This window comes from Pseudoalteromonas luteoviolacea, assembly GCF_001696455.1.
In the GTDB taxonomy this organism is placed as follows: Bacteria; Pseudomonadota; Gammaproteobacteria; order Enterobacterales; family Alteromonadaceae; genus Pseudoalteromonas; species Pseudoalteromonas luteoviolacea_C.
In genome coordinates this window covers 57,672-113,808 of record NZ_MAUJ01000013.1, presented here as the reverse complement: position 1 = coordinate 113,808, position 56,137 = coordinate 57,672, and the positions used below count along the sequence as shown (strand labels likewise).

Annotated in this window: 41 protein-coding genes (1 of these 41 running past the window's edge); 26 read left to right on the top strand and 15 right to left on the bottom strand. The window is 45.1% G+C overall.

The annotated features are described in order from the left end of the window. Positions 1 to 583: 583 nt before the first annotated feature. The 4 genes from A7985_RS23265 to A7985_RS23250 all read left to right on the top strand — a co-directional run bounded on the left by A7985_RS23265 (position 584) and on the right by A7985_RS23250 (position 5,585). Positions 584 to 3,178 (top strand): reprolysin-like metallopeptidase, encoded by a 2,595-nt coding sequence (locus A7985_RS23265; protein ID WP_065792803.1) that lies wholly within the window; start codon positions 584 to 586, stop codon positions 3,176 to 3,178. After that, positions 3,175 to 3,531 carry a hypothetical protein gene (locus A7985_RS23260; RefSeq protein WP_065792802.1) on the top strand — a complete coding sequence of 119 codons (357 nt, stop codon included), beginning with the start codon at positions 3,175 to 3,177 and terminating at the stop codon, positions 3,529 to 3,531. The genes A7985_RS23265 and A7985_RS23260 overlap by 4 nt, the downstream gene beginning before the upstream one ends. Before the next feature lie 70 nt (positions 3,532 to 3,601). Next, on the top strand, positions 3,602 to 4,288 hold the full coding sequence (locus A7985_RS23255; RefSeq protein ID WP_065792812.1) for a response regulator: 687 nt from the start codon (positions 3,602 to 3,604) through the stop codon (positions 4,286 to 4,288). A gap of 31 nt (positions 4,289 to 4,319) precedes the next feature. Beyond that, entirely contained in the window at positions 4,320 to 5,585 is a 1,266-nt protein-coding gene (locus A7985_RS23250; protein WP_176716794.1) for a sensor histidine kinase, read from the top strand. Between the two features lie 20 nt (positions 5,586 to 5,605). Here the strand turns inward: A7985_RS23250 and A7985_RS23245 are convergent, their stop codons facing one another. Further along, positions 5,606 to 7,039, bottom strand: coding sequence for a DEAD/DEAH box helicase (locus tag A7985_RS23245; protein WP_065792800.1), 1,434 nt, complete (start codon positions 7,037 to 7,039; stop codon positions 5,606 to 5,608). A 204-nt stretch (positions 7,040 to 7,243) separates the two neighbouring features. On the opposite strand from A7985_RS23245, the gene A7985_RS23240 reads away from it, so the two are divergent. Next, on the top strand, positions 7,244 to 8,848 hold the full coding sequence (locus A7985_RS23240; protein ID WP_065792799.1) for a CHASE domain-containing protein: 1,605 nt from the start codon (positions 7,244 to 7,246) through the stop codon (positions 8,846 to 8,848). Between the two features lie 20 nt (positions 8,849 to 8,868). Here the strand turns inward: A7985_RS23240 and A7985_RS23235 are convergent, their stop codons facing one another. Next, positions 8,869 to 9,744, bottom strand: coding sequence for a DUF417 family protein (locus A7985_RS23235; protein WP_065792798.1), 876 nt, complete (start codon positions 9,742 to 9,744; stop codon positions 8,869 to 8,871). Positions 9,745 to 10,084: 340 nt separating this feature from the next. Between A7985_RS23235 and A7985_RS23230 the strand changes: the two genes are divergently transcribed. Further along, positions 10,085 to 13,723 (top strand): LamG-like jellyroll fold domain-containing protein, encoded by a 3,639-nt coding sequence (locus A7985_RS23230; RefSeq protein WP_065792797.1) that lies wholly within the window; start codon positions 10,085 to 10,087, stop codon positions 13,721 to 13,723. Positions 13,724 to 13,775: 52 nt separating this feature from the next. Here the strand turns inward: A7985_RS23230 and A7985_RS23225 are convergent, their stop codons facing one another. From A7985_RS23225 to A7985_RS23215, 3 genes are read right to left on the bottom strand one after another with little or no spacing between them, the layout of a single operon-like run. After that, entirely contained in the window at positions 13,776 to 14,396 is a 621-nt protein-coding gene (locus A7985_RS23225; RefSeq protein ID WP_065792796.1) for a helix-turn-helix transcriptional regulator, read from the bottom strand. Further along, positions 14,386 to 15,189, bottom strand: a complete 804-nt coding sequence (locus tag A7985_RS23220) for a substrate-binding periplasmic protein (protein ID WP_176716793.1) — start codon at positions 15,187 to 15,189, stop codon at positions 14,386 to 14,388. Before A7985_RS23220 ends, A7985_RS23225 begins: the two co-directional genes overlap by 11 nt. Before the next feature lie 16 nt (positions 15,190 to 15,205). Next, on the bottom strand, positions 15,206 to 16,741 hold the full coding sequence (locus A7985_RS23215; RefSeq protein ID WP_065792794.1) for a hybrid sensor histidine kinase/response regulator: 1,536 nt from the start codon (positions 16,739 to 16,741) through the stop codon (positions 15,206 to 15,208). A 523-nt stretch (positions 16,742 to 17,264) separates the two neighbouring features. Here A7985_RS23215 and A7985_RS26645 point away from each other — a divergent pair. After that, positions 17,265 to 17,435 (top strand): hypothetical protein, encoded by a 171-nt coding sequence (locus A7985_RS26645; protein WP_176716792.1) that lies wholly within the window; start codon positions 17,265 to 17,267, stop codon positions 17,433 to 17,435. Here A7985_RS26645 and A7985_RS23205 read toward each other — a convergent pair. Both A7985_RS23205 and A7985_RS23200 read right to left on the bottom strand, forming a co-directional pair. Continuing rightward, a complete protein-coding gene (locus tag A7985_RS23205; RefSeq protein ID WP_065792792.1) occupies positions 17,428 to 17,943 on the bottom strand; it encodes a TlpA family protein disulfide reductase in 516 nt (171 codons plus the stop codon). The genes A7985_RS26645 and A7985_RS23205 overlap by 8 nt on opposite strands. Beyond that, entirely contained in the window at positions 17,933 to 20,056 is a 2,124-nt protein-coding gene (locus A7985_RS23200) for a TonB-dependent receptor plug domain-containing protein (protein ID WP_081310697.1), read from the bottom strand. Before A7985_RS23200 ends, A7985_RS23205 begins: the two co-directional genes overlap by 11 nt. 233 nt (positions 20,057 to 20,289) lie before the next feature. Here A7985_RS23200 and A7985_RS23195 point away from each other — a divergent pair, with 233 nt between their 5' ends. The 5 genes from A7985_RS23195 (at position 20,290) to A7985_RS23175 (ending at position 25,397) form a co-directional block, all read left to right on the top strand. Beyond that, complete coding sequence (locus A7985_RS23195) at positions 20,290 to 21,933, top strand: methyl-accepting chemotaxis protein (RefSeq protein WP_065792791.1); 1,644 nt, start codon at positions 20,290 to 20,292, stop codon at positions 21,931 to 21,933. 126 nt (positions 21,934 to 22,059) lie between these two features. Continuing rightward, entirely contained in the window at positions 22,060 to 22,476 is a 417-nt protein-coding gene (locus A7985_RS23190; protein WP_065792790.1) for a BLUF domain-containing protein, read from the top strand. A gap of 43 nt (positions 22,477 to 22,519) precedes the next feature. Further along, positions 22,520 to 24,211, top strand: a complete 1,692-nt coding sequence (locus A7985_RS23185; RefSeq protein WP_081310696.1) for a methyl-accepting chemotaxis protein — start codon at positions 22,520 to 22,522, stop codon at positions 24,209 to 24,211. Between the two features lie 177 nt (positions 24,212 to 24,388). Then, on the top strand, positions 24,389 to 24,883 hold the full coding sequence (gene lspA, locus A7985_RS23180) for a signal peptidase II (RefSeq protein ID WP_065792789.1): 495 nt from the start codon (positions 24,389 to 24,391) through the stop codon (positions 24,881 to 24,883). Positions 24,884 to 24,983: 100 nt separating this feature from the next. Continuing rightward, positions 24,984 to 25,397 carry a carboxymuconolactone decarboxylase family protein gene (locus tag A7985_RS23175; RefSeq protein ID WP_065792788.1) on the top strand — a complete coding sequence of 138 codons (414 nt, stop codon included), beginning with the start codon at positions 24,984 to 24,986 and terminating at the stop codon, positions 25,395 to 25,397. Here A7985_RS23175 and A7985_RS23170 read toward each other — a convergent pair. The 3 genes from A7985_RS23170 to A7985_RS23160 all read right to left on the bottom strand — a co-directional run bounded on the left by A7985_RS23170 (position 25,394) and on the right by A7985_RS23160 (position 27,007). Further along, positions 25,394 to 25,870: a DUF1842 domain-containing protein gene (locus tag A7985_RS23170; RefSeq protein WP_065792787.1), complete on the bottom strand. Its 477-nt coding sequence runs from the start codon at positions 25,868 to 25,870 to the stop codon at positions 25,394 to 25,396. The two genes, A7985_RS23175 and A7985_RS23170, sit on opposite strands and share 4 nt — an antisense overlap. Positions 25,871 to 26,003: 133 nt before the next feature. Continuing rightward, the gene (locus tag A7985_RS23165) at positions 26,004 to 26,558 is read right to left on the bottom strand and encodes a PepSY-associated TM helix domain-containing protein (RefSeq protein ID WP_065792809.1); all 555 of its coding nucleotides are present in this window, start codon (positions 26,556 to 26,558) and stop codon (positions 26,004 to 26,006) included. An 8-nt stretch (positions 26,559 to 26,566) separates the two neighbouring features. Then, entirely contained in the window at positions 26,567 to 27,007 is a 441-nt protein-coding gene (locus A7985_RS23160) for a DUF4920 domain-containing protein (protein ID WP_065792786.1), read from the bottom strand. A 221-nt stretch (positions 27,008 to 27,228) separates the two neighbouring features. Between A7985_RS23160 and A7985_RS23155 the strand changes: the two genes are divergently transcribed. From A7985_RS23155 to A7985_RS23135, 5 genes are all read left to right on the top strand, one after another. Continuing rightward, the gene (locus tag A7985_RS23155) at positions 27,229 to 29,469 is read left to right on the top strand and encodes a TonB-dependent receptor domain-containing protein (RefSeq protein ID WP_065792785.1); all 2,241 of its coding nucleotides are present in this window, start codon (positions 27,229 to 27,231) and stop codon (positions 29,467 to 29,469) included. A 168-nt stretch (positions 29,470 to 29,637) separates the two neighbouring features. Continuing rightward, positions 29,638 to 32,418 (top strand): Ig-like domain-containing protein, encoded by a 2,781-nt coding sequence (locus A7985_RS23150; protein ID WP_065792784.1) that lies wholly within the window; start codon positions 29,638 to 29,640, stop codon positions 32,416 to 32,418. After that, on the top strand, positions 32,418 to 35,147 hold the full coding sequence (locus tag A7985_RS23145) for a TonB-dependent receptor plug domain-containing protein (protein WP_065792783.1): 2,730 nt from the start codon (positions 32,418 to 32,420) through the stop codon (positions 35,145 to 35,147). Before A7985_RS23150 ends, A7985_RS23145 begins: the two co-directional genes overlap by 1 nt. Before the next feature lie 11 nt (positions 35,148 to 35,158). Beyond that, positions 35,159 to 35,386 carry a hypothetical protein gene (locus A7985_RS23140; RefSeq protein ID WP_065792782.1) on the top strand — a complete coding sequence of 76 codons (228 nt, stop codon included), beginning with the start codon at positions 35,159 to 35,161 and terminating at the stop codon, positions 35,384 to 35,386. Between the two features lie 65 nt (positions 35,387 to 35,451). After that, entirely contained in the window at positions 35,452 to 36,573 is a 1,122-nt protein-coding gene (locus A7985_RS23135; protein WP_065792781.1) for a cytochrome-c peroxidase, read from the top strand. A 2-nt stretch (positions 36,574 to 36,575) separates the two neighbouring features. Here A7985_RS23135 and A7985_RS23130 read toward each other — a convergent pair whose 3' ends face one another. From A7985_RS23130 to A7985_RS23120, 3 genes are all read right to left on the bottom strand, one after another. Then, entirely contained in the window at positions 36,576 to 36,965 is a 390-nt protein-coding gene (locus A7985_RS23130) for a YbaN family protein (protein WP_065792780.1), read from the bottom strand. Positions 36,966 to 37,180: 215 nt separating this feature from the next. After that, on the bottom strand, positions 37,181 to 38,410 hold the full coding sequence (locus tag A7985_RS23125) for a FlxA-like family protein (protein WP_065792779.1): 1,230 nt from the start codon (positions 38,408 to 38,410) through the stop codon (positions 37,181 to 37,183). A gap of 349 nt (positions 38,411 to 38,759) precedes the next feature. After that, complete coding sequence (locus A7985_RS23120; RefSeq protein ID WP_063381477.1) at positions 38,760 to 40,016, bottom strand: hypothetical protein; 1,257 nt, start codon at positions 40,014 to 40,016, stop codon at positions 38,760 to 38,762. 164 nt (positions 40,017 to 40,180) lie between these two features. Here A7985_RS23120 and A7985_RS23115 point away from each other — a divergent pair, with 164 nt between their 5' ends. The 6 genes from A7985_RS23115 (at position 40,181) to A7985_RS23090 (ending at position 49,071) form a co-directional block, all read left to right on the top strand. Continuing rightward, a complete protein-coding gene (locus tag A7985_RS23115; protein ID WP_065792778.1) occupies positions 40,181 to 42,139 on the top strand; it encodes a methyl-accepting chemotaxis protein in 1,959 nt (652 codons plus the stop codon). A gap of 134 nt (positions 42,140 to 42,273) precedes the next feature. Then, positions 42,274 to 43,125, top strand: a complete 852-nt coding sequence (locus A7985_RS23110; protein WP_065792777.1) for a D-hexose-6-phosphate mutarotase — start codon at positions 42,274 to 42,276, stop codon at positions 43,123 to 43,125. 64 nt (positions 43,126 to 43,189) lie between these two features. Further along, on the top strand, positions 43,190 to 44,575 hold the full coding sequence (locus tag A7985_RS23105; RefSeq protein ID WP_256096839.1) for a sigma-54-dependent transcriptional regulator: 1,386 nt from the start codon (positions 43,190 to 43,192) through the stop codon (positions 44,573 to 44,575). Next, a complete protein-coding gene (locus A7985_RS23100; protein ID WP_065792776.1) occupies positions 44,565 to 45,848 on the top strand; it encodes a sensor histidine kinase in 1,284 nt (427 codons plus the stop codon). The genes A7985_RS23105 and A7985_RS23100 overlap by 11 nt, the downstream gene beginning before the upstream one ends. Positions 45,849 to 45,949: 101 nt before the next feature. Then, on the top strand, positions 45,950 to 46,192 hold the full coding sequence (locus A7985_RS23095) for a hypothetical protein (protein ID WP_065792775.1): 243 nt from the start codon (positions 45,950 to 45,952) through the stop codon (positions 46,190 to 46,192). Positions 46,193 to 46,257: 65 nt separating this feature from the next. Continuing rightward, complete coding sequence (locus A7985_RS23090; RefSeq protein ID WP_065792774.1) at positions 46,258 to 49,071, top strand: hypothetical protein; 2,814 nt, start codon at positions 46,258 to 46,260, stop codon at positions 49,069 to 49,071. Between the two features lie 73 nt (positions 49,072 to 49,144). Here the strand turns inward: A7985_RS23090 and A7985_RS23085 are convergent, their stop codons facing one another. Further along, positions 49,145 to 50,956 carry a PKD domain-containing protein gene (locus tag A7985_RS23085; protein ID WP_065792773.1) on the bottom strand — a complete coding sequence of 604 codons (1,812 nt, stop codon included), beginning with the start codon at positions 50,954 to 50,956 and terminating at the stop codon, positions 49,145 to 49,147. 118 nt (positions 50,957 to 51,074) lie between these two features. Beyond that, complete coding sequence (locus A7985_RS23080; RefSeq protein ID WP_081310694.1) at positions 51,075 to 52,229, bottom strand: tetratricopeptide repeat protein; 1,155 nt, start codon at positions 52,227 to 52,229, stop codon at positions 51,075 to 51,077. 321 nt (positions 52,230 to 52,550) lie between these two features. Between A7985_RS23080 and A7985_RS23075 the strand changes: the two genes are divergently transcribed. The 3 genes in view from A7985_RS23075 to A7985_RS23065 are tightly spaced (at most 43 nt apart) and all read left to right on the top strand, a layout consistent with a single transcriptional unit that may run on beyond the window. Further along, positions 52,551 to 53,801: an efflux RND transporter periplasmic adaptor subunit gene (locus A7985_RS23075; RefSeq protein ID WP_065792772.1), complete on the top strand. Its 1,251-nt coding sequence runs from the start codon at positions 52,551 to 52,553 to the stop codon at positions 53,799 to 53,801. A 17-nt stretch (positions 53,802 to 53,818) separates the two neighbouring features. After that, positions 53,819 to 54,535 carry an ABC transporter ATP-binding protein gene (locus A7985_RS23070; protein ID WP_065792806.1) on the top strand — a complete coding sequence of 239 codons (717 nt, stop codon included), beginning with the start codon at positions 53,819 to 53,821 and terminating at the stop codon, positions 54,533 to 54,535. A gap of 43 nt (positions 54,536 to 54,578) precedes the next feature. After that, positions 54,579 to 56,137, top strand: partial view of an ABC transporter permease gene (locus tag A7985_RS23065; protein ID WP_065792771.1) — the 5' portion only. 847 nt of this gene lie beyond the right edge of the window; 1,559 of the gene's 2,406 nt are visible here — the first part of the coding sequence; its start codon is at positions 54,579 to 54,581; the stop codon falls past the right edge of the window.

Sequence of the window (56,137 nt, the reverse complement as noted above, 5' to 3'; positions counted from 1 at the left end):
GAGTCAGCCAGGAAGCAGAAGTCAGCCAGGAAGCAGAAGTCAGCCAGGATGCAGAAGTCAGCCAGGATGCAGAAGTCAGCCAGGATGCAGAAGTCAGCCAGGATGCAGAAGTCAGCCAGGATGCAGACGTTAGCTAGGAAGCAGAAGTTAGCTAAGAGCAAAAAGCAGTATAAAAAGAATAAGCCAGCGAGCGTATAAACGGTGGTAAGTTGAACTTTTTTCTAACTAGAAATACGAATTTTTTAGCTTAGTAAGGGACAACTGAGCGTCGAGTTTTGAGATGTTAGTTGTATAACTAGCATAGATATAAAAACCAACACCAATGGTTACAAAATATCTTTCAAGGAGGGCCGCCACGTATAGGCAAACATAGCATTGCGTATGCGACCGCAAGGAGTGCGGTACTGGCTTCATTTCTTCTCCCAATAAGCCTTTTCCATACTGTTATCATCATGGTTTAGTCAAACGATATTTGTTTGTATCAGGTAGGATACAAAACCTCCACACTTGGTTACCCAAGACCAAAACAGGTTTAGTTATTGTCATGTACAGCACTTACAATCAATGACAACAGGAACCTGCTATGAAAAAACACCTACTCGCCATTTTGGTAAGCCAAATTGTTGCTACGGCAGCCAATGCTGAATCTGATTACTGGCATTATGCAGATAAAGGTCGTAACCAATTGGGGCACCAAAAGGTTTACTCTTTAGATGAACCAGCTTTGCAACAAACATTAAATGCTGTTGGCGAAGAATCGATAGAGCTGGTTTTGCCCTTGCCAACCGGGGAGAAAGTGACATTTAAGCTTTTCCCATCTCAAGTCATGGCTCCAGAGCTTGCTGCTAAATACAGTCATATTCGCACTTTTACAGGGGTGGATAAGCACAACTCGGCTCACCGGGGCCATTTCAACATGGATGAAAAGGGCTTTTATGGCATGTTTAATTATCAAGGGAAGCATGTTTATATCGATCCACAGCGTAATGCGGACAATCTATATTCTGTTTACGACCGGACTGCAAAAAAACAGCGAGTCAACCCTTTGCGCCAACAGGCTCCACGCAGACACCATTTGACTGAAGCTGCCCATTACCATGAACGCGCCCAGTCTGGATTAGCCAAAACAACGCTTCCAAATACCGAAATTGTTTATCGTTTAGCTGTCGCGACGACAGGCGAGTATGCTGCTTATCATGGTGGTACCAAAGAAAAGGTTATGTCGGCACTGGTGACAATGGTGAATAGGCTAAATGATGTTTATAGCCGTGATATGGCAATCCGTTTTCAGCTTGTAGAGGGGAGTGACAAGTTAATCTTCTTAGACTCAAATAGCGACCCTTTTGACAACACAGACGCCGATATTGATAAAATCAGCGCCGTGATCAATGAACATATTGGCCTTGAAAATTATGATGTGGGCCACCTCGTTGGTACTGGCGGGGGCGGCTTAGCAGGCTTTGAAGTGGTTTGTACCGAGATAAAAGCAGAAGGTGTAACAGGGAGCGAGCAACCAGACAATGATGCATTTCATGTTGATTATGTGGCACATGAAATTGGTCATCAGCTAGGTGCTGAGCATACTTTTAATGGTACTTCAGGTGCTTGTACGGGCAATAGAGTGGGTACCAGTGCGTATGAGCCGGGAAGTGGTTCAACCATTATGGGTTACGCAGGCATTTGTGATGAGCAAAATTTACAGGCCAATTCTGACCCCTATTTTCACGCCCACTCGTTGGAACAAATGATGGCTTTTACGCGTGAAAAAGCGGGTAAAAGCTGTGGCACACACACTCCCCGAGCCAATCAACGTCCTGAAGCAAATGCGGGCAACGACTATACGATTCCAGCTCGCACTCCTTTTAAATTAATCGGCAGTGCGACCGATGTTGACGGGGATACGCTAAGCTACAGTTGGCAACAATACAATGTGGGCAGCGCATCGGACAGTAAGCAAAGTGATGGTGTTGATGAAGGTGGCCGACCTTTGTTCCGAACGTTTAATCCAACCGACAAAGCAGAGCGTACACTGCCACAAATATCGGATGTCCTGCTAGGCACGCTCAGTTATGGTGAGGCATATGCGACGACGACGCGTAAGCTTGATTTTCGTTTAGTAGCTAGAGATGGCAAGGGTGGTGTGTCAGAAGATGATATGCAAGTTTCGGTCGTTGCTAACGACGCGGGGTTTGCGGTTAAGTTACCTGACGCAAGTTCTCAATGGAGAACAAATCGACAACTAGTTAATTGGCACACAGCTGGCAGTGAAAACGCACCTGTCAATTGTACGCAAGTGGACATTTTATTATCCGTTGATGGTGGGCAACAATTTGCCACAACCTTGGCCAGTAAAGTGCCTAATAATGGTCAGTACGAGGTGGCTCTGCCTATTCTGAAAACTGATAAAGCAAGAGTTATGGTGCGTTGTAGCGATAATATTTTCTTTGCTATAAACAAAGGTGACTTTTCCATTACAAACGAAAGCGGTGCGGCGGTTAAGCCTAAGGTCACGGGCCAAAAGCCACTGACGGTTGCCGAAGATAAACCAATTACCGTGCAGCCAAGCGATTTAACCATGGCGACAGCACAGACAATAGATAGCATTGAAATCGCTGGTGGAGATAACTATACCGTTCAAGGGACCACCATCACGCCAAAAGCTAATTTCAATGGTAAGTTACAAGCACAAGTGGTGGTAAAACGTGGTGAAATGCAAAGCGATCCGTTTAACTTAAGCATCACAGTTACACCCGTTAACGATGCGCCAGTCGCGCAAAATGATACTGTGAGTGTGGAGTTTGGTGCACAAAAAGTGCAAGTGAAGGTACTGGACAATGATAGCGACCTAGATGATGATGCACTAAAGCTTACGGCGGTCAACTACACTGGAAAAGGGGTTGTGACATTCAATGAGCAGATGATTATCTACTCTGCACCAGCAGACTTTTCTGGCAAAGAGCAAGTGTCTTATACGGTCTCTGATGGGCAGGGGGCAACCGCAACGGGGCAATTGGATGTCACCGTAAAAGAGAAAACAAAGGTTACAGATCCGACACCAACGCCAGAACCGACACCTCCTAAAAACAATGACGACACGTCATCTGACAGCGGCTCTTTATGGTCACTACTGGGTGTCATGTTGCTTGGATTGAGACGTCTACGGAGTTCACGTGTATGAATAGGCAATTAAAGCGGATCGCGGCTTTCGCTGTCGCCATCTCAAGTCTAGGTGGATGTGCTGATCAGCAAAAACATGGCACATTCGATCAGACGGATTTGAAAAGCAATTTGGAGTGGGCTAAGGCTGAACAAGATTATCGCTTTTTAGTATTTGCAAGCAGACGGCTAGTAATTCCAGGGTTTGAAGACGGAGATGTAAAAAGTCTCAAACAGCAGTGTGGAATTCGCTACTGGAAAAATGAAGGAGATGTATTGTATTCAAAGGCGGAGCGAGAAAGCCGTAGTGCGAAATATCAATTCGCCAGTAAATACAATCACGCAGTGTATGCGCTGTGTAATCAGTCTAACTAAGTAGGGGGCGTACAGCCCCCTTGTGCTCCTTTGTATGGAACACGTTATTTGTTGTATCTTTGTAGGTGTTATGCAAAAAATTTTATTGATTGATGATGATCGAGAGCTAACCTCCTTGATCAGCCAGTTTTTGGTCCAAAATGGTTTCTTGGTTGAAGTTCTGAATGATGGGCGCCAAGCCGCTGAGAAAGTATTTAAGATACAACCGGATCTGATTATTCTAGATTTGATGTTGCCCGGTACCGATGGGTTGGCTATCTGTAGAGAGATCCGCCCTCATTTCGCTGGCGCAATCATCATGTTAACTGCGTTAGTTGATGATATTGATGAAGTGACAGGTCTAGAAGTCGGTGCGGATGATTACCTATGTAAGCCCTTAAAACCTAGAGTGTTACTTGCGCATATTCGCGCACAACTGCGACGTCAATCAAGCTTGCAGGAGCAACACAAAGATTTGCGCGTGGTATGCGATGGCAGTTTGCAATTGGACTGGCGTAATCGCTCAGTGAGTTATCTCAACGAAGAGGTGACCCTCTCCAGTGCGGAATTTGAGTTGCTTTGGGTACTTGCCCAATCGGCGGGAAGCATCATTTCTCGAGATAGCTTGCATCGTAAAATATTCAATCTAGAGTATGATGCCATGGACCGTTCAATTGACTTGCGGATATCGCGGTTACGTAAAAAACTTGGGGATGACCCCAAGCAGCCCCAAGTTATCAAAACCATACGAAATAAAGGGTATCTCATTGCAGATTAACGGCAAATTGATAGTGGCGTGGCTAGGTATCATGATACTGGTCAATTTGGTATCAGCGCGTTGGCTCATGGAAGATGCTTACTTTGAAATCCAAGAAGCGTCACTGGCACAGTACGAGCGTTACTTAAATCAGTTCGCCGATGATATCGAAGCGTATCTCCATACTGAGCAAAATATTGCAGATGCGGCGCTACTTCAAAGTTTACCAGTCTATGGTGATCATCCCACAGACATCCTTTCCCTACGCCAATTTGAAGATGACCCATTTTTAATTGAGCAGCTCAGTGAATTGCAATCAGGCCAAGTATTTGTTGATGCACAAACTGCCAGTATTTACATAATGCGCAGCGATAACCAAGTGGTCATGATCGGCCCTATTATTTATCAGAGTGTGCTGAGCTGGTTTGCTGATTGGTTCATGTGGTTAATGGCTTGCTTGGTCAATGGTTTGGGGGTTGTTGCATTATTGGTTGCAATGTATCGAGCTCAATTGAAGCTCAGAGCCCAATTAGCAGCGGTGCTCCCCGCTGATATTGAAAAAGCGCAAAGCCCTCAAGATCAATTAACCGAACTGTATGGATATTTGGCGTCAAGTGAGCAGCAAAGTACAGAGCAATTAAATCTGCAACGGGACTTGTTACATGGTGTGGCTCATGAGTTTAGAAGCCCTATGGCACGCATTCAATTTGCTTTAGACATGTTAGAAGATGCGGAGCTTGAGGCACAAGCTGAACTTAAAAGTACAATGCAAAATGCCTTACTGGGGTTGGATGAATTGGTCAAAGAATTGCTGTACTACGCTAAGCTTAAAGATGGCAGTACCATATTGCAGTTGCAGTCTATCTCTTGTAGGGAACTTCTCCAAGATGCGGTGGACAAAGTATCCAGTTTTTATCCCAAGATTAAATACAATATTAGCGGTGACGATTTAAATGTTGTCGCCGATCATAATCTGCTGCGTCGTGCGCTGATCAATATCGTACGCAATGCAGGACGATTTGCACAAACACAATGCCACATTTCATTGTGTGTTGATGGTGGCTATATACAGTTCTACATTGAGGACGACGGTATTGGTATCCCACCAGGTAAGCGCTCCCGGATTTTTGAGCCTTTTACGCGTTTGGATCCAAGCCGCTCGCGGGATTCTGGCGGGTGTGGGCTGGGCTTGGCGATTGCCAATTCTATCGCTCAGTTACACGAAGGTAATATTTGTGTTATTGATGGGGTGCATGAATTGGGTGGCGCGTGTTTTTGTTTGAAAGTGAAACGCTACGCAGATAAGCCCAGCGTATAAACTGGGCTTATCATGGTGGTCTAGGCAGGCTTTGATGGACGAGGCTTGCCAGATTGATTTGGTTTATTCGGATTGCGCGGCTTATTGCTAGGCTTTGACTTTGCCCCTGATTTGCTCGGCCCTTGCGCACCAGTATTGCGTTTAGGTTTGCGAGAAGGTCCCTGACGTTTTCCCGAATGGTTTTTCCCTTCACTTGAATTTGTGTGATGAGTTTTCTTTGAAGTCGTCGTTGCCTGTTCAGCCGCGTCTGCTTTGTTTTTCTTCTTTTTCGGCTTTTTAGGTTTGATTGGACGCGTATCTAGCGGTTTTTCAGGTACTGGGTTTTGTGGCTCAAACCCGGGTTCCACTGCGCGCGGAATAAGCGCACCAATAAAGCGCTCGATGCCATATAAATCATCTGCATCAGCTAAGGTGACAAAAGAGACGGCAATGCCTTCACTCCCAGCTCTTCCTGTGCGCCCAATTCTGTGCACATAGTCTTCGTAGGTGTTTGGTAAATCGAAGTTCACTACATAAGGTAATTCACTGATGTCTAGCCCCCTGGCTACAATGTCTGTGGCCACTAATACATTGACGTCGCCATTTTTAAAGCCATTTAGCGCTTTTACCCTTGCACCTTGCGATTTGTTGCCGTGAATGGCCGCCGCGCTGATGTGGTTTTTTTCCAATAGGGCGACTAGCCTGTTCGCACCATGTTTGGTGCGACAAAATACCAATACTTGTTGCCATTGCTTCTCAAGAATAAAATGGCAAAGCAACTTACTCTTTTGTGATTTATCTAAGGCATAAGCGCTTTGGATAACTGTTTTAGCGGCGGTGTTTTCGGTGGCAACTGAAATCTCAACCGGTGAAGAGAACAAACCTTGGGCTAATTCGCGAATAGGTCCAGAGAATGTTGCGGAAAACAGTAAGTTTTGGCGCTTTTTGGGCAGTAGGCGAATGATTTTTTTCAAGTCATGAATAAAGCCCATATCCAGCATACGGTCAGCTTCATCCAGTACCAACGCGGATAACTCCGTAAACTTAACCGCATTTTGTTGGTATAAGTCCAATAGCCTTCCCGGAGTAGCGATAAGGATATCGACACCCTTGCGCAAACGCATCATTTGTGGGTTGATCTTAACACCACCATAAACAACAGTACTGCGAATACGCGTGCCTGCACTGTAGGTTTCTACACTTTCAGCAATCTGTATTGCAAGCTCTCTCGTTGGTGCGAGCACGAGCACTCTAGCTTGATTTGCATGAGGTTGCTGAGAGTTAAGCAGCTGCTCAATCAGTGGTAAGGTGAATGCTGCTGTCTTGCCTGTTCCAGTTTGCGCTGCAGCCATCACGTCTTGGCCGTTTAAAATGGCTGGAATGGCTTGCTGCTGAATTGGGGTCGGTGAACTATACCCTTTGGTGTCGAGGGTGTTTAAAAGTACTTGGGATAACCCAAGTTGAGAAAAGTTCATGCATACTCTCTTTGTGCTGGGGTGGCAATGGTGTGGACCTTTACCTTGTCTATGATTGGCGATATTGCCTTGGATACGCGATCATAGCAGAGTTGACAGAGTCTGCCGAATTTAATCCAGTATTGTGGTAATTGGCTTCCATCACACACGTTTTATTTGGTGGTCTATACTTGCAATGACAGCGTGCTTATGAAGGGATTTATCATGGATATCACACAGCGGAAAGTGGCGCTTTGTATGCAGCTTACGGTGTTGGTTACGGGCAGCCTTTTCACCGGAACTTTGGTGTATATGTTGTATCAAGAGCAACAGCATTCCATCATGCAAGAATTTAGTAAAGAGTATTTGCTGAGGGTAGATTCATTCAAAGAAACGGTGATGAACAACCTCTCTTCATTACATAGTCTCGCTGTGCTCTTTGATGTTAAACCTCAAGCCAGTAAAGCTGAGTTTCGTCATGTTTCTTCTCGTATTCTCGCCACGAAGGCGGGGATCCAAGCTTTGCAATGGGTGCCACGAGTCACACAAGATGCGCGGCAAGAGTTTGAGCTAAAAAACCAGCAAAACTATGCTCAGTTTGCGATTACCGAGCGACTGCAGGGGCAGATGCAAGCTGCCCAGATACGCAAGCAGTATTACCCAGTACAATATATTGAACCCCTTTTCGGTAATGAGGCTGCACTTGGCTTTGATTTATTTTCTAGTCAAACTCGCCGAGATATTATTCAAACATCGCGGGATCTGGCACTGCCGCTGGTAACAGCCAGTATTACACTCGTGCAAGACCCTCATAAACAGAAAGCCTTTATTGCACTGCGACCGATATATGAGCATCTATCACTGACCGTTGCGGATAAACGGGACAATATTCGTGGTTTTGTGATTGGGGTATTTAAACTTAATGCATTAGTCGCGCATTCGAAACTAGGTAAAAATGAAGGGGATATCGAGTTTGTTATTGAGGATGTCACCAATGCCGAGCAGCCACAAACGCTATATCGTAATCGGCTGCAAACTCAGGGGCAGATGCAGTCTTGGCTGGACGTCTGGGGGCGTAACTGGGTGATCAGTGCCTCCCCGTCTCATCGTTTTGTGCAGAGCCGTATTTCAGCTATCCCAGTTTTAGTGCTCTTTATCGGCATGGTAATGACGTTTCTAATGTTCTTTTATGTACGACTTTTATATCGTCGCCAAATTGCGATACAGCATGCGGTGAGAATCAAAACCAAAGAATTGGACAAAGCCAATGCCAGATTACTGGCCCTGACTCAAATAGATGGTCTGACAGAAGTCTCAAATAGGCGCCACTTCGACATGCAGTTGCAAAAAGAGTGGCGGCGCGCTGTACGTATTGGTAGCCCGATAAGTTTAGTTGTTATTGATATCGACTTTTTTAAGGAATATAACGATTATTATGGTCATGTCGCAGGAGATCGCTGTTTATGTTTAGTTGCAAATGCTTTGGCGCAGTTGGCGCAGCGCGCCTGTGATGTTTTTGCTCGGATTGGCGGGGAGGAGTTTATTTTTATTCTCCCCGATACTGAGCAGCTTGATGGCTTTTGTGAGAAATGTTTAGCAGCTGTGGCTGCACTGGAAATTAGTCATGAAAGGTCATCAGTGAGTCAATATGTGACTGTCAGTGTTGGCGCATGTGCCATGCGGCCTGAAAGTAATGATGAAAGAAGCCATTTGCTTGATATGGCTGATCAGGCTATGTATCGCGCGAAAGATGCAGGTAGAAATACTTATGCAGTTAAAGGGGCAACTCAAAAAGCAATATCTACCGATTGCGCAAGGCAGGTGGGGTAATTCCCCCTGCCTCGATTTATTTAAGCAGCAGAAGACTGTGACGCTTGTGTAAACTCAGTGTCTGCCGAAGCCAAAGAATGGCTGATCAAGTAATTTAAGATCAACAGATTACAGATAAACCAAATATCCTTAATGATAAATTGTCCAGTACCGGTAAGCAGTGTAGTCATACTCAGCGCGCCAGGCGTGGTGACTAAAAATGTTTGTGTCATAACGAATACTGCACCACTACCTAATGCGGCAATAACAAATAGCTGCTTATGTCGTAAGAATAACGCGGCACCCAACAAAGCGGTAAAGAAAATATCGTAAATACCAATTATGTTAGACGCCATTTGAACTGAGAATAAGTCATATAACCAAGACATAAATGGTGAGTGGCTTACTAAAGGCTCGATGCCTTTCGCTTCTAATTCTAAGAATTTCATGCCGCCAATCCACAAGAGCACCAAGGCAACTGGGAAAAAGTTAAACCACAAGTGCTGTGAGGCGCTAAATTTATCGCGAGCAAAGAGGTAAATAGCAATGGGTAGTAGCGCAAAGTATTTAATGATCCCTTGTCCAGATCCGATAACTGGAAATCCGCCATGAGATTGGATCCAACGCGCTTCACCAAATAAAGTAACTAAAAATAGTGTTGCAACGGTAATAAGTCCCCAAAAGGCAGCAGTTTTAAAAGCGGGTTGCCTAGATACAAGTAACGCACTAATGACAAGGATAACACCGCCTAACAGTTGAGCCGCTAGGACTTCTGAGATGGCACTATCGAGCAAATAAAATTGTAAAACGGTTTGCACATAGCGGTCACTACCACCAAGCATCATTGATAACGCAAAGGTAAACAAGCTGAATGCCGTTAGACCGGTCACCAAATTAATTAGTGTTTTATGTTGCATGTGAACTCCTAAGAAATTGATTACCCTTACAGACCGCAATACCTAGATATATATTTCAAATTTTTGCTTTCTAACGGTGTGAATCTCCAATTTTAGAGAAAAAACACACATTTATTTCGGTGTAAAAACATACGAAATCAGTTAGTTATTACACTTTTGCTACTCCTTTTATCTGATTTATAGATTCTTGTCACACCACTTTGTATTGTGTGTTGTGATAACCTCTCGCTCATAGGAATATTTCATTCCTGATATCTGGACAGCTAGGTATCGATAATCTCTATAGTTTGAATCATTTCAGATGATTTATACACAAAGGCAAAGAAAGGGTAATTTGATAATGTTGAAACACTGTCTTGGGCGGGTAACTCAATATGCGGTGATCGTTTTATTTGGGTTAATTTCGCAAACGATTGCAGCAGAAGAGTACCGTGTATTGGAGCGTGATGTTGCGGCGTCCATTGTTTTTGATGGTCAGGATGACTACGCTGAGTTAGTAAGCGAAAAGAATGTTGATGTTAAAGGGAGTTTCACAATTGAAGCTTGGGTTAAAGTTGACCAAGTGACGCATTTCGCGCGTTTACTCGATTTTTTCAACCAAACAGGCCAAGACAACATTATTTTTGCCACATCAATTGCCAAAACTGGTAAACCTAGATTCAGCGTATACCGTGACGGTCACGAGACTGTGGTTGATTCGCCAAAAGCATTGCCCATTGGTTATTGGACACATTTGGCTGCGACTTTTGAACATGACAAGAGAACAGCGAAACTCTACATCAATGGTGAATTGGTTGCGACTAACAGCAATATGAATCTGCCTAGTACAGAACCGCGCCGTCATCGCTACATAGGGCGCAGTGCTTGGAATGGAGATGCGCTATTCCAAGGGGCTATTCATGATTTTAGAATCTGGAATACAGCGCGCACGCAAAAACAACTCAGAGCAAATAATCGTGCCGTTTTGAGTGCAATCACCCCTAACTTGATTGCTAATTACCCATTAAACGAGAAAGATATTATGGGTGGTAGCGTGATCGACCATGCAACAGGAGGTGACTATATGCACCTTCATGGCGCCCGCGTAGGCACAACTCGCACCACATCTGCGGATTATCCATTTACCGTGCCTCAGTTGAGCGTACCGCAGAACTATCGTGCTGTAACGGTGTCTGGTTTACCAAAAGGTGTGAGCATTAAGGGGAACGCATTATTGCCAAAGAAAAACAAAAATGGCACCTATATGCAAGTGGTGGATTTAAAAGCACTACAAGATAACGCACTGCTACTCAATATCCCACAGGGTTTCTTTGGTAAATTTGCACTGCAAGTTGAAGTTCATGCCGGCAATGTGCAGCCTTATTCAGTAAAACCCGTTCAACGCTATGATTTTGTGTATGTGGTACCGCCAAAAGCCGATGATTTGTTATTTGCGAAAAGCGGCAGTATTGATTTTGGTGAACCCATTGAGCAAGTGACGCATCATAGCGATATTTATTGGGGCATTAATAAGCGCGGTGTTGTATTCAGTCGTTCAAAAAACACCGACTGGAAAGTGGATACTGATGTCGACCAAGGTATGCATTTTGTCAGTATTGGCAGTGATAAGGACGGTGGTATTTGGGCCGGTACAGATGATGGTCGAGTATATTTTCGCGATCGCTTCGATTCTCCTTGGCAACAAGTTGATGGTTTCTTTCCGCAATTGGCGGTTCAGCCAAATGGTTATGTTTGGGCTGCGGCGACAGGCCAAAATGGTGAAGTTTATGTGAGAAATGGCCTCAAAGGAGAAATCAAACTCAATGGTAAGAAATCATCAGGTGATTGGTTAACTCAAGATGGGTTTATGAAAAAGCTCGCTGTGGGGGCCGATGGTCAGGTTTGGGGCATCGATTACGCAGGGTATGTGAAAAATCGTTTTGGCATCTCAGCGCCTTGGTACTTTACCCCTTCAGACGCGTTTGATCCGCAAAAAGCCCAAGGATATGACAGCAATGCGCCATTTGATCCCACCACAGATGTGTTCGGCGATACCAGCAAAGCAGTGCCAGTTAATGATCCAAATTATATTCCAAGCTACGGCGGCGAAGGAGAACTGAGTGCCAAAGCTAAAGAAATAGCGGTGGATAATGACGGACGTGTTTGGGTGGTGACCGAAAAGAATGATCGCTATGTCAGAGGCAGTGCAGATCAACCTTGGTATTTGGTAAAAGGTAAGTATCGCGATATCAAAAGTAGTTTTGGTGTTGGTAAAGCAGTGCCACTGAATGTCATCGTTAACCCAAAAGTTGCGCAGGATGCGACGGTGACGATTTCTGGGTTACCGCATGATGTCGTGTTATTAGATAAAAACAACAAGTACTTAATTCAAGGCGGCAGTATTGATCTTAATGCCAGCGACGCAACCGGATTAAAACTTGATGTCAGCAATGCGCACCACGACTTTTACGTCAATGTTGAATTGACGGCGAGTTATGACGGTAATTTTGTTTCATCTCAACAAAAAGTCTTTATTGATGATGCTGAACTGGAGCGCAGTGTCAGCGGCGGCACTGTTTTTCAAGTGGCGGATAGTCGGAAAAACTATTCGGTTGAGCGAGTGGGTAACTCTTTGGTGCTTACTTATCGCTACGATCCGACTCGTGTAACGCGTTTACTGATGACCGACGTTGACTACATTCGCTTTACCGACAATGTCGTAGCGATAGCCGATTACTACAAGACATATCAATTGCCAGCGTCAGTCAATACCAGTCCGGGCAATGTGGTTTTGATTGCCGGTGTGCCTGCTGGGGCGGTTGTAAACAACTCAGTGGCTATGGGTAATGGCGTATTTGCACTGATTGCGGATGAAATCCAGTCCGGTGCCTTTTCAATTGACTTTCCAACCGTAGAAGTAGACAAAGCCGTTGAACTCAAAGTGGGTGTCACCGCAGAGACTTCGATTAGTAAAGAATTGATTGGCGGTGCCCGAATTAACGGCTATGCGAATGCAAAAGCCTATGCCGAGGCGGATGCAGAACTGTCTTTCTCAGTTGGCCCTGATGGTGTGAACGCTGAAGCGCGAAGCTATATTGGCGCAGGCGCAGTGGCGACCGCGGGAGGCTCTGTGGAAGTGGATGGCGTTGGTTCTGCATCGCAGGAGTACGGTGTAGAGGTGACCGTTGACGCTGAGATTGAAGCACAGCTAACCGTAGATAAAACACAAATTTCTCAGCATGTTAAGTTAGGCACGCAAGCAACAGTGTCGGCGACGAGTACGTTAGAAGTCGAAGTGGACTTTGTGCCCGGTACAAGTGCGACCACCGAAGGCACAGCTGCACTGTCTGCTTATGCCAATGTCGAAGGTGATAGCAAGTTATGTTATGGCGACGGGTGTTACGGTCTTTCGGGTTCAGCGGGGGCTGAAGCGGGCATTATGGCCACCGCTTCTGGGTATGCCAGCGGTTCACTGGCAGGTGTTGGTGGTAATGCCGAAGGTGGCGTTGAAGCGGGCCTCGGTGTGGGCATCAACGCAGGTGCCACAGCGGGCTATGAAGATGGTGAACTGACAGTGGGTGTCTCTGGTGAACTGGCTGTTTTAATTGGCCTTGATGTGGATGTCAATGTGGTGATTGATACTAACTCTGTGGCTGATACCGCAGATCTCGTTGGTAATGGTGTAATTGGTGGGTTGGAGGCGGTCAATTCAAATATGTTGACTGTGAACCAAGCCGTTACACAATATTATGTGCCAGCCATTCGTTTTGTACAAACCAACATGTTGCCACTCAATCAGGCGATGGGACAGTATGGTGTCACAGCGCAAGAAGCGGTGTTTAGTGGCATAATCAGTGTTGATGATGCGGTTAATAACTATGGGGCCAAGGCGCAAGATTTTGCAGGTACTGCCTTTGATACTGCAAAAGATAAAGCGGAAGATACGGCCAAAGATGCTTACAATGGTGCCAAACACTTCATTTGTCATATTTTCTGTTAATACAGGCATGACGAAAGATTTATAGAGTAAAACGCGGCTTAGGCCGCGTTTTTTACAAGTGTGTTTCCCGTGGCATCACTGATTCTGGTGGGTAATCAACAAGCAGCGCTAAGAGTGCATCAATTGTTTGGCAAGCTGTTTTTTCTTTAATGCGACACACATACTTTTCAACCGTTGTAGGGGATAAGAATAAGTACTGTGCAATTTCAGCGATTGTTTTTTTCTTTGCAAGTTGTTGAGCAATTTCTAGCTCTCTGGCTGTGAATTCGTGGCAATAAATACGCGCCATTGCATTCATTTGTCGTTTTTCTGCCCCGTGCTGAAAAGCGCGTGTTACTGCAGTTTCAAGTGCAATTAAGTCTGGCGGTAAATCAATAAAAGGGAGTGATGAGCAAGTCGATGAGTACTGCTCTGAAAACAGCGTGTCGTGAGATTCGATGATCACCGCTTGCATTGGACTGTGTTGCACCGTTAGTTGGCGAATCGCCTTGGCATAATGCTGCACCGAGCCATTTAGTTGCATCAATACGCAGTTTGGCTGTGTTAAGTCTGCTTGTGCAATAAAGTCGTCGACCTGCGAGAAGTACTCGGTGGTAAAGCCTTGAGTGTCTAACCACTTTTGCACAGTGCGATCTAAATTTTCAGAGAGGATGTAAACTGTATTAGGGGGCATTGGCCTGCGGCTCATTGATTGGCTTGTCACTATACTGTGCTAAGATTGCTTGATATTCGCCAGTTTGTTTTATTTTATCTAAGCCATCGTTAAAGATACTGAGTAAGCGCATAGTGGTCGGGTTGTTTTTTAAAAACAACAAATGCAACGTCCCCGTCAGTAAGGGCTTAGGCAGAAATGTTAATGCTGACTTTTCCTCAGGGTAGCTGTGTTCCAGCATATACATACCGGGTAATAGCCCAATCGGAAAAAGGTCAATTCTCCCTTTTAGGAGCATAGAGAAGTTTTGCTCATCCCGGGTCATGATGTTTACATCTAGATCACCAGAGTTGGCCAGTTGCCAAAACTCATTGGTATAGCTATAACCCCTTGTTGCCCCAATTCGATACTTTTCAAGCTCTTCCAAGTTGTTCCAAATTGGCACGGGGTTGTTCTTTTTTATAAAAAAGACCGCGGACTCTTCGTAAAGCGCGGTGCTACAGGCAAAATGTTTCTGTCGCGAGTCTGTGCAGTACCAAAATGCCGCTGCGTCATAATGCCCTTTTTTAGCTTCCATAAAGCTGCGTGCCCAGGGCATAAAGTGAAACTGAACACGAATATTATGCTTGGCAAAGGCCGCGCGAATGACTTGGGGGACTAACCCTTGGTGTTTGAGTTTTTCTCCTGAGTAAGGTGGATATTCACCAATCGCGATGGTGAGTGTTTGGGCACTCACATGGCTCACAAACAAAAGTGCGAAAAGTATGATAGTAGTGAATGCTAAGTGAAGTGGGCGTTGGGTCATAATAGTCATTACTGCTTGTGATCGGCTATTGTGAATGCGGCATATCGGACAATGCCTCCAGCAATTCTTGTTGTGTAAACGGCTTGGTGAGGTACCCCTTCGCGCCCAGTTCTTGGCATTTTTGTTGTGTGGCTTCAAAGGCATCGGCCGATAACATGATGATATGAGGGTGTGAGTCAAGCGACATCGTATTGATCAGCGCAAGTACTTCATAACCGTTCATTTTAGGCATGTTGATATCCAATAATATCAAATCAAAGGGGGGACTTTTGCTAATTACTTGCAAGGCTTCATAGCCATCGGAAGCTTTTTCAATATGGTCGCAAAACGGGGTAAGCATCTTGCTGGTAATGACTTGGTTGAGTGCATTGTCGTCGACAATCAAAATGCGAGGAATCGAGCGCACCAATGGGGACTCAGTTGCTGTGGCTTGTTCAGCCTGATGCGTATGGGCTTGGGTCGCTGGCATTGAAATGGTGACATGGGTGCCAACATCCACTTCAGAACTAAAATTTAAATCATAGTTGAGTAGTTCACAGAGTTGGCTAACCACCTCTAGGCCTAAACCACTGCCACTAACCATGCCTTCGTAAGACGTATCCTCTTGTGTGTAGGCTTTAAAAATGGCTTCGATATCTTTGATCCCAACGCCCGTATCTATCACCGAAATGGTGCAGGTATCTTGGTTAAAATCGGCCTTAATTTCTACGGATCCTGTTTTAGTGTATTTTATGGCATTGCTCACCAAGTTACTGAGCACCTGAGTGAGCCGTACTTTGTCGGTTTTAACAAACATGCCCGAGACCTTATCCGTTGCAACTTTCAGTTCGAGTTGCTTTTCGTCTGCGGCAGCATGGTATAGCTCTTTGATATGAGCAAACACGTTTTCTAAATCAACTACTTCAATGCTGGTGGAGAGCTTTTCTGCGTCCAGTTTGGCAAGGGTAAGAATATCATTGAGTAATGATTGTAACTGTTCGCCGCAGCTCAATATGGTACTGATATCTTGGGCTATTTTATCGTTGACTACAGCGCTTTTGAGGGTCCCTGCAATCCCTAAGATCCCAAACAAAGGAGTCCGAATTTCATGAGACATGCGGGCAAAAAACTGTTCTCTGGCTTCGAGTGCTTCAATAGCGCGTCGCTCACTTTCTTTAATTTCCGTGATATCGGTATGAGAGCCCACCATACGAACAGGTTCACCTTGTTCATCGCGAATAATCAGTCCTCGACACCGGATCCAAATCGTTTTACCTGTGGCGTGGGTATAGCGTACGATTTGATCATACGGGTGTGATGGGTCGGCTTTGTGTTTTTCAAAATTGTCCATGGCGAGTTTTAAATCATCTTGATTGATGATGTGTTGCCACTCAGAAACTAAGTGCTGCTTGGTGCTTGGGTCATAGCCTAATGTTTGCCAAAGCTTGGGACTCATCCACTCTTGAGCTGGGTTTTCTAAGTCCCAGTACCAAAAGCCATCCAAAGAGCATTCAACCATAAAGTTGAATATCTCAGGGCTTTTTTTGATTTGAGCGTATAGTTCCTTTTCAAGTCTGTGCACAAGACCCCTCCAACGGCAATTAAACTTTTAAGCACGGTGCAGGCTTAAGTATAGTCATAACATACTTTTACTGCGCTAGTATTGCATGATTTATATCCAGTTTTGTGGCAAGTTAGTGAACAGTTTGCGCACATCAAGCATACTACGTGACGTATGCTTTTTTGACTTGTGAGGGAAATAAAAGACAAAAGCAAGAACAAAGACGCGAATTGCCATATTAATATCATTTTTCTCTTGTATATTTTATCTAGTTAACGTATGCTGGCTGACTTGCTTGTTTGACTCAATTAAATAAGCAATATTTATGTCTTACCTTGATCCAGTCAGTCATAGTTTTAAAGTTAGCGCCTTAATGCGTCTGTCTTGAAATTATCAAGTTTCTAATCATGTAACAACATGATTCCATTGAGCATCGGTTTGTGATGCATCTATTCAGCAGACCTTAATAAGGCACCATGTAAATCAATATTGATCCGCGTTAAAACGCGATGAGATATTAAAATTAATTTATGAGCGTTTTATTATGTCTTACTTATACCAAGGACAGCAGGTGGCGATCACTTTGCCGGTCCAATCAATCTCTATGAACAAATGCCGCATGGCGGTAAAACATCAAGATGGCCTGAGCTATATCGCGTTTGAAAATACAGCGGATGCAAAAGGGTTTTTAAGCTGGTTAGGTAAAGTTAACTAACCAGCGCCGATCTGATGCGGCATGTGGCATGCTTCGTCAAAGGATCCATGTGCGTGCGAAGAGAGGTCTCGGGCATAAAACCGATATGGTAAGTGACGAGATTTCCCTGTGAATCGAGTATAAACAACTGTGGTGTGCTTTTACTCTCCAGCAAGTTAGCCAATGAATTAGGTAAACTCGTCATCGCAAACTGCGATTGATACTGTGCCTTCAGCCTTTTAAGCTGGCGCTTTTGTGCGCCAGTTGCCATCATTAACACCGAAAACTTTTGACAATCTTGTGACTGTGCATCGTACATCTGTTGTAGTAGTTTGTGCTGCTTTTTACACCAGCTACAATTCGGCTGGATCAGCATGAGTGCCAACACCTGACCTTGATAGTACCCTAAAGAGTCAGGAACGTGCGGCGTTAAGGGTGTGAGCTCTAGTTCGTAAAAAGGACTCGTGGCATCACTAAAAAAAGATGCCATTAGCAAAGAGAGCATGGTTAATGCGTGTCTAAAAGTCATAGTCGAAGCCGACGTAAGCTAACCTACCGCGCAGTGGGGCGTATATATAAGTGACGTCATAACCCCCTTCATTATCAAACATGATTGGGGTGTCTTCATCGGCTGCTTGATTGTAGTCAAGCGCATTATTGATCCCAAAGTACAGTGCAACTTGCTTGCTCAGTGCATAGGTCACTTTAAAATCGAGCAGGCCGTAGCTACCTACCTTGGTTTCTTTGGCCTGTGTGGCTTGTTGATCATTGAATGCCGCATAGCCGTAATCGGCCAGATCTCTGCTGGGGACAAACAAATAGTTTGCACTGAGGCCCCACTCGTTCAACTCATAATCCACATTAACACTTGCGCGCTGCTCAGTGGGGGCGATGCCAAATGAAGACTTAAATACATCGTTGTACTGATAGGTTTCAAAGCTGCCGCCTACTAGCAATGATGGGGTAAGCTGATAACTCATCGCGAAATCCCATGCCAAGACCTCTGCTGGTTCAGTCAATTGACCCAATACGGGTGTGCCAGCGGCATTATGCGTCAGCGAGGCAAGGTTATCGACTTGTGTGTAGGCAATAGACAGGGTTGCATTCAGCTTGTCGGCAGTGTGACTGAGTGAATAGTTGTAGCCGAGCGAACGTTCCACATCGTGTACATTTACTAGGTAGCCTTTCTCTGCATCTAAAATGCCATGGTCACTTTCGAAAAATGACAGTGGCGCTCGATAACCTTGGCCTACAGAAAAGCGTGAGGTCCAATTCTCATGATGGAACCAACGGACATCAAGGCGCGGTGATACCAAGGTTTCATCGATCTCATCACCAATAGCGTGATTGGCAATAAAATCCGCATTGATTTGATCAAACCGTATGGCCAATGCCAGTTCAAAATCGATAGATGGCGTGTAAGTATCTTGTATAAAGAAGCCAGAAACGGTGTAATCAAAGCTATCTGACATGTAAAGCGGGTTATTTGCCAGTGCCTCGGTATGGCTACGCATGGTTTCATCGCGGTGATCCACACCTACAGTAATCAGGTGTTGACTATTCAGCGTGTAGTAGAGCTTTGCAGCTGCAAACTGCATGTCATCTTCAGCATAGTAATCGATGCTTTCGTAAAAAGAGTCTTGTATATGTTCAACATTGGCATAACTCACATCCAGCGCGAGGTTATCATTGAGGCTGTGAAGTAGGGTGAATAGCCATTCTTCGCGCTGGGTATCAACCCACTCTGCGGTTTCCCACGGGTTGCCAATGTAGCGATTTCGCACATCATTATCGACAAATAGATTGTCAGCTTCTCCCTTGCTTACGCTGGAGAGTGTTTCTGAAATGGAGCTGGTGGTATCTCCAATAACCGGTCCGCCAAAGACCTCAGATTGGCTGCGACTGTAACGGGTCTTGACCGTCGTATCTAGAGAGAAATCGTGAGTAAGTGTTACTGCCAATGACTGATTATCTAATAGTGGGGACTCACTTACACCATTGTTATCACCATCAAACTGGGCACGACTGTCATGTTGTGCGATGACACTAACCGTACTTTTCTCATCGTCGCTTATCCCCATGGCAACCATGGAGAGCTTACGGTAATCCTGATTGCCATAGGCAACGTCTAACTCTGCGCTATTTTTGGTCGGCTTTTGAGAGACCAAGTTAACCGTCCCACCAATGGCTTCGGGCGCAGTGAGTGAAGCGCCCGCACCGCGTGCGATCTCTATGGTTCCGATACCGGCAGTTGCAACGCTGTCCATGCCATAGAATCCAGAGAGCATCGTGTGCAGGGGGATACCATCAACCAATACATTGGTGTGCTCACCTTTCATACCATTGATCATAATGCGTTTTGCACCACACATGGAGCATTCATTAGAGACCCGAATACCCAGCGCTTTATCAATGGCCTCACTGAGGTTTGCCGCTTGCATGTTTTTTAGCTGCTGGGCATCGATAAGCTCAGTTTTAGCGATGCTGTCTTTTAGGATGCCGCGAGCTTGTAATCGTGACTGCACCCCTTGAACCTCAATATGCTCCAAACTTTGTTCTTGGTTTTTAGCATAAACGATTGGTGATGCGAGTAAAGTTGTGGCGATAATGGCTTTAGATAAATACAGGTTAGAGTAATTCACTTCAATTTATTTTAATGATAATGATTATTATTAATGTTATCGCGTTGTGGTTCTGAACTTCAAGTAATAAATTATTTAAAGTTTGGTTGAAATATTGCGTGAGTAATTGGTGAGGAGTAGGGTCTAGTTAGGGATAATGACTAAAATAAACATAATTTTACCGCACTGATAATTGGCGCCCAATGCTGATCGGACCTAAATTTACAGAGCGGATGTGACAAAAAGGTGAATTAATGAATTTTCTAGCTGGGCTCACAATACGACAGAGACTGTCTGTTGGTTATGGTGCGATATTGTGCTTGATGATATTGCTGACGGGAATTGGGATCAAAGACGTTAACTTCATTGATGACACCTTGGCACAAATGACCGACGTCAACTCGGTGAAACAGCGCTATGCCATTAACTTTAGGGGCAGCGTTCACGACACCGCCATTGCCATTCGGGATGTTGCGATTACCAATTCAACCACTGAGCTCAGTGAGTTTGAGCAAGAAATCATGCAATTAAAGCGCTTTTACGTGGAAGCAGAAAATAGCATGGCGCAGATGAAGTCGCGAGGGGTGCCATTCAATGATCAAGAACGCCGCATTTTGAAAAGCATTGAAGACATTAAAGTGACGACACGGCCGCTTGTGGAAGAGATCATCGCACTTAAGCGTGCAGGGAAAGAAGTGGACGATATGGTGTTGCATCAAGCGCGCCCGGCATTTATCACTTGGCTTGCACGCATCAATGAATTTATTGACTACCAAGAAGAAGCAAACCAATTGGCGACCCCAGAAGCGCGAGATGTAGCAGGCGGGTTCGCACAATTTATGATTGCTGCAACCTTGTTGGCGATTGCTGTGAGTGTGTTTATCGGGCTTATGATTGCAAAAAGTATCAGAGAGGCACTGGGCGGTGAGGTCCGCCAAGCTGAGCGTGCATTGTCGTCCATTGCGCAGGGAGACTTAACCCAGCATATGGCCACTGATTACCCCAACAGTATGTTGGCAAAGCTGTTTGAAATGAAATTACAGTTAACCGAAATTGTTTCTAATGTCGTGGGCGGTGCATCGGATCTAGCAGAGCAAGCTAAGGTTGTGTCATCCGGCTCAGACGATATACATGCAGCGGCTCAGCAACAAGCGACCTTGACGCAACAAACCGTTGCCCGGTTGGAGCATTTGCGCAGTAGCATCGATCACGTCAGCGAGCTGACCACCAAAACGGAAGAAAATTCAGAGTCTACCGTACAATTTGCAGATAAAGGGCGAGACGCCATCGCGGCAAGTGCCTCCGAAATTGTCCGTATAGCCGACACTGTTAATGCCACCGTGGCACAAATTAAAAAGTTAGAAGCCAATACTGAGCAAATCGGCGGAATCGCCAATGTGATTAGTGGGATTTCTGAACAGACAAACTTGCTCGCGCTCAATGCGGCAATAGAAGCAGCTCGTGCCGGTGAGTCTGGACGTGGATTTGCTGTGGTTGCGGATGAAGTGAGGCAGCTTGCCAAGCGCACCGGCGAAGCGACCGCACAAATTGAGGCCATGATCGGCGAGATCCAAAAAGAAACCTCGGCATCAGTAGAGGCCATGGAGCAAACACAGCCGCAAGTTGAAAATGGTAAGGCCCTTATCCAAGAGGCAACAGAGCTATTGCAAAGTATTGATGCGCAAGCCAGTGATTCACTGCAGCGGGTACGTGAAGTTGTGCAGGCCAGTGCTGAGCAAGTCAGTGCAATTTCCGAAGTGTCTGATGCAATGAGTTCAATTTCTGCGATGTCAGATAATGCCATTGAAGTGACTGAAACCAATCGCAATGCGACCCAAAAATTAGATGCGTTGTCTGCGGGGATGCACAGTGCAATTAGCTTTTTTAAGGTGCGCTAAATGCTAGTCACTGATTTTAATACACACTTGGTATTTTAAAAGGCAGTGTGCTAGACGTTAAAAGGCGTATTAAGAACTAAAGTCTGAGTAAAGCCGTTAAAACGATATCGTGCGGAGTGTTAATTCATGTTTCAGCTAGTTTATATCAGTAAAGCAAAAAAGCGTCATACAGAATTAGAACTAGCCAAAATGATGAATAAATTTCGCCAGCGCAATGTCGCTAACGGAATCACAGGCCTGCTGCTTTATGATGGCAGAGGCACCTTTATTCAGCTGTTGGAAGGCAAAAAAGAGGAAGTTCGGGCTCTGTTTGAAGTGATATCAAAAGACCCTCGTCATGAGCGCATCAATAAATTGCACGAGCAAGCTGTACCAGAGCGGGTATTTGCTCACTGGAAAATGGGGTTCAAGTGCTTAAATAGTAAAAAGATGCGCGATGAAGACGGGTTTTCGGAGTTTTTAACTCAGGACGATAAGTACGCATTTTTGCAAAGTCACCCGGAGTTTTCGGTGCAGTTACTTTGCTATTTTAAAACATGTTGAGTGCCTGAGTAAGTGCCACTCAATAAAATAAGGCGTCGTGTGTATGAACCATCTCAGTATTGCTAAACGTATCTACCTAATGGCTGCGGTGCAACTTGGCATGCTTTTGCTCGTCAGTGCCATTGCTTTGGTACAAATGGCCAAGATAGGATATGAGCTAATTGATATTGCAGAGGAAGATATTCCATTGAATAACTTTCTTACGCAAATCACCGAACATCAACTAGAGCAAGCCATATTATTTGAACGATTACTGTTGTATAAATCTTTGTCAGACAGCGGTGCACCTGGTTATGACAGTAAAGTACAGCAACTGTCTCAGAAACTGCTCTCTTCGATGACAAAAGTGGAAAAAGAAATTGACGACACCACGGCGTTTTCAGCACAAGCCATTACGATGGCGCATTCTGAAGAGGCTGCCAGCAAGTTTCGCGAAGTGCAGCAAGAACTTAAAGTCATCACAAAACACTATGCTCAAGCCACCCAAGATCTTAAGCAGCTGCTAAATCAACTGCCCAATCAGACCATTTTGGAGCTGATGCCAATGGCTAAAAAAATTGAAGCAGAAGAAGATCAACTGAAAGAGGAACTCATCGCGGTACTGGCAAACGTACAAGCGTTTACGCAAAAAGCCACCTTAAAAGCAGAGCAAGACGAAATTTTAGCGATCAAGCTGATTTCGATTGCAGCGATTGGCGCATTACTCGTGGCACTGGCGGCGGCCTTTATCATTAGTCGCTCTATCACTACCCCAATCGACGGGCTTATTGCGCGCTTGAAGTCGGTGGCAAGTGGAGACGGTGATTTGACGGTCATGTTAGATGAGTCGGCAAAAGACGAAACGGGGGTGATGGCGCGCGAGTTTAATAAATTTATAAGTGGCTTGCGTGCAACCATCATGAGTACCAATGATGTCGTGCGCAGTTTAGGTGACTCGTCGGAATTAGCGATGAGTGTGATGCGTCAAACTGAAAAAAGTGTCACGGAGCAAAAAAACCAGACCGAAATGGTCGCCGCTGCGGTCTATGAGATGACCACTACAACCCAAGACATGTCAAAAAGTACCGCACATGCCGCAGAAGCCACCGCGAAAGTACGTGAAAAGGTACAAACGGGCAAACAAATCGCCACCCAGACCAATCAAATAATTGAAAACCTCGTTTCTGAGCTCAATCTTGCCTCAGATGACATCGCGGAGCTGGTGGAAGAAACCAATAATATCAGCTCGGTGTTAGAGGCCATTCAAAGCATCTCTGAGCAAACTAACCTATTGGCATTAAACGCCGCGATAGAGGCCGCGCGTGCGGGTGAAAGTGGCCGAGGGTTTGCTGTGGTAGCCGACGAGGTAAGAACCTTAGCGACTCGTACGCAATCATCCACCGCTGATATTCAAGACTTGTTAGACCGCTTAAAAACAGAGGCGAACAAAGTGGTTAACAGCATGGAAAAAGGTAAAGTGAGTGCCCATAACTGCTTTGAAAAGAGTGAAAAAACCCAGACCATGCTCGATGAAGCCTCAGGTGCGATAGAGCAAATCAATGATTTGAACACGCAAATTGCCACGGCAACAGAGCAGCAGTCCATGGTTGCGGTTGATATAGATAAAAATATCAACAACATTAATGAGCTGGCCAAAGAAACCGCACAAGGGGCGAGTGAAACCGCCGATGCAAACCAGAATATTGCGAAAAGGATTATTGATTTACATACCAACTTTAACCGCTTTGTGACCTGATAATAATGACCTTAAATAGCGCGCAGACTTGAAAATCGCTTCAAGATGGCGCGCTTTGTAAATTTAATGGTTTGATTTATAAGTAAATAATAAAATTATTCTGGGGTTTATCTGTTTGTCATTTTATGTTCACCAATGGCTTTTTATAGTGAAGTACTGAGCAACGGGGACATAACAATGACTGACAATAAGGCGGTGCACATCTTGTTGGTATGTGCAATGTGCTTGCTTATCGACCAAGGCACCAAATGGTGGGCAAGTGATTATTTGGTGGCATGGCAAATGACAAGCTACTGGGGTGATTTAATCAGAATTGGTTACACCGAAAATTTGGGCGTTTTTCTAAGCTTTGGTGCCAACTTCACACCCACTGAGAGAACGTGGTTGTTTGTTGTTGCGGTAGGGTTTTTTTTAATGGCGTTGATGGGGTACATGCTGAGAACTCGGGATTTAACTCGGCTTCAGCTCACATCACTCTCGCTGATATTTGCTGGCGGTTTGGGTAACCTCATTGACCGCATTGTGAATCAAGGGGCTGTGATTGACTTTATTAATGTCGGGGTGGGTTCTTTGCGCACCGGTATTTTTAATGTCGCTGATGTGGCTATCATGATGGGTGCCATCATTATTATTTTGGCAACGCCAATGGGAACAGTAAAATCAGCGACGTAACTTTTTAATATACTAAAAGTGACATGAATGTCGTAAATATCCAATTTTTTAACTGCGGCAAAGCTTACGCTCTTTATTAAATATAAATAAGGAGCTTAAAATGATTTCACAATCTCACTTACTTACCCAATACCCTTATATTCACACCGCATTAGGTGGTTTGAGTGTGCAGGCTGAACAGTGTTTGCCTGCATCAACGGTGCATTTGATCCGGCTTTATATATCGCAATTAAATGGGTGTCAGTACTGCCAGATCATGCATGAAGATGCGCTAAAAGACACCACCAGTCACGCGCAATTTACGCGGTTTCATGCTGCAATTGCAGAGTCTGATCTGGCACCATTGCCTGAGTTTGAAGCGTCAGCGTTGCGACTTGCCAAGCAAGTTACCGACGTAAAGCCGTTAACTGAGCTTGATAAAACCCAACTAGATGAAAAGCAATGTCTTGCTGTTATTGCCATTACTTTGCAAATTAATAGTTGGAACCGTATTGCCATAGGCTTGAATTTTTAGTGTTTGTGGGCATGTTTGACTTGGATGGCAAGTTGCGACAGATCTGCGATATTACTGTGGTCCACTTGTTTTACAGGTAATTGGTCAATGGTTTGCCAATCCTGTGTGATAGGGTCAATGTAACTTAAGCCAGCTTCACCCACTTGCCAGTTATCATCAAGCAGTATGTTTAATTTGGTATTGTGGGTGGTTTTACAGGTTGGCGGCATCCCTAAGCAGGGTTGATGCCCTAATAAATCCAGTACGATATAGCACTTTTCTGCCGCTCGTTGATAGTGAAATTCGCCGTAGAGATTAGAAATAACATCTTGTTCTGAAGCTGAAGGAATAAACACTTTACCGCGCCCAGAAATCGTTTTATTTCGTACATACACGAGCAGGGAAATATTGAAATGCACCTGCTCATTGGATTTATAACCTAATAAAAAGTTTGCAAGGAACAAGCCTTGAATACCGGATTGTGAGTTCAACATGGAGCACCTCACGCTCAGAGAAATAAAAAAGCTGCGCACACTGTCAGCACCCTAGCTTTAAATTTAGTCAGTGAGATTGAAGCGTGTTATTACACATTATTACAGCCAACGCCATGTTAGGTTTGGCCTAGGTTTAACTGGAATAAAAGGCCACAAACCCGATTGGTGCGGCAAACCCCGCAATGACCAGCAGTCCTCTGGGACCCCATACGCCTTTTTTGCCTTTCACCATAAAGAGCGATGATAAAGCCAAAAAGATCAGTAAGAGAGCATAGAAGTCAGAAAACCACATCCAAGCTGCCCTTGCTTCATTGAGGTGCAAAAAGTTTAGTTGGCGAAGTAAAAATCGTGGCTTTACTTGCTCTACTAAAACTTGGTTTGTATGCGGGTTTAAGTACAGCGTCGTGTCTTTTAAAAAGAGTTTATACGTATTTCTATCTTGCCAAAAGCGCGCTTTAACAGGGCTTGATAGTGCGAGCTCTTGCAGCAGTCTAGCTTCGAATTCGGGGGTTTCGAGCTGATCACTGTCTAGCTGGATTGTATGACTTTCTCTAGACACTTGGTAATTAGAGTTAAATTGGTGAATATGATTAAGTGCAATCCCGGAAATAGCAAATACCAAGGTCATACCAATACAAAAGTAGCCAATGTCGCGATGTAAGCTGCGATTGAGTTTAAACCAAGACATACTCAACGTTAGTCCTCAATTGTCACGGCGACAGGTGTAAACAGGTGTAAGGTTTCTGGTTTATCAACGGGCTCTAATTGTTGCGCTTGACGCCTTTGATTGGTCTGCTCCAAAGATAAAGAGATGAGCTTTAATGTACCGGTTGCATATGCTGTTTTTCCCTGAGCGGTCATGGGAAATACCATATCACCATCACGTACTTTGACCATCAGGGTTTGAAATTTTTCATCACTGGCCAATTGCATCCAACAGCCGCGTTTTTGGCACACCCGCGTCACGGTGCCTGCAATGGTCGCAGACTCGGTGGTATAGCGCTGTGCATCTTTGAGCAAGGATGAAATGGGTAACAGCTTTGATTTGTCGGCACCACCATTATACGTTTTACTGTTTGCGCCCATACTCATCATCAGCGTTAGCAAAAAAATTACTGATATTAAACTTGTTTTCATAGTGTCCCCTTTCTCGCGAATCAAATTTTGAGGTGTTTTACGTTACGCTAAAATCGAAGTGATTGTAAATTACTCACGCTATTTTCTTAGGCTGTGTGTTCCGATTTATTTATAACTATAAGTTATTTGCTTATTGCGTTAGGCGCTTAGTTTAATTATTCTAATCGCGCATTTCAAATGCGATTCATAATTATTATCATTTAAACTAGGTGAATAAGGACATGAAACTCACTCTTTCTGCGCTCAGTATTGGCGTTTTGGGCGCGCTCAATGCGTCTGTAAGTTATGCGCAAACAACAAAACCAAACCAAATAGACGATGTCATTGAAGTTCACGGCCACAAGTTATCTGTGATTAACAAAGACGCTGCAGGTTCGATAACGGCAATGGATAGCGAAGCGATGTCACGACGTCAGCAAGCTGAATTAACGCAAATATTGCGGGAAATTCCGAGTGTTGAGCTCTCGGGCAGCGTTACGCCACTTGCCGCGCAGCCGAGTATTCGCGGCCTATACGGCGAACGCATTCATATTTCTGTGGACAATGTAAAACGTAAAATTGAGTCCGACGGCAATGAAAACATTGCAGCAATCAATAGTCTTGGCATCGATCCAAGCCAATTAAAACAAGTGCAGGTGTTAAGAGGCGCAGATTCTCTCACTGTGGGCTCGGGGGCCATTGGTGGTAGCATTCGATTAGTCACCAAAGATGCCAGTGACTACCTAAGTGGCCAGACGGGCTTCGGTTCACAATTAACACTGACACATCAAAGTAACTCGGACAGTAACTTCGTGTCAGGTTCGCTATTTTCTCTGAGCGACAATATGGATACCGTGCTACACATGAGTCGCGTGACTTTCTCCGACATCGATGTTGTTGGTTCGAATGCCCCCAGCACCGATGAACAAGAAATCGATGACGTTGCGCGCTTAGATAAGATCAAAAATGACTCAGAGCGTCAAAACATCGCGTTAAAAAATACGTGGTTTATTGGTAAAGGACATAGTTTGCAGAGCAAGGTGGATTGGTCTGAAACACGCTCTGATGATCAGCCTTATAGATTAAATGCCAGTTACGGGCTGGCCTATCCGACACTCAGCGAAGACTTTAACAACGACTACATCGAAGTGACGTCGACTTACGTTTATCAGCCCGATAACCGCTATATTGATTTCGATGCACAACTTGTGTATTCAGACAAAGAGTATGATAAACAAACGATAGGCTACATCACGCGTGGCGAGCGTGAAATTGACTTTACTCGTCACAAACAAGGTGGCACCAAGCGTTATGGAGTAAGGCTGGCTAACTTATTCGATTTAAGCCACGACTTTGACCATCAGGTTGCAGTGGAGCTCAATTATGACTACGAAGAGTTTAGCCAGTCCGAGTTTGCGCCAGATGAAGGCATGACAACCAAATACGGTGACAGTGATGCCCATAACTTGTCACTGTCAGTGATAGATCAGGTGTCATTATTGAACGACAAGCTCTTGATGACTGCGGGGGTTCGCTATGACAGCTACAAGCGCAGCAATGATCTCTATACGGAGTTTGCTGAGCATGACGACGGTGAGCTGTCCAACGAGTTGGGCCTGACCTTAAAAACGACTCAACACATTAATATATATGTAAAATATAGCGAAGCATTCCGTGCTCCTTCGGCGCAAGAGCTATACAAAAAAGATGAATGGCGCTGTCATATTGGTGGCAAGTTCTGCTATTACGAGCCCCAGCCGGACTTAAAGCCAGAGGAGTCTGAAAACCTAGAAGGTGGCTTTGGTGTCTTTGTGGATGAAATGAGTTGGGGCGACTCCTTTGAGTTAAAAGTGATTTACTTTGACAATGAGATCGTCAACTTCATCGATAATGTCCCGTTTATGTACTATTACGATAGCAGTGGCGAAAAGCAGCAGGGCTCACCTGGGCCTGAGCCCGCAAATGGGGTTCCGGTAGCGACGCATCGAGATTATAGTGCAAAGAACATCGGCAAGCTGATCAGTCGCGGTTGGGAAGTTGAAATGCACTATGAACTGGGCAAATTCTCCAGTTACGTTGGCTACTCAACTATCAACATGGACGCGTATGGGGTGCCAAACTTTTTCCTTGGCACGGTTGATGTCAATAAACAGCCATATTCTGAAGCGCCAGCCGATAAGCTCAATCTCAGCCTGCAGTATCAGGTGCTGGATAACTTGGACTTGGGTGCACAAATGCTGGCTTATCGCGCTCAACGACGATTGACAGAGTTCTATTTAAGTCGAGGCTATGGTACTGACTCCTATCAGCTTTTTAATCTCACGGCGAAGTATCAAGGTACGGGTAATCTATCTGGGTTGGTGGTTCGAGCAGGAATCGATAATCTAACCGATGAGCGCTATGTTCGTGCACCAGCGGGAGAGGCGAGCGACCCAAGTGAGCTTGGTCGTAATTATAAACTGACTCTAAGTTATACGTTCTGATAATAAAAAGCCCACACATGCAACGAAGAGTGTGGGCCATTTCCTACCAATTTAAACATAAATGCAACAATTACCCACAAAAAATAAAATAATGCAAAGATAAATACATTTGAAAATGATAATTGTTTCTATTAGGATCTGCGCGTATTTTTTATTCAGGACCTAACTATGAAGTTGAAATTTTTATCAGTAACAATTGCCGCGTTGTTGGCAACCGGGTGTGGTTCAAGTGGCTCAGACAGTAATTCAGCGCCTACTTTTTCAAGTCAAAACTACACAGTTTCTTTGCAAGAAGACAGCACACAAAGCCTGGCTGTATCGGCGACTGATAAAGAGCAGCAGTCTTTAACGTATGCTTTGGCCAATGCGCCAGCGCACGGGATTGTTGAAGTAAATGCACAGAGTGGGGCTATAAAATATACACCAGAAGCCAACTATCATGGTGAAGACAGTTTTAAAATCTCTGCCAGTGACGGTCAAAATACCACGCAGACAACAGTGAGTGTGACTGTCAGTCCTGTAAATGACCTGCCTGTCATCGAGCAGGATAAGTTACAAGTGCTTGGTGGGGAGACTAAAGTCGGCCAATTAAACGCAAGTGATGTAGATGGAGATAGTCTCACGTACAGCATCAAAACGGCACCGAAAAATGGTGAATTAGTGGTTGATGCACAAACCGGTGCAGTGACCTATACACCAGCACAACTATCGGTGGCAACTGACAGCGTTGTGGTTGTCGTAACAGATGCGCAAGGTGGCAGTGTCGAAAAAAGTTTAGAGATCACATTGGGCCTAACAAGTAATACGGATCGTGCCTATTACTATTTTGCCAGTGATAAGTCTCACCTAAATAAAGCACAGGTGCAGGCAGAAAAGCTCAGTAGCGATATCAACAAAGGGTCGGTTTATTCAAATATTGCACGAGGTTTTGCAATTGCTGGCCTAGAAAACGAAGTGGACAAAGCCCTTTCTGAAGACAAAATAACGCAGTCTCAAGATTTAGCTTGGGCGAAGTTGTATGTGGCAAATGCGTATATTGAGCAAGGTAAGCTTGATGCAGCCAATACATTGAGACAATCAGCTAACCAGCTTTACACGGAATACATGGCCTCTAAAGGGATTACAAATTTTTATGGTGAGGACCAAAGCTTTTACACTACGCTGGCGTATTCTTATCAGCGCTCTGGCCAACAGGAACTCGCTGATCAGGCGTATAACATTCTAGATATCGCGTTTTCTTCTGTGATTGCGGGTAACTCTACAGCAGCCATGCGTACCTACTTTTCATTTTCAGATCATGCCGGTGATCTCGTTAGCACATGGCAAAGTAGCCTGAACGACACTGACAGGCAAGCTGCGAATGCGCAGCTAGAAAGGCTTTATCGTTATGCACTACAGATGCCTGTGAGCCATGCTAGAAACAACCTAAACGGCAATGAAGGCAAGCCTTACCACTCAATATTACAAGTGGCTTTGGCTTTTGTGATTGACCATTACACAAACCTCAACGAATTTGAAAAAGCCAAACCAATTTTGGCGAAAATGTTGTCGCTATACGGCATTGTGGGGTATGACGAAAACCATATTTTAGAGGTTGATGAGTATGCCGATGTCACGATGGACGAATATCCGTTTGGCTTGATCGATGCCATTCCTCGCTTTGTTTTGCTCTATCCAGAAAAAGACGTGAATCTGTTATTGGGTAAGTTTGAGACCACAGATTGGAAGTATGGCTGGGCTAAAGATCAGGCTGATGGCGCTGCTGTGTTGGCCAAAGTAAGAAACAGCGAAGATAAACTGGCTGTGTTAGCGGAGCTGCTTAAAAACGAGCAAGGACGTGAAATGCGCGCCTTATTTGTTGACTTGATTTCATACAATATCAATAGTCCGGGTGCGGCAATTTACATCAAAGAGCAAGGGTTTTACTCGGATGCTGCGGCCTACTTAAAGGCGGGGTTAGACATTTTAAGTAGCGATGAGTATCTGCAAGCAAACAAACACTCGACCGCGCTTACGACGGGTGCCACAGGGTGCGAAACAATCATCGGTCAGTATCTCAGTATTGCTCAGTTAACAGGGGATACACAGTACAAGACTGCGGCACAGTCTGCATTGCTAACGTGTCACACAATCGCATCTGGGTTGTATGTGACAGACACAGACATTGAGCTTGATGACCGCATTGATGCAAAGATTAATCTGTTACCATACTATGGAGAATTTGCGTTGGTAGATGAGCAAACTGCCATGCTTAAGTTATTGGATGCGGAGATTGCACAAGCGCAAGACGATGAAGCGAGCAAGTACATGCTACGTGTAGCTAGAGCACTTGCTGCTGGTAAACAATTAACGGCGAGCTTAGTTTACTTTGAGCAAGCTATTGCGCGCATTAAAAAGTTTGATGCCACGTTAGATGCGAGTTTACGCTTTACGTTAACTTACGAAGCATTTGATTACCTCCGCACGAAAGGATCAGAAGTTGGTTATTTAGGCGAAATTGAACAGTTGGCTGGCATGCATGCTGATTATCCGGCGACTATCCAAAAAGCGCGCAACGCATGGACGAGCCTAATCAATGCGCATATTGATGACCTTGAAGAGACACTAGAGCAACAGCGTATCATTGCATTGACAAACTTCTCTTCACAACTGGTGCGCTTGGCACAGCCTGAACGTGCACTTGAACTGTCTGAACATGCGATACTGGGTGATGTGGAGCGTGACGGTATTCTGACTAGCGTGTCCCTGCATTATGCAAGTCAAGATGCGTTTAAGCACTCTGCGATTGCACATGTAGACACCGACGGTGACGGGCTGGTTAACTTCTTTGCAGAACATGCGACGCAAGAGATGATCACTGCATCTGGCCTCATACTGGACACGGATAGTGACAATGATGGCGTAGAAGACGCGCAAGATACTTACCCATTAGACAGCAAGCGCCAATAATGAAGGTATTTACACCAACAAGGGCCGGCAGCTTGCTGCTGCCCTTCATATCCGGATTTGTATCAGCACAGAGCGAACCTCAGGCTGGTACAGCGCTGCAAGAGCAAAATGAAGCAGAAACGCTGATCGAGGACAGCCGTTACATCGATTGCAACAACGATGCACAGCGATGTCGCCGCGACTACATTGAGCAAATTGAAGTAAGAGGTGACAAGCCGAACCCCATCTCGATTTCAAGTAAAGGTTCCTATACTTTGGATAGTCAACTGCTGCGGGATTATCGAACGGGTAATGGCAATCTCACCGATATCTTGGGCATGTTACCTGGGGTGCAATACTCAGAGGCGATGTTAGGTGCGGAGCAGTTGAGTAATATTCGCCCTGCGGAGGTATCCCTGTCGGGGGCTGGTGGGCGAGAGTCCGGTTATTTTATTGATGGCATAAACAATAACTCACTACTGGGCAACGAGCAGAACAGCGAAAATCGTAATTATCTTCAAGATGTTATGGGTCATAGTCAAGAGACGTTTGTGAACCTGGATCTGGTGGACAGTATTGAAGTGTTTGATAGCAATATTCCCGCTCGATATGGCCAGTTTAGCGGTGGTGTTGTAGAAGCGGATACTGTGAAAGCCGGAGATGAGTGGCAATTTGGTCTCTCATTTAGGGGTACCAATAAGTCTGCTGTTGAATATGAACGGTTTTACTCTCCTTGGTACGACGGCCAAGATGTGTTATCTGAACCAGATTTCAAAAAACACAATATTGGTGCATATGTGAAAGCACCATTAGGCTCGGATACTGGTCTGGTCGCGCAATTCAATATGTTGGAATCGCAAGAGACCTTATTCCAATTAGGGCGTTTGCGACTGCAAAAACAAACCAACTATAACGGCTTCATAAAACTGGACCATGCCTTGACCGCCAATGATGATTTAACGGTCAGTGCCAGTTACTCACCGTTTAAAGGCGAGTACTTCAGCGAAAACGCCATCAATAGTGACTATATTGTGGACGGAGGAGGCTACAACCTCAATTTAAAATGGGCGGCACAGCGTAGTTGGGGCACGATGGACTCGCAGCTGAGTTGGCGAACCAGCGAAAATAATAAAGATACGGCACCTTATTGGCTTGCTTGGGTCAGTTTGCCGGGTAAATCTTGGGGCGGTGAACTGGGTTATGAATCTAGCCTAGAGGGCGGCTTTGGCGATATTGAAAAATCTCAGCGCACACTGTCATTTAGTCAAGACTATGAATTTGATTATGGTTCCGTACTTGGTCATGCATTGAGCTGGCAAGTTGGCTTTGAACTTAAGCAGCAATTTGCACAGTTTAACCGACTCGAAGAAGCCATTATATACAATGGTGCAGTAGTGCGCCCTGAAGTAAATTGTTCTGGCTACACAATTGATTGTGTTGAAACGCAATACAGAGTCCCCGTATCTCAACTTGAAGCGCAACTGGGCCGTAAGCTCGATTTAACGCAGCCTGAGGATATTCTGCTACTCAGTAATAACGTCATGCAGAGTGGGCAATTTTTCGCGTATAGAGAGTTGAATCCCAAGGGCGATGCCAGTGCGCGTATTAATAATCTCAGCGCATATGCAGAAGGCCAGTGGCAATGGCGAGATCTCACTGTCACGCTGGGTGGCCGTTATGACTACAATGACTTTGTTAAAAACCACAACTTTGCGCCGCGTTTTCGTGGTAATTGGTCGGTATTTTCTGATCAAGGGCAGTGGGTCTTTGGTGCTAACCGGTATTACAGCCAAGATCAGTTAGATTACAAGCTCAATGAAGCAAAGCAGCCCAGCCATTTTGAGGTAAGACATTTACAGAGTGGCCGTCTATCGCAGTGGTTGCCTTCGAAAGTGTCGCGGGGCTTTGTCTATCAATATGACAGTATCCGCACACCGTATACCGATGAGCTGACACTGGCTTATCGCCATCAATTACTTGGTGGTACATTGGAGTTCAAATGGCTTAATCGCTTCGGCCGAGATGGGATAAACCGTTTACAAGGCCACAATGAAGCTGGGCAAGCGACACTATTTGCAGGCAATGAGGGCGCGTATCGTTATAAAAGACTGAGTGCATCATGGATGGCCAGATATGATAACCAACACATAGAAGTTAACTTATCTAAAGTCAGTAATGAAATCGATCCCGCTTCGTTTGATGGAGATCCAACCCTGTCCGTAGGTGGCGACAAAAAAGTGGCCAATGACGCCTTTGATAGTGATGAATTGGCTTTTTTAGCGGTAGAAAGAGTGACTGCCAAAGAGGAAGTTGAAACTGTTTACCACTTAATGAGCCTCAATGATTTGGAGCTGCAAAAGCAAGACTTTAATCGTCCAATTATCGCCAATCTCAGTTGGGGCGGGCACTTCGGCAATTGGCAGTTATCTATGATGGCACGCTATAGCGCCGCACAAGATGTCATGTACAAGGCGTCGTATACGCGTAACGCAAGCCAAGCTAATAGTATTTGTGATACCTGCAATCCGACCCAAAAAGCCTATCCAGTGTACTTTGAACGTCGTCGGTCTAGCATTACGACGGTCAACAGCAACATTAAGTATATGTTGTTAAATACTCAGCAGTATCAACTTAGTCTCAGTTTGGAGATTGAAAACCTATTTAATCAACGCACCTATATCATTGCGCCTTTGTCGACAGGTATTGAAGTTGGCAGACGTTTTTGGTTAGGGGTGAAACTAGATCTTTAGAGGAAAAGAATATGTCCATTTCAATGTTAGGTGTGGCGCTTATCACACAGCTTTGTTACCAACCAAGCGAAGATGTTCATGCAATTAAATTCGAACGTTTTGGCGAATTAGGTAGCCAATTAAGCGAAGCGAGAAAAGAAGATACGGCCGTATGCCTTGAAGTAAGCAAACATGCCATTGAACAATTAGAAGCGAAAAAGCTATTGGCTGCAGAGCCTCAGGCACTGAGCGCAAAGTAATCAAATCTACACTAGCCTTCGCGGTGTGCTTATTTTAGCGCACCGCTATCACTACTAAGTCACCTATGTATCAAGTTTTTCTAATTACTTTTTGTTTGGTTGTTTCTCCAGTCACATTTGCGGATATCGACTTTAAAACGTTGCGAGACTGGTATCTCCAAGCGCCTAAAAACTGGCCAAAGCCAGAGCTCAGTGAAGGGGTTGAGCACCGTGAATTGGGTCTTTTACCAAGCGTTGTTCACCCGCAGTCGAACCCGTTTAGTACTGACAAAGCCAAGTTAGGGCGACGGCTTTTTCTTGATCCTATGTTATCTCGCTCTGGGCAGATTGCCTGTGCGAGCTGTCATGATCGTGACCTCGGTTGGGCCGATGGCAGAACCGTTTCGTTTGGTCACGACAGGCAAGCGGGCAAACGCAACGCCCCCAGTATCGAGAACGCGGCATTTTGGCATACGCTATTTTGGGATGGACGTGCAAACAGCCTTGAACAACAAGCGCTCATGCCTATTCAAGATCCGCTGGAAATGAACTTCACATTGCCTGAAATGGTTGCAAGACTGAATGGCGACCCAGACTATGTGTCGGCATTTAAGCAGGTTTTCGATGCGACACCAATAAACGCTGAGCAAGTTGCAAAGGCATTGGCCACATACCAGCGTACGATTGTGTCACGACGTTCTGATTTTGATTACTTTTTATTGGCTAAAACACAAACAAATCCGCGCATGAAAAAGGCATATAGTGAAAAGCTCAGCGATCAAGCGCTATGGGGGTTACACCTATTTAGGACCAAAGCGCGGTGTATGAACTGCCACAATGGCCCGCTGCTCAGTGACAATGGTTTTCACAATATTGGGCTGACCTATTATAAACGCGAGTATGAAGATTTAGGGCGCTATTTGGTAACGGGCAAAGCAAGTGATGTAGGGAAATTTAAGACGCCTAGTTTGCGCGGGATCATGAATAGTAAACCTTGGATGCACAATGGGCTGTTAGCAGACATGGAAGGCGTGATGGCAATCTATAACGCGGGGGGCTTTCATTTTAGTGGGGATCCCGAGGATCCACTCGCACCAGTGATTTCCCCTTTATTACAGCCGCTTTCTTTGAATCAAAAAGAGCAACAAGCGCTGGTGGCATTTATGGAAGCGCTCACCCCTTATCCGAACGCGGGTATCGTGCGCTAAATTTACGTATTGGTGATTGGTGGCTGCGAAGGGCGTGTGAGTAGGTAAGCTAACACAGTGACTTCGATTATGGCCACGATCACCAGAACATACCAAGGGGCTTGGCTTAAGCACAATAAGATATAGCCAATGAGCATGCCAATACCGGCTCCCCACTTGCCTTTGGGTGGAACAACTTGATGTTCTCGCCAAGCGATGAGTGAAGGGCCAAATTTGGGATGAGTCAGTAGCCAGCTTTCAAACTTTGGTGATGAGCGGGAGAAGCAGGCCAGCGCAAGAATAAAGAATATGGTGGTTGGCATAACGGGCAGCGCCATACCGATAAAACCTAAGCCTACAAAAATGATGCCCGCAGCATGTAACCAGAAACAGCGATTGAAGAGCTTTTTCATACTGGGCTGTTTCTCCTGTGTTAAAAGTGACCTGTGCACCTGCGGAAGTCTGATCACTCGCTTAAACATACGAATAATACAAAGTCGAACACATGTTATTTTAACAGCAGTTGCTTCTCCATTATAGACGAAAAGCGCAGTAATTTATTCCGATATAACAAGCTGGGTGTTGAATGTCATGCAAATATGGAGAATTTGCATGACATTATGAAGGGCTAGAAGTAGTAGCCGATGTTGATATTGAAGCGGCGCTCAACATCTTCACTCTGTCCAGATACCGTACCACCAACAAATGGCTGATTTTTCGCGTGAACAAGGTCAATATAAGAGAAAATAGGGCCTGCGGTAACAGCGACCCCAGTCACATTCATCCACGTGTTTGCTGAATCATCTGACTTATTGTAGATAGTACCAAAATCGTTATATAGCTGTAGATGTGTAACAGGACCATAATTGACGGACCAGTTATAGGCGATATTGGCACTCGACATCGTAGCCTCAGTCGGCATGGTGTCGTAAGTTGCGTTCGCAGCAATCGCAATTCTATCTATATTATCGAGTTGGTAATCATATTTACCGTGCTGTAGCTGCAAGTGCCAGTTTCCGAGTTGGCTGTTCATATGTAGGGCCCAAGCTTGGTAATCCCCAGCACTGTATTGGCCGTCATGCAGTCCGCCGCTCAGTACTGACATGCCCAGTGCGGTTGAGCCGGCAAAATGTTCTAGGTGGTAATGGTAGCGCGCAACAAAGGTATTGTGCTCAGCGAGTTGAGTTTTAGGCGCATCATAGAGCCCTTCGCTTTCATCTCTGATACCGACAATATCGATTGAATAGCGGTCTTTGCGGTCTTCTACATACCCATCAATCCCGCCAAGCTCATCATTTTTGAAAAAGCCCAGATCCAGTTGCCAGTTGTCAGCAACTTTACGCTTCATCACTAAGCCCATATCATAATCATCTTCTAAACCGACAAAATAGTTTGGGCTCATAAAGAAGCTATGTGAGTTGTATGGGTCATTGCCAAATGGCACTTGGGTTAACCCGAGTTGTGCTTGCCACTGAGGTGTCACGTCATAATCGAGATAGGCATATTTAACGACACTCATATAATCGAAGAAACGAATTTCGGCATTTAGCCCGATGTCTGCAACCTCGCCTGAAAAGTTAAAGCGAAATACATCAAAATCAAAATCTCCGCCTCGGTTTTTAGCATCTTCATCATAGGAATTGGTTGAGTAGTTTACACGAATTGCACCACCCACTTTGATACCCGAATCGGATTCTGTTTGCTCTGCTTGTTGTTGTTCGATTTTTTCAATTTTTTGCTGCAACATAGCAAGTTGCTGTTTCAATTCAGAGAGCTCATTGGTGTTTGATAATGCGACGGTTGGAACCATCAATAGTGTGCTACACAGAGCGAAAGTATGTCTGGAACTTCTTGACATGGGTTAGATAATCCGAGGGGTGAGGTTTAACAAAGGCGCAAGCCTAACGTACAAAATATAGGTGTGCAAATTGGGGAAGTTTGCATCTTTTGTTGGCTTGTAAGTGGCTTGTATCTAGGTGGTGACAACCATAATAAAATGTCAGATTGTTGCGTAATATTTGTTATGAATTGGAACCATCCAAGTGCGCTTTAATTAAATTGGGTTTACAAAATTAACCATAAAAAACATAGTTTTGTGATTTTTGTTGTAAATAAAGTGCAACCCAGAATCAAATATCCTCATGACGGAAAAAAAGTCGCACTTTGGTGAATAAATTTCGTCTCTTGTCCTGCTCGGTATCAGGTGTTTAAAAGTAGTAACCAAAGTTTAAGTTAAAACGGCGCTCCGTATCGTCGCTGTCACCTGCAATTGAACCACCGACGAATGGCTGGTTTTTCGCATTGACAAAGTCTAAATAAGAAAAGAAAGCGCCCGCAGACATAGACACGCCAGTCACATTCATCCAAGTATCACTGCTGTTGTCCGATTTGTCATAGATAATGCCAAAATCGTTATAAAACTGCAGAGAGTTAATTGGGCCCAATTTTACTTTCATGCTATAAGCAATGTTCATATTGGACATGGTCGCTTGCGCGGCGATTGAGTCGTAAAACGCGTAAGCACCCACTGCAATGCGATCGACACTGGCGATGTTATAGTCATATTCGCCGTGCTGTAGTTGTAAATTCCACGGTCCAATATTGGCGTTTAAATGTACCGCCCAGGCTTGGTAATCTCCCGCTTTTGAAACCCCATTATGCAAGTCCCCCATTAAACCCGAAACGCCTAACTCGGTGGTACCACCGCTGTGCTTGAAGTGATAACCATAGCGCCCAGAAAAGGTATTGTATTCACCGAGTGGTTGTGTGGGGTCGTCATAGATTCCATCTGTGGGGGATCTAAAGCCAACAATATCATAGGAGTAGCGATCGCTGCGATCTTCTACATATCCATCTACACCGCCTAGTTCATCGTTTTTAAAGAAACCGAGATCGAGTTGCCAGTTGTCTGCAAGTTTACGTTTGAATAGCACCCCCATGTCATGGTCATCTTCAAGCCCAACATAATAGGTTGTGCCAAAGAACCAACTATGGGAATTATATGGCCAGTTACCGAATGGCACTTTGGTTAAACCAACTTGCGCTTGCCAGTCTTTAGCAAAGTCATAATAGAGGTAGGCATACTTTACCGCAGTCATATAATCGAAATACCGCCACTCGGCGTTTAAGCCAAAGCCGCCAATATTGCCTGAGAAATTTATGCGAAATACATCTAACTCAAAATCGCCACCTCGATTTTTATTGTCATCGTCGTACGATGTATGACTGAAGTTTGTGCGCACGGCACCACCGACTTTGATGCTTGGTTTAGAGGCCTGTTCTTTAGCCTTAGCTTTTTGTTTAGCCTCAGCTTGCTTGGTTTTCTCAAGCTGGGTGATCCGCTGTTGTAACTTGAGCAGCTGCTGCTTGAGCTCTGCCAGCTCTTCATCTGAGGCTAAAGCAGGCGTAGCGCCCACTTGCAGTACAAGTGCGATGGCAAGACATGCTTTGGTATTAAGCGGCATGGGTGGACATCCATATAACAGTGGCTATTGCTCCTAAGCGTAGTTGACTATTGATTAGTTTGCACAGTGGGATTAAGTGTTGAGCTCACTGAAAATTTTTAATCTTTTTGTATAGTTGAGGATCTACAACTATATTTTTTGAATGCTCACAGGAAGTTTTCGCTATGAATATTTCGCAAAAGTTACGTCTCGCATTCATCACTGCCATTGTTGTCCCGCTCGTCATTATTGCCGCCATTGTGATCAGTCAAACTCGACAGCTTGCCATTGATAAATTTGTTGAAATGAGCAGCCGAGAGGCACAGCAAATAGACAATGGGATCAGCATGTTTTTTGATGAAGTGGCGAAGAATGTCACTTACCTGTCCGGTCACCCAGATGTGCAAAATGGCGGTACTAATGTTTCAGTATACATTGATAACCCCAGTGCAAAACAAATGACACCTGATACGGGCACTACTGTGGAGCAGCGACTCTTTGATTTGTATAATCAGTTTGGCCGCTCCCATCCGGGCATTTCATACATCTACTTTGGCAACCCTGAAGGGGGATATATTCAGTGGCCTAAAGGGCAGGTGAGTGCACAATATGACCCCCGCGTAAGGCCTTGGTACACCACTGGCAAGCGCGCGAATGGGCAAACCTCATTGACGGATGCTTATTATTGGGAGCCCGACGATACAGCGATTATTTCAACGGTTAAGGCCGTGAAGTCTAATGGCCAGTTTATTGGCGTTCAGGGGATGGATGTCTCTTTGAAGGGTTTAACCGATATTATCAAAAGTATTAAATTGGGTGAAACGGGTTATTTGATGTTGGAAGAAGATACCGGCACGATTTTGGTGAATGCGAAGCACCCTGATTACACCTTTAAACACATCGATGAAGTCGAAAATGGCCTGTATCGTGAGCTCAACCGCAGCCCCGACGGGCTGTTTGAAATTACCATCGATGGTACCGAATATTTTTCAAATATTTATACGTCAAAAACACTGGGCTGGAAATTCATCGCTTTTGTGGAGCAACAAGAAGTGATGAGTACGGCCAACAACATGATGTGGACACTCATTGTGATTAGCCTGATATTAGTGGCTGTTTTCATTGTGTTGGCAACGTATATTGCGGGCTTACTTTCAGGCCCGATTGTGAATGTGAGTGACGGCTTGACGGCGATATCTCAAGGTGGCGGGGATTTAACTAAGCGATTGGACGTGAATACGCAAGATGAAACGGGCAGATTGGCGGAGAGTTTTAACCAATTTCTCAATCTCATTGCGCAGCTGGTACAGCAAATCAATCACTGTGCTCAACAGGTCAATCAAACAGCGCTGGCAACGGCAGGGCAAGCCGATGAATTAACGGGCTCCACAAGTTCACAGCAACAAGCGTTGGAGATGGCCGCAACGGCAATCAACGAAATGGCAGCCACAGCTAATGAAGTCGCGTCTAGTTGCGCCAATGCCGCAGAGCTTGCTACGCAAACGCAGCATGCGTCTGAGCTTGGTCAAACCGTGATCACAGAAACGGTTCACAGCGTGGCAGATCTGTCTGATGTGATTAACCGTGCGACAACGGACATCACAAAACTCGACAGTGAAAGCGAAAACATTATGTCGATCTTGAGTGTGATCCGTGGAATTGCTGAGCAAACTAACTTATTAGCACTGAATGCTGCGATTGAGGCGGCCCGGGCAGGAGAGCATGGACGGGGGTTTGCGGTAGTCGCTGACGAGGTACGCGCATTGTCGCAGCGTACTTCCGAGTCGACAGAAGAAATTGCGTCTCAGCTTGATAAGCTACGCAAAATGACCGAAGGCGTGTCGAGCGACATGAAAAACAGTTTAACCAGAACGGAAAAGACGGTGGAATTGACGCACTCGGCGCAAAATCAATTTATCGAGATAACTCAGTCTATTCAAAATATCAGTGATCTAAATACCCAAATTGCTACGGCGGCCGAAGAGCAGCAACATGTTGCGGAAGATATCAATCGCAATGTGGTAGAGATAAAAAATGCCGCGGATAGTGTCAGTGTGATTGCCAATGACACCTGTGATAATGGAGAAAAAATGACAGGCTTATCACATCAGCTCACAGAGCTGGTGGGTAAATTTAAAGTTTAAGCCCATAAAAATGTAAAATTTGCCGCTATTTTAATCAAAATTGTTGAAGATCATTCATAGTGCGTAAATGAGGTTTACTCGGTGAAAGTGGGTCGGTAATGTAAGGACAGTTAGAGACAATTTATAGGTGGATCATGGAATTTTCCGAATCGGTAAAATTAGCGAGAACCGAAACAGGGCTTGAGTATTTTGAGGTAAACAGCCCATTATGCCAAGCAAAGATCTTTCTTCAGGGGGCGCAACTTACGGAGTTTATTCCGACTGGAAAAGCTGATTTGATGTGGGTATCTGCTGATGAAGACTATCAGGAGGGCAAGTCTGTCAGAGGTGGTATTCCGATTTGTTGGCCTTGGTTTGGCACGCATGAAAACCCTGACTGGCCAGCGCATGGTGTCGCGAGAAAAGTCGTTTGGCGAGCTGAGCAGGTTATTGAAACCGCTGAGGCTGTGCGTATTTCTTTGTCGTTGCCTATGGTGATGATAGACGATACTTACTGGCCTCATGAATCTAGGCTTGAGGTTGAGTTCATTCTGAGCGATGCATTGGAAGTAAGGCTGACCAATACAAATTTAGGTAATGAGCCGTTTTCACTTACTCAAGCATTACATACTTACTTGCCTACCTCAGATATCAAGGCGACCCAAGTAGACGGGTTGCAAGGCGCACAATTTATCGAGTTTGGGGAAGGGCCGTTTAAGCAGGATGGCATTGTCGAATTTGCCCGTGAAACAGATATGGTTTACACACAGGCGGCGCCCGTGCAAACAATTCGCACGCCAGATGGCGTGATTGAAGTATCTAGAGAAAACTCCACTTCATGTGTGCTTTGGAATCCGTGGATTGCGAAATCTAAGCGTTTAAGTAACTTCCAAGACGAAGAGTACTTGGGCATGTTGTGTTTGGAAGCTGCCAATGTGCTAGAAGACATCGCAACGGTCGAGCCGGGTCAAAGTCACACTCTGATGACAAAAGTTCGCTGGTTGTAATCTTTTAGAATCTACTTGATTGGCGTATCCTAGCGATATTTATTGGTTGGGATACGCAGTATTAATGATGACCGTATTGATCATTGATGACAACGTAGAAGTGCGACTCAGCATCGCTTACTTTTTAGAAGATCAAGGCTTTGATGTCATTGAAGCCGAATCCCCCGATATTGCTAAACAGTTACTGAGCGTAAAGGCGATATCACTTATTTTACTCGATATGAATTTCACGCGGGATACCACCTCAGGAGAGGAAGGTCTTGGGTTTTTACACTGGTTACATACGCAACCTGAGCCTCCTGCCGTTATATGTCTGACTGGTTGGGGAAGCGTCTCGCTTGCTGTTCAAGCATTGCAGATGGGCGCCAGTGACTTTATTGAAAAGCCCTGGCAAAACGACGCATTACTGGCCTCAATCCAACAGCAAGTGAGGCTAGCTGATCGTCAAAAAGCACGCTTAGCGCAGCTCAGTAACCATTTACCAAAGACAGTCAAAAGCCAACAAGGCTATATTTGGCAGTCACCCATAATGCGCGCTTTGGAATCTCAGTTATCACGTATTGCACGCACAGATGCGGCTCTTTTGCTCTGTGGCGAGAGTGGCGTGGGTAAAAGCCATGCAGTGGAAAAGCTGCATGCACAATCCCAAAGAGCACAGGGCCCCTTGGTGAGTGTTAATGTCGGTGCCCTGTCAGCCAGCCTTTTTGAAAGCGAATTATTTGGTCATATGAAAGGGGCTTTCACGGATGCAAAAATGGCTCGAGATGGTCGGTTTACGACCGCAGATGGTGGTACATTGTTTTTGGATGAAATTGCTACGTTAGCAATGCCTTTGCAAGCCAAGCTATTGCGAGTGCTAGAGTCGGGTGAATACGAAGTACTGGGCAGTAGTCAGACCCTTCGCAGTGACGTCCGTGTGATCTGTGCGACTAATGCAGATCTGAATGAGTTGGTTGAACAAGGTTTGTTTCGCAATGACTTACTGTATCGCATAAATACCTTTGTATTTGAACTGCCTCCTCTGCGACAACGTAAAGAAGATATTGTGCCGTTTGCACAATACGTATTGGCACATCATGCGCAGCGATACCAGATGGCAGTCAAACCATTGAGTGATGAAGTGATAGCTGCACTGCAAAGCTACCCATGGCCGGGCAATATTCGTGAGCTCAGTCATGTGATGGAACGTGCTTTGCTGATGAGTGATGGCGATCAAATTGTGTTGCATGATTGTCAGCTGCGTTTGGCCAGATCAAACTTAAAACCCACACCCCAACACGGTGTTTCATATGCTCAACAGCAAACGCTTGCAGAGATTGAAAAGGCAGCAATTACCAGAGTGTTCTCTGAGGAAAAGGGGATGGTGGGCAGCTCTGCTAAACGACTCGGGATAAGTAAGTCTTCACTATATCGGCGACTTGATAAATACGGATTAAAGAATGAAGGCTAACTTGGAGCGAGGTCTTCAGCTATATATGCTGATGTTGAATAGCTTCATTGGCCTACTGATATGTGTGTGCGTTAATCATTTTTACCTTTCGATTTATTCTGCTGTGGCGGTTGGCCTGGGCATTTTTACGGTCTTACAAGCTTTCGCACTGCGATTGAACAAGCGCGTTATAGGGGTATTTAAACGTGCGAATATTCAACTTGAAGCCATGCAGCAAAGCGACTTTAACCATCAGTTGAAGCCTCATTTTTTGTCTGGTGAAGTGGCCGAATTTGAGCATAGATTGGTGGCACTGAGTGAGCAGCTACACAGGGATAAAGCGAAATACAATCGTCAGTTGTTCGTGGTATATCAACTGATTGACAAGCTATCTAGCCCAATTTGGATATTCGATGATAATGATGAGCTCAGTTATGCTAATCCGGCGTTTGAGTTGATTTATCATGTCCCTTGGCAAAGTGCGAAAGGGCGTACTATTGAACAACTAGACCTCGAAAATCAGCATGGGGAGTGGCGCTTTAAACACGACTCATTGCGTCAAAATTGGACTTTACATAGCAGCGAGTTTTTCGAAGCGGGGCAAAGGCACCGCTTAGTCATTGCAACGGATGTGCGCAAGGCCTTGCGCCACCAAGAGCTAGCGGCTTGGCAGCGACTGCTCAGAGTCATTGGTCATGAAATACATAACTCGTTGTCTCCGGTCAGCTCATTGGCCCAAAGTTTGAGATCGAAAGTAGCACAACCGCGAGACCAAAATGCTTTGACCGTTATCGAGCAGCGCAGTGCTCACCTTCAACAGTTTGTGGCGCGTTATAATCAAATTGCTAGGCCGCTAGATTTACGTCGAGAAAAGGTAGTGCTGAACGATCTTTTGATGTCCATCAAAAAGCTATTCAGCGAAATGTACGATGATCAACACATCGACTTGGAGTGCTCTGTGCGTTTTTGTTCGTGCGATCCGCAGTTATTGGAGCAAGTACTTATAAACCTACTTAAAAATGCATTTGAAGCGAATTTAACCCAGCAACCGCCTGGTAAATATGTGCAACTTAGCGCTAACTATCAGGCTCGCCATGTGGTGATTTCAATTGCAGATCAAGGTGGTGGATTTGCAAATTTAGACAACGCAATGACCCCATTTTACTCTACCAAGTCGGATGGTCAGGGAATTGGCATCACGTTAAGTCGGCAAATTATTGAGCAGCATGGTGGGAGCCTAACAGTAAGCAATGGTTTACACGGAGCGGAAATAAAAATCGCCTTACCCAATTGATAATAATTCTCATTACTATATAATTCTATTCCTATCTCTGAGTGGCTGTGCACAACGCATAGGCCACAATATGGTTTGGCTAACGCAGCGAGGAGTGCATTATGTTAGTGTTGTATCCGTTTATAGCTTTTTTGCTCATGACTTTTGTTCTAAAGAATATGCAACTTCCAAATCATACAAAGTTGTGGCTAAGCCGTGTGAGTGTGTGGAGTGTTGCCGCAGCGATGGCTGTGGCGAAATTTACGCTTGGTCTTAGCGCCTTGTTTTCTATGGCGGCATTTTTCGTTGTCGGAATAATATTAACGCTGTTTACTTCTCTAGGTGCGATGGCACGTCACGATTAACCCTTTCTTGAACACGAAAATTGGCTTACTGTTCATAGGTAAGGTAATCGTGCAAGGGATAATCAATGCGAAAAGGCATGCTACTGTTTTTAGTGGCTGGACTTTGGGTGAGTTCATTAGCGGCATATGGCAACGAATGGCTGACCATTTCTACCCCACATTTTAAAATACATTTCCAACCTCAACACCGCGCGTGGGGCACAGCCACGGCGACTGAATTAGAAAAAGTGCGTTCACAAGTATTGGTTGAGCAATCGCGTGCGCTCGATGTCATCGTGGATGCTGTGATCTTAGATCCGTTTAATTTGCCGAACGGTTATGCACTGCCTAGCTCTGATAGCCCCTTGATGGTGTTGTATGTTACGCCACCGCAATCGGACATGGAAATTGCCCACCACCAAAGCTGGCTTCAATTACTGGTTTTACATGAATACATTCACTTAGTGCATTTATCTCAACCTAGCAGGCATAACAATAAACAGTGGCTGCGAGATTTAAATGATGGTTATGACTTAGCAACAGCGGCATTACCTCGCTGGGTAGCGGAAGGGTATGCCACCTTACAAGAGTCTAAACTGACAGGTAAAGGTCGGTTATTTGATAATTATAGCGAGGCTTTATTGCGTGCGTTTGCGCGTCAGGGCGCATTACTGCCGTATTCAGCACTAAACTTTGGAGACGGTAGCTATCGCGCCAGTGCGATGGCCTACTTGCTTGGTGCACGGTTCTTGGCTTGGCTAGAAAAGCGGCATGGGGAGGATACTTTAGATGCCGTTTGGACTCGCCTCGTTGCCGTTGAAGCGCGCGGTTTTGAATCTGCGTTCAGCGGGATATTTGGCCAAACCGCGCAGCAGTTGTATCGTCGTTTTATTGCTGAATTTACCTACCAAGCAATGCAAGAGGAACAGCAGATGGCGCCCTCTGCTAGTCATGAGTTTATGCGTTTTCCTTTTGCAGCTCGCGGCATTCAACTCTCACCAAATAAGCGTCAATTTGTTGCGGTTGAGATAGATAGAGAGCGTAGAACGCGATTAAGCGTTTATGCCAGTGAGCAAAATGACCAGGCACTGACACAGTTTAATCAGCAACAAGCCGCGTTATTGGCAAAGGATCCCAGCGATATTCCTGATAAAGTGCCTGATTCATTCTTGCATGAAGTGCTGGCTTCTTATGTGCCAGTTAATTTTTCAGGCGTCTCGCATCCTCAATGGGCGAATGAAGAAACACTGTATTTTGTTGCGATGAATAAAACCAATTCGGGTAATCGCATCAATGATTTATATCGCTGGGATATTTCCAACAACCACGCTGTACGCGTCTCCCATAATTTAGGGGTGCGTCGATTTACCTTTATCAACCAGACTGAGATCATCGCTGAACGTGTTCACAATGGGCTGTCTCAATTAGTGCGTTTTAACCTTGAGACGCAGACCGTGGCAGATCTATTGGCAGGCAGTTTACATACCGCTTTTGATTATCCTGTCATGGACGGATCAGGGCAACGGCTTGCTTATTTGAAACAAACGCCAGAGCTTGGATGGCAAATACATATTGCGCCCATTAATTCGCTGCAAAAGAGCAACGAAGTTGTCCCCCTGCCGGAGTATACTCAGTATGTTACGGCACCTAGATGGCATAACAAATTGAATATATTGTATTTTATTGCAGGGCGCCAAGGGGAGTTAGGGGTATATCAGTATGATTTATCCACTCGAGTACTGCGTTTACTCAACACAGGTGGCCATGTATTTGAGGAGGTAATAGGTCACCTTGATGCGCAGTTGCTATTTTTAGAGAGTACAGCATATGGGTCTAAGCTGTCTGCGCTTTCTGTACCTCAGCATGCCGGGACAATGGTGAAGACCAAACTGCCTAGAAATACCACAAAACTGGGTACAGATAACAGCGCCGCGCAATGGCAAATCTCGCCTTATCAAGCGATTGATCAAGATTGGTCTGCGACGATGGCTTTGCATGGTGCATCTGCAAGCGAGTACAGTTTGGGCTTGGGTTTTACGGGTTCGGATGTATTGAAGCAGATCAGTTGGCAAGTGGGTGCCAATCTGAGCCCCAGTAATGCGTTTTTAAAGGGCGGTTATGCGGACTTGAAGTATCAGGCTCAAGGTTTTCAACTACACAATGCATTGAGCGTGTTCGATTTAAACCTCGACAGGCAAGCGGGCAAACGACTGACAGAGCGGACTCATTTCGACAGTTGGTCTAATTCATTAGAACTCACGACGTCACGAGAAGGCGATAAATGGCGCTGGCAGCCGAGTGTAGGATGGCATGCAGAAAAACAGACATCGAATTTGCATCACAGCTATTGGTTGGGCAGTCGATTTTCATATTTGCATGATCAACAGACTTTTGCGTTGGGTGCTAATGTGGATGCTGCTTACATTTGGGGGGAAAGTCAAGGTCACCGCGTTGAACTAGGGGGTTATGCCAAACTCTGGGAGTGGCCAATTATCTTGAAGTCTAGTAATCGATACCGTACGTCGGCGGCGTTGCACCTTGGCGGATATAGTATTAATAGTATCTATGAAGGTTTTAGTGCTGCTATGGTACAAGGCGCTGAGTTACCTTTCTTTTTTGCAACGGGTAAGCACTATTTAGGGTATGAATTTGCAACCAGTTGGCAGCTTGGGATGCCGCGTTTATTTATAAAACGTCATCGTCTAGACAGCAAATTCATCGCACAAAGCTGGGGGGCAAAGTGGCAGCTCGATTTGAGTCGCAAGGTGCTGGGCAATGCCGCACAGTTTGCGCCTGCCGGTGTGTCTAATTTGCGCTTAGATATCGGGTTAAGTCGAGTGAACAGTGATGAATTTGAAGATGAGTGGCGCGCTTGGCTTGGTATTTGGCATGCTTTGTAACGCGTTATCTTAAATATAAAAGGCGGACTGACGTCCGCCTTTACAATTGGTTGGTTTGTTAGAACTAAATTACTTACTCAGTGTAGCTCGCTACAAGCTTAACGCCAGAATATGCGCTATATCCACGCAACATGACCCAATATTTACCTGCGCCACCTGTGATGTTACATGTTTCACTATTACCCCAGCGATAAGGGCGGCAGTCATACGTTGAGGTGGTCGGTTTGTCACCTTTTCGTACATACAGATCGGCATCACCAGAACCGCCAGAAATACTCACCGTGACATTAGATGCACCGGCTGGTAGGTCGAGGTAATAGAATGCAGTATCAGATCGTGCGCCGCTCAACCCTTCTTTTGCAACCCCATTGATGAGCTTCGCTGGGTCATTATTTGGGTCTACCAATGTAACGTCTTTTGATGTTGTCGCTGAGGCGCCACTTGAGTCGGTTACCGTTAACGAAACAGTGTACTTACCATATGAAGCATAGTTGTGGTTAACGGTAGCACCAAAGCCGTTACTGGAGGCGTCACCATAGTTCCACTCATATTGGCTAATTGCACCATTTGGAGAGCTTGATGCACTGCCATCAAAGTTACAACTGAGCGCATTACAATTGAGCGAGAAGTCAGCAACCGGCATCGGATCGCTATTGTTGTCACCATCAGGGATTTGGTTATTGAAGTGTGATGCCACTTTTGGCCAAATCAAGCTGACTTTTGCCCCCTTGTTATGGCAACCGCCTAAGTGGTGTAAAGCAATAACTTTGTTAGTCGCCGCAGCTAGTACCGGTGAGCCTGAAGAGCCGCCAATGGTGTCACAGTAGTAACCTAAGTCTGTACCAGTCCCTCTGCCATTGGCATTGGCATTATTCACTGAACATAAGCCATCGGTGTCGCGATCTGACTCAATAGACAGCTCTTTCGGATTACCCGAACCGTGTTGAGGGATATAGATGCGCTCACCTTGTGTCGCATTGCGCACATCTAAGCCAAAGTAACCAAACGGTTGAGCTTTGGCGAAATCGTTAATCGTGAATAGCGTATAATCCAGAGTATAGTCTGTTGACAGGAAGTCTTTACCGGTTACTTTCACCACGGTCTCACGTGTCGAGCCATTACATGATGTGTGTTGATAGTTGAACCATACCTCAGTGTTGGATAGTTCTGATGCACTTTCTACACAGTGGTTATTGGTAAACATACGGTTGTCTGGACCAACACGCCAGCCGGTACATAAGCCACTGCCATTCATCAGCAGGCGAGCAACAGGACGGCTACGCTCAAACTCAGTCGGGTGAGTGCTTGCCCAGCACTGAACGTCCTTTCTTTCCATCGCGCCACAAGTAGAGCTGATCCCTACGTCTGCTGCAGGCGCCATGTGTAATTCATTTTCAATGCCATGGTCATAGTAATCGATGATGGCATTTTGACTGACTGTGTTCTGAGTGCCAGGTGTGTACTCTACAACTGCGGTATCCGCAGAAATAGACATGGCAGAGAAACTAGTGACACCATCATCGCCTTGGCTGAGCGTTGCGGCACGCATATTTTGTTCAGTGTATTCATAGCGCTCACTGCCATCCTCTGAACGGACCACCAATTTGCCACCGCCCGCTAAGCTAATGTTTTTAAAATGTAGCTTTAAATAGCTCGCATTAGGGTGGGAGACTTTTTGGGTGATAACTTGAGTTGCATTGTCACCAGTGAATGTCGCAATGGCATGAGGCTGAATTTCTAAATTTAATTCAGCACGTTTACCAATCGTAGCCATGCTTGCTTTGCTGGTGTATTGCATCATCTGTGCTTCAGTGAGTGCAGTTGTTTGCGCAACGCTGCTCGCGGATGCGAGCGCGAGCGCAGATAGTAAATAACGAGTTTTCATTTATGTTCCTTGTTAGTGTGGTGTTGAATAAAAATTAAACATCCACAAAACAAAATAATCCTATAAAACCCAATTGTAAAGAAATTGATAATTAAATATTTTTATTGTGTGTATTTTTTTATCTGTTGCTTGAGAGCGCGTCTTGCTTAGCTTGAAAAAGTGCCCGTTTTTCAGGATCGGAAGATTTTTCAACGGCAAGAGTCAGAAAGCGCGCCGTCATGTCCAATTCACCTTTTACATAGTAAATACGTGCCAGTTCAAAATACGGTTCTGGGATATAGGGCACTTCCAAAATGACTTCCTTCAACTCCCTTATTGCCTTGTTATATTTACCCTTTTTGACAGAGCGCTGAGCGACTTGAATCTTGTCGAAAGGGGTCGAGGCGTTACTGTCTAAGCTTGCTTCAAGGTGCGCAACGAGGACAGGATTGGTTTGTGTTTTGGCTAAAGACAGGTAATTCACCAGTAAATTTTGGCTGGTGAGTCCGTGATTTTTTGCGTATTCGAAAATCTGTAATGCGTGCGCTTTTTTATCGCTTCGGCGGTGTAAAACGGCGGCAAGGTTAATTAACTCTGGGTCATATGGGGTATAGATCAGTGCTTTTGTTAATAAACTGTAGCTTTCATCAAATTGTTCATCTAGCAGGGCGTCCACAGACTTATTCGCGTAATACTTTGCGACGAGATCGTGATAGTGTGCCGCATCTATAAAAAAGCTATCCTGAGCAGGGAAATAATCTACCACAGTGCCTGCGCGAAGAATTTCAAATTCGTTTGCACCAGTGACGCGCTTTGGGGCCAGTAGTTTAGTTCGAAAATGGTTTGAGATCAGGATGGTGTTATTATCTTTGCGAAAAACAGGGATCGTGCCAACCTCTCGAAAGGTGGTTTCTATCTGTGCGAGATTAGCATATGCTTGCGTTAAAATTGCCAGTGATATGCAGTTCCCCTCATTTCTAGTTAAAGACTCCTGTGCCGTGAGTGTTGCTCCATCATATGTGAAGTTATCTAAACGTTGCTCCAGATAATTAAATACAACTTTATCAGGTCGTATCCCTTGTTCTACCTGTTTATTGAAGTGTGCTAAAAACTTCCGCTGTTCTTGTTGTGGTAGTAAGAATATCTCGGATTCTTCAATGGTGGGTTGGACCTGAAATGCATTTTCACTAAACAGAGTATTAACGAAGGGAATCGCTGTTTCTGGCACTTCTTTTGAGCTATTACAGGCAGTTATTAGAAACAAAATAGAGAGTAACGCCAAGCTTTTCATCATAAAAATAATTCCTTCAAGATGACAAATAATAGCTACTTTATGTCACTAATCTTTAAATTTATCAATTATTTATCAATAAAAAAGGAACTGAATGCCAAGCGTGTCTACAACGAATGTGGCTTAGCACCTAGGATATGGTTTTTATATTTCGTTGTTTCAATTCCGGAATTGACACGCAGTATTTTCGAATTTGCTACCTGTAAAAGTTACGTTTTTCCATAAGGGTATGAAAATTATAGTTTTTATTTTTGGTACGCTTCTGGCTCTGTAGATTGCCAATATTACATTTGATGATGAGCTATTTTGAAGAGTGAATAATGTATGGACATAAACCTTCCGCCGCGACAACACACCAAAGCACGTAAATACCGCTGGTTTCTGGCTGGGCTGGCCTGTTTAATTTTAAGCCTTGCGGTGTTTTGGTATCAATCCAATTCAGTAATGGGTGTTGCACGACACTCGCTCATAATAGATACCGCTAAGCGCGGCCCGTTAACGTTACAGGTGGAGGCCTTTGGTAAGTTGAAGAGTGCACGGCAGCAAATTATTACAACGCCAAGTGCAGGAATTATTGTCGAAGTTGTGAGGAAGGCGGGTCAATCGGTAAAAAAAGGTGAAGTGATTGCGACACTGAAAAATGATGACTTGGCGCTACAGCTTACGCAAATGCAACAACAACTTGAGGCACTAAAGATACAATATGAAATAGATAAAATCAGACAACACCGAGAGATGCTCACCGAGCAGGCGACGCTAGATCGTATGATGGGTAAGCTATCAACATTGCAAATTCGCTATCGTGCGCAGCATGAATTGGCAAAGCAAGGTATTGTATCTCAATTTTCATTTTTGCAAACTCAGGCCGAGCGAGACAGCATGAAACGCCGAATTGGCAGTGCGCAAGCGCGAATGTCGCAACTTCACACCATGCATAGTAAAGAGCTGGCCATAACCAAGAATAAAGTCTCGTTAAAGGAGCTGGAGCTTGTGGCATTGCATCGCAAGGTTGCGGCACTCACGATTCGTGCCCCCAGTGACGGGGTGATAGAGCAGATGCCGTTAGCTGTGGGTGAAAATGTGCAAAGTGGTGGCTACATTGCGTCTATCGGTAACCAAAAAGAGTTGACTGCTGTATTACAGGTTGCGCAATCAGAGGCGCAAAAAATTAAGTTGGGGCAGCGTGTTAAAGTAATGATTCGCAATACTGAGGTGGCTGCTTTCGTTACGCGTATTGACCCTGTTGTAACCAACCACAGTGTGTTAGTTGAGGCTGCTTTACCAAGTGACTTACCAACATCCACAATGCCTAAGATGAGTGTTGAAGCGGCTATTATCATCGAAAACCTGCAAGATGTAGTATACATTCGTCGGCCGAGCAGCCAATCAACAGTGCAAAATGGACGTCTGTATCGAGTTTTGGGCGCTGACAGGCTGGAGTTAATAAATGTAGAGTTTGGTGAGCAAACTGGTCGTTACATTGTTGTGGAGCAAGGCCTCCAAGCAGGGCAGTCTGTGATTATTTCAGATCTCAATCACCTAGTTCAGCAAAGCACAACCCTCGAGATGCAATAGGAGCTGATATGAAAAACATGATCGAAATGGCAGGTATCGGGAAGGTATTTGAAACTGCAGACTTGCAAACACATGCGTTGAGAAATATCGATATTACCATCGAGCAAGGGGAATTTGTTGCGGTATCTGGGCCCTCAGGGTGTGGTAAGTCGACGTTGCTGTCAATTATGGGGTTGCTAGAGCCGCCCACGTCGGGCAGCTACACATTGGCAGGGCAGTCAGTAGATACTTTAACTGTCGACCAGCGCGCGGCATTTAGAAATCAGCATATCGGCTTTATATTTCAATCATTCAATCTTGTCGACTCCATGACGGTGTTTGAAAATGTTGCATTGCCGCTGCGTTATCGTGAGCCTAGACCTAGTGCTCAGGTCGCAAAAGACGTTGTGCTGGAGTGCCTAGATAAAGTTGGGCTATCTCACCGAATTACGCATACACCAAATCAGCTATCTGGCGGACAACAGCAGCGCGTAGCCATTGCGAGAGCCTTGGTGACACGGCCGAGTATTTTGTTAATAGATGAAGCGACTGGCAACCTAGATTCAAAAAGCGGCGATGCGGTGATGTCATTAATTGGTGAGTTGCACTTGCAGGGGGCTACCATTTGTATGGTTACTCACGATCCTCGATATGCGGGTATGGCATCGAGACAAATTAAACTCTTTGATGGTGAATTGCTCGGTACAGCGTATAAATCGGCAACACCGTTCGTAACCGGTTCACTACCGTTGTAGCCCATGCTGAATATGGACGCAGTAGAACGTGAGGAAACATCCTATGTGGAATGAGCAATTCAGCGCGATCTTAGCGCTGTATAAAAATGTCAGATTCACTCTGTTATTTGTTGTTTTGTTGGCATTTGCCCTAGCTGGTGGGTTATTGGTGAGTTTGATCGCTTGGCATGCTTACTCACCACTCCCTTACAAAGATGCAGATAGATTGGTCTGGTTGCATGGCGCTATCGCTGACAAACAAGGCCAGTTAGTTATGAACGGGGCGCTTTCAAATATTGCCGCACAGTATATTGCGGATAATTCTTCTCAATTGGACCTTGTGACCCCCATTTATTTTGGAGAAAGTCTACTCGAAGGACACAGAGCGCAGCCGCAAGTGAACATGGCGTACACTTATGCCAATTATTTTGAATTATTTGGATTGAACTTACGCGCAGGTCGACCCTTTGATAGTCGGCGCAATGCTCACAGCGCAAGTAGAGAAGCGGTCGTGAGTGAATGTTTTGCAAAACGCTATTTGATGTCGAGAGATACGCTGCAAGGGGCCGTGACCGATATAATCTCGCGTACCATTCACTTAGATCGACAGAGTTACCGTGTTGTTGGGGTGGTTGAATGTAGTGATCGCATACCTCAATTAAAGAATGCCAATCATCATACCGATGTATTTGTCGACTTTACGGCGGTTGTTGATCGAGAAAACCCACTACGAGAGCATTTGTCGGTGAGATACGAAACATTCGTTGTGGGTCGGCTTAAATCCGAGCGCGAAATTAAACCAATGGCTTCACAAGTGGTCGCTCACCTAAATCAAAAGTTCAGAGAGAGCTTAGTAAGTATTGAACAGAGTAAAGAATTACAGCTGAATTTTGAATATAGGCCTCTTACAAAACTGATAAAGGGGGAAGTACAAAATATTGGCAATTGGGTGTTCTTGGGAGGTGCAGCTTTTTTATTGATCACACTGGTCAATCTATTTACGTATTACTTTCTAGATTTTAAAAAGCAACAAGCCGAGTTAGCCCTGAAAGTGACGTTGGGGGCTAAGGTGGGCACATTGCGCAGTGCACATTTAGTTCAACTTGGTACGCTATTTTTCATTGCGGCAATTGGTGCGATGTTACTCAGTGAACTTGGCGTTGTTGTGATCAGAAACCTTGCAGCAGATACCTATGCCCACATGAACTGGCTACGTGTGAGCTGGTGGCATCACATAGTCATGGTGGTGGCGGCGCTGCTAATATCTGTTTTTTTTGCGTATTGTGGATTTGCGCAGTTGCCTCTTCAGCACCTACATAGTCAGCTTCACGGTGGTAATAAAGGTCAAGCGAAACAGTTACCTATTTGGTTGAGTAATAGTGTGTTAGTGACCCAACTGAGCGTGGGCTTGGTGGTACTATGTTTGAGTTTTTGGCTATTTGTGTATTTTGCAAATCGCCTTTTCATTCCTACGGGCGTAGAACCTAACGGCGTATTGTTTATTGAACGTCAACAAGTTTCGTGGGGCCAGGACAGTTCGGAGGTGGATGCGCGAAAGCAATTATTTTTAGCCAATCAGCGAGCATTGAAATCTCACCCGAAAGTTGAGGCTGTGGCATTGAG

Coding starts and splice junctions, on each gene's coding strand:
- lspA (WP_065792789.1), top strand. CDS start 24,389: ATGACTGACAATAAGGCGGTGCACATCTTGTTGGTATGTGCAATGTGC.
- A7985_RS23260 (WP_065792802.1), top strand. CDS start 3,175: ATGAATAGGCAATTAAAGCGGATCGCGGCTTTCGCTGTCGCCATCTCA.
- A7985_RS23115 (WP_065792778.1), top strand. CDS start 40,181: ATGAATATTTCGCAAAAGTTACGTCTCGCATTCATCACTGCCATTGTT.
- A7985_RS23105 (WP_256096839.1), top strand. CDS start 43,190: ATGATGACCGTATTGATCATTGATGACAACGTAGAAGTGCGACTCAGC.
- A7985_RS23090 (WP_065792774.1), top strand. CDS start 46,258: ATGCGAAAAGGCATGCTACTGTTTTTAGTGGCTGGACTTTGGGTGAGT.
- A7985_RS23125 (WP_065792779.1), bottom strand. CDS start 38,410: ATGTCAAGAAGTTCCAGACATACTTTCGCTCTGTGTAGCACACTATTG.
- A7985_RS23190 (WP_065792790.1), top strand. CDS start 22,060: ATGTTTCAGCTAGTTTATATCAGTAAAGCAAAAAAGCGTCATACAGAA.
- A7985_RS26645 (WP_176716792.1), top strand. CDS start 17,265: ATGTCTTACTTATACCAAGGACAGCAGGTGGCGATCACTTTGCCGGTC.
- A7985_RS23160 (WP_065792786.1), bottom strand. CDS start 27,007: ATGAAAACAAGTTTAATATCAGTAATTTTTTTGCTAACGCTGATGATG.
- A7985_RS23265 (WP_065792803.1), top strand. CDS start 584: ATGAAAAAACACCTACTCGCCATTTTGGTAAGCCAAATTGTTGCTACG.
- A7985_RS23225 (WP_065792796.1), bottom strand. CDS start 14,396: ATGCCCCCTAATACAGTTTACATCCTCTCTGAAAATTTAGATCGCACT.
- A7985_RS23250 (WP_176716794.1), top strand. CDS start 4,320: ATGATACTGGTCAATTTGGTATCAGCGCGTTGGCTCATGGAAGATGCT.
- A7985_RS23195 (WP_065792791.1), top strand. CDS start 20,290: ATGAATTTTCTAGCTGGGCTCACAATACGACAGAGACTGTCTGTTGGT.
- A7985_RS23085 (WP_065792773.1), bottom strand. CDS start 50,956: ATGAAAACTCGTTATTTACTATCTGCGCTCGCGCTCGCATCCGCGAGC.
- A7985_RS23165 (WP_065792809.1), bottom strand. CDS start 26,558: ATGTCTTGGTTTAAACTCAATCGCAGCTTACATCGCGACATTGGCTAC.
- A7985_RS23135 (WP_065792781.1), top strand. CDS start 35,452: ATGTATCAAGTTTTTCTAATTACTTTTTGTTTGGTTGTTTCTCCAGTC.
- A7985_RS23070 (WP_065792806.1), top strand. CDS start 53,819: ATGATCGAAATGGCAGGTATCGGGAAGGTATTTGAAACTGCAGACTTG.
- A7985_RS23140 (WP_065792782.1), top strand. CDS start 35,159: ATGTCCATTTCAATGTTAGGTGTGGCGCTTATCACACAGCTTTGTTAC.
- A7985_RS23175 (WP_065792788.1), top strand. CDS start 24,984: ATGATTTCACAATCTCACTTACTTACCCAATACCCTTATATTCACACC.
- A7985_RS23205 (WP_065792792.1), bottom strand. CDS start 17,943: ATGACTTTTAGACACGCATTAACCATGCTCTCTTTGCTAATGGCATCT.
- A7985_RS23145 (WP_065792783.1), top strand. CDS start 32,418: ATGAAGGTATTTACACCAACAAGGGCCGGCAGCTTGCTGCTGCCCTTC.
- A7985_RS23245 (WP_065792800.1), bottom strand. CDS start 7,039: ATGAACTTTTCTCAACTTGGGTTATCCCAAGTACTTTTAAACACCCTC.
- A7985_RS23080 (WP_081310694.1), bottom strand. CDS start 52,229: ATGATGAAAAGCTTGGCGTTACTCTCTATTTTGTTTCTAATAACTGCC.
- A7985_RS23100 (WP_065792776.1), top strand. CDS start 44,565: ATGAAGGCTAACTTGGAGCGAGGTCTTCAGCTATATATGCTGATGTTG.
- A7985_RS23235 (WP_065792798.1), bottom strand. CDS start 9,744: ATGCAACATAAAACACTAATTAATTTGGTGACCGGTCTAACGGCATTC.
- A7985_RS23130 (WP_065792780.1), bottom strand. CDS start 36,965: ATGAAAAAGCTCTTCAATCGCTGTTTCTGGTTACATGCTGCGGGCATC.
- A7985_RS23110 (WP_065792777.1), top strand. CDS start 42,274: ATGGAATTTTCCGAATCGGTAAAATTAGCGAGAACCGAAACAGGGCTT.
- A7985_RS23170 (WP_065792787.1), bottom strand. CDS start 25,870: ATGTTGAACTCACAATCCGGTATTCAAGGCTTGTTCCTTGCAAACTTT.
- A7985_RS23255 (WP_065792812.1), top strand. CDS start 3,602: ATGCAAAAAATTTTATTGATTGATGATGATCGAGAGCTAACCTCCTTG.
- A7985_RS23155 (WP_065792785.1), top strand. CDS start 27,229: ATGAAACTCACTCTTTCTGCGCTCAGTATTGGCGTTTTGGGCGCGCTC.
- A7985_RS23150 (WP_065792784.1), top strand. CDS start 29,638: ATGAAGTTGAAATTTTTATCAGTAACAATTGCCGCGTTGTTGGCAACC.
- A7985_RS23230 (WP_065792797.1), top strand. CDS start 10,085: ATGTTGAAACACTGTCTTGGGCGGGTAACTCAATATGCGGTGATCGTT.
- A7985_RS23220 (WP_176716793.1), bottom strand. CDS start 15,189: ATGACTATTATGACCCAACGCCCACTTCACTTAGCATTCACTACTATC.
- A7985_RS23075 (WP_065792772.1), top strand. CDS start 52,551: ATGGACATAAACCTTCCGCCGCGACAACACACCAAAGCACGTAAATAC.
- A7985_RS23240 (WP_065792799.1), top strand. CDS start 7,244: ATGGATATCACACAGCGGAAAGTGGCGCTTTGTATGCAGCTTACGGTG.
- A7985_RS23095 (WP_065792775.1), top strand. CDS start 45,950: ATGTTAGTGTTGTATCCGTTTATAGCTTTTTTGCTCATGACTTTTGTT.
- A7985_RS23185 (WP_081310696.1), top strand. CDS start 22,520: ATGAACCATCTCAGTATTGCTAAACGTATCTACCTAATGGCTGCGGTG.
- A7985_RS23120 (WP_063381477.1), bottom strand. CDS start 40,016: ATGCCGCTTAATACCAAAGCATGTCTTGCCATCGCACTTGTACTGCAA.